The sequence below is a fragment of the Candidatus Binatia bacterium genome, assembly GCA_023150935.1.
Lineage (GTDB): Bacteria > Desulfobacterota > Binatia > HRBIN30 > HRBIN30 > JAKLJW01.
Genome location: JAKLJW010000002.1, coordinates 1 through 57,031 on the forward strand (window position 1 = coordinate 1; position 57,031 = coordinate 57,031).

Annotated in this window: 53 protein-coding genes and 2 pseudogenes (1 of these 55 cut by a window edge); 18 read left to right on the top strand and 37 right to left on the bottom strand. The window is 67.1% G+C overall.

The window, feature by feature from the left end:
* Positions 1–329: 329 nt before the first annotated feature.
* Positions 330–815 carry a hypothetical protein gene (locus L6Q96_02220; GenBank protein ID MCK6553392.1) on the bottom strand — a complete coding sequence of 162 codons (486 nt, stop codon included), beginning with the start codon at positions 813–815 and terminating at the stop codon, positions 330–332.
* A gap of 451 nt (positions 816–1,266) precedes the next feature.
* On the opposite strand from L6Q96_02220, the gene L6Q96_02225 reads away from it, so the two are divergent.
* A complete protein-coding gene (locus tag L6Q96_02225) occupies positions 1,267–3,438 on the top strand; it encodes a glycosyltransferase family 39 protein (GenBank protein ID MCK6553393.1) in 2,172 nt (723 codons plus the stop codon).
* Between the two features lie 108 nt (positions 3,439–3,546).
* Here L6Q96_02225 and L6Q96_02230 read toward each other — a convergent pair whose 3' ends face one another.
* From L6Q96_02230 to L6Q96_02245, 4 genes are all read right to left on the bottom strand, one after another.
* Positions 3,547–3,849 carry a hypothetical protein gene (locus L6Q96_02230; GenBank protein MCK6553394.1) on the bottom strand — a complete coding sequence of 101 codons (303 nt, stop codon included), beginning with the start codon at positions 3,847–3,849 and terminating at the stop codon, positions 3,547–3,549.
* Positions 3,849–4,643, bottom strand: a complete 795-nt coding sequence (locus tag L6Q96_02235; protein MCK6553395.1) for a ferritin-like domain-containing protein — start codon at positions 4,641–4,643, stop codon at positions 3,849–3,851. Before L6Q96_02235 ends, L6Q96_02230 begins: the two co-directional genes overlap by 1 nt.
* A 13-nt stretch (positions 4,644–4,656) precedes the next feature.
* Positions 4,657–5,541 carry a ferritin-like domain-containing protein gene (locus L6Q96_02240; GenBank protein MCK6553396.1) on the bottom strand — a complete coding sequence of 295 codons (885 nt, stop codon included), beginning with the start codon at positions 5,539–5,541 and terminating at the stop codon, positions 4,657–4,659.
* Between the two features lie 310 nt (positions 5,542–5,851).
* A complete protein-coding gene (locus L6Q96_02245; protein MCK6553397.1) occupies positions 5,852–8,938 on the bottom strand; it encodes a discoidin domain-containing protein in 3,087 nt (1,028 codons plus the stop codon).
* A 110-nt stretch (positions 8,939–9,048) separates the two neighbouring features.
* On the opposite strand from L6Q96_02245, the gene L6Q96_02250 reads away from it, so the two are divergent.
* A complete protein-coding gene (locus tag L6Q96_02250; GenBank protein MCK6553398.1) occupies positions 9,049–11,622 on the top strand; it encodes an ERAP1-like C-terminal domain-containing protein in 2,574 nt (857 codons plus the stop codon).
* A 357-nt stretch (positions 11,623–11,979) separates the two neighbouring features.
* On the opposite strand, the pseudogene L6Q96_02255 reads toward L6Q96_02250, so the two are convergent.
* Positions 11,980–12,090 (bottom strand): annotated as a pseudogene (locus L6Q96_02255) (prepilin-type N-terminal cleavage/methylation domain-containing protein).
* Between the two features lie 267 nt (positions 12,091–12,357).
* On the opposite strand from L6Q96_02255, the gene L6Q96_02260 reads away from it, so the two are divergent.
* The 5 genes from L6Q96_02260 (at position 12,358) to L6Q96_02280 (ending at position 14,962) form a co-directional block, all read left to right on the top strand.
* The gene (locus L6Q96_02260; protein ID MCK6553399.1) at positions 12,358–12,714 is read left to right on the top strand and encodes a hypothetical protein; all 357 of its coding nucleotides are present in this window, start codon (positions 12,358–12,360) and stop codon (positions 12,712–12,714) included.
* A gap of 279 nt (positions 12,715–12,993) precedes the next feature.
* The gene (locus L6Q96_02265) at positions 12,994–13,407 is read left to right on the top strand and encodes a hypothetical protein (GenBank protein MCK6553400.1); all 414 of its coding nucleotides are present in this window, start codon (positions 12,994–12,996) and stop codon (positions 13,405–13,407) included.
* 11 nt (positions 13,408–13,418) lie between these two features.
* Positions 13,419–13,982 (top strand): hypothetical protein, encoded by a 564-nt coding sequence (locus L6Q96_02270; GenBank protein ID MCK6553401.1) that lies wholly within the window; start codon positions 13,419–13,421, stop codon positions 13,980–13,982.
* A gap of 193 nt (positions 13,983–14,175) precedes the next feature.
* On the top strand, positions 14,176–14,550 hold the full coding sequence (locus tag L6Q96_02275; protein MCK6553402.1) for an Arm DNA-binding domain-containing protein: 375 nt from the start codon (positions 14,176–14,178) through the stop codon (positions 14,548–14,550).
* Between the two features lie 64 nt (positions 14,551–14,614).
* Positions 14,615–14,962 (top strand): hypothetical protein, encoded by a 348-nt coding sequence (locus L6Q96_02280; protein ID MCK6553403.1) that lies wholly within the window; start codon positions 14,615–14,617, stop codon positions 14,960–14,962.
* 173 nt (positions 14,963–15,135) lie between these two features.
* Here the strand turns inward: L6Q96_02280 and L6Q96_02285 are convergent, their stop codons facing one another.
* Positions 15,136–15,483 carry a type II toxin-antitoxin system PemK/MazF family toxin gene (locus L6Q96_02285; protein MCK6553404.1) on the bottom strand — a complete coding sequence of 116 codons (348 nt, stop codon included), beginning with the start codon at positions 15,481–15,483 and terminating at the stop codon, positions 15,136–15,138.
* Positions 15,480–16,025 carry a hypothetical protein gene (locus L6Q96_02290; protein MCK6553405.1) on the bottom strand — a complete coding sequence of 182 codons (546 nt, stop codon included), beginning with the start codon at positions 16,023–16,025 and terminating at the stop codon, positions 15,480–15,482. Before L6Q96_02290 ends, L6Q96_02285 begins: the two co-directional genes overlap by 4 nt.
* Before the next feature lie 234 nt (positions 16,026–16,259).
* On the opposite strand from L6Q96_02290, the gene L6Q96_02295 reads away from it, so the two are divergent.
* The 3 genes and pseudogenes from L6Q96_02295 (at position 16,260) to L6Q96_02305 (ending at position 18,141) form a co-directional block, all read left to right on the top strand.
* Positions 16,260–16,916 carry a hypothetical protein gene (locus tag L6Q96_02295; protein ID MCK6553406.1) on the top strand — a complete coding sequence of 219 codons (657 nt, stop codon included), beginning with the start codon at positions 16,260–16,262 and terminating at the stop codon, positions 16,914–16,916.
* 379 nt (positions 16,917–17,295) lie between these two features.
* Positions 17,296–17,916: an NYN domain-containing protein gene (locus tag L6Q96_02300; GenBank protein MCK6553407.1), complete on the top strand. Its 621-nt coding sequence runs from the start codon at positions 17,296–17,298 to the stop codon at positions 17,914–17,916.
* A 96-nt stretch (positions 17,917–18,012) separates the two neighbouring features.
* A pseudogene (locus tag L6Q96_02305) lies at positions 18,013–18,141 on the top strand (hypothetical protein).
* Positions 18,142–18,267: 126 nt separating this feature from the next.
* Here L6Q96_02305 and L6Q96_02310 read toward each other — a convergent pair.
* Positions 18,268–18,453 (bottom strand): type II toxin-antitoxin system HicA family toxin, encoded by a 186-nt coding sequence (locus L6Q96_02310; GenBank protein ID MCK6553408.1) that lies wholly within the window; start codon positions 18,451–18,453, stop codon positions 18,268–18,270.
* Positions 18,450–18,668 (bottom strand): type II toxin-antitoxin system HicB family antitoxin, encoded by a 219-nt coding sequence (locus tag L6Q96_02315; GenBank protein MCK6553409.1) that lies wholly within the window; start codon positions 18,666–18,668, stop codon positions 18,450–18,452. Before L6Q96_02315 ends, L6Q96_02310 begins: the two co-directional genes overlap by 4 nt.
* Before the next feature lie 258 nt (positions 18,669–18,926).
* Between L6Q96_02315 and L6Q96_02320 the strand changes: the two genes are divergently transcribed.
* Together L6Q96_02320 and L6Q96_02325 are read left to right on the top strand one after the other, a co-directional pair.
* On the top strand, positions 18,927–19,205 hold the full coding sequence (locus L6Q96_02320; GenBank protein ID MCK6553410.1) for a hypothetical protein: 279 nt from the start codon (positions 18,927–18,929) through the stop codon (positions 19,203–19,205).
* 18 nt (positions 19,206–19,223) lie between these two features.
* Positions 19,224–19,685, top strand: a complete 462-nt coding sequence (locus tag L6Q96_02325) for a hypothetical protein (protein MCK6553411.1) — start codon at positions 19,224–19,226, stop codon at positions 19,683–19,685.
* A gap of 501 nt (positions 19,686–20,186) precedes the next feature.
* Here L6Q96_02325 and murJ read toward each other — a convergent pair.
* A complete protein-coding gene (murJ, locus tag L6Q96_02330) occupies positions 20,187–21,836 on the bottom strand; it encodes a murein biosynthesis integral membrane protein MurJ (protein MCK6553412.1) in 1,650 nt (549 codons plus the stop codon).
* 206 nt (positions 21,837–22,042) lie between these two features.
* Here murJ and rpsT point away from each other — a divergent pair, with 206 nt between their 5' ends.
* Entirely contained in the window at positions 22,043–22,315 is a 273-nt protein-coding gene (gene rpsT, locus L6Q96_02335; GenBank protein MCK6553413.1) for a 30S ribosomal protein S20, read from the top strand.
* Positions 22,316–22,384: 69 nt separating this feature from the next.
* On the opposite strand, the gene lptE is transcribed toward rpsT, so the two are convergent.
* From lptE to rpsO, 16 genes are all read right to left on the bottom strand, one after another.
* Positions 22,385–22,984, bottom strand: a complete 600-nt coding sequence (lptE, locus tag L6Q96_02340) for an LPS assembly lipoprotein LptE (GenBank protein MCK6553414.1) — start codon at positions 22,982–22,984, stop codon at positions 22,385–22,387.
* Position 22,985: 1 nt separating this feature from the next.
* Positions 22,986–25,409, bottom strand: coding sequence for a leucine--tRNA ligase (leuS, locus tag L6Q96_02345; protein MCK6553415.1), 2,424 nt, complete (start codon positions 25,407–25,409; stop codon positions 22,986–22,988).
* A gap of 2 nt (positions 25,410–25,411) precedes the next feature.
* On the bottom strand, positions 25,412–25,855 hold the full coding sequence (gene nusB, locus L6Q96_02350; GenBank protein MCK6553416.1) for a transcription antitermination factor NusB: 444 nt from the start codon (positions 25,853–25,855) through the stop codon (positions 25,412–25,414).
* Between the two features lie 53 nt (positions 25,856–25,908).
* A complete protein-coding gene (ribH, locus tag L6Q96_02355) occupies positions 25,909–26,376 on the bottom strand; it encodes a 6,7-dimethyl-8-ribityllumazine synthase (protein ID MCK6553417.1) in 468 nt (155 codons plus the stop codon).
* Between the two features lie 7 nt (positions 26,377–26,383).
* A complete protein-coding gene (gene ribA, locus L6Q96_02360; protein ID MCK6553418.1) occupies positions 26,384–27,607 on the bottom strand; it encodes a GTP cyclohydrolase II in 1,224 nt (407 codons plus the stop codon).
* Positions 27,573–28,691 (bottom strand): bifunctional diaminohydroxyphosphoribosylaminopyrimidine deaminase/5-amino-6-(5-phosphoribosylamino)uracil reductase RibD, encoded by a 1,119-nt coding sequence (gene ribD, locus L6Q96_02365; GenBank protein MCK6553419.1) that lies wholly within the window; start codon positions 28,689–28,691, stop codon positions 27,573–27,575. Before ribD ends, ribA begins: the two co-directional genes overlap by 35 nt.
* A 6-nt stretch (positions 28,692–28,697) precedes the next feature.
* Positions 28,698–29,192, bottom strand: a complete 495-nt coding sequence (gene nrdR / locus L6Q96_02370; GenBank protein MCK6553420.1) for a transcriptional regulator NrdR — start codon at positions 29,190–29,192, stop codon at positions 28,698–28,700.
* Between the two features lie 13 nt (positions 29,193–29,205).
* Positions 29,206–30,624, bottom strand: coding sequence for an amidophosphoribosyltransferase (gene purF, locus L6Q96_02375; GenBank protein MCK6553421.1), 1,419 nt, complete (start codon positions 30,622–30,624; stop codon positions 29,206–29,208).
* Positions 30,625–30,696: 72 nt separating this feature from the next.
* A complete protein-coding gene (gene purL, locus L6Q96_02380; protein ID MCK6553422.1) occupies positions 30,697–32,904 on the bottom strand; it encodes a phosphoribosylformylglycinamidine synthase subunit PurL in 2,208 nt (735 codons plus the stop codon).
* Between the two features lie 25 nt (positions 32,905–32,929).
* On the bottom strand, positions 32,930–33,661 hold the full coding sequence (gene purQ, locus L6Q96_02385) for a phosphoribosylformylglycinamidine synthase subunit PurQ (protein ID MCK6553423.1): 732 nt from the start codon (positions 33,659–33,661) through the stop codon (positions 32,930–32,932).
* A gap of 6 nt (positions 33,662–33,667) precedes the next feature.
* The gene (gene purS / locus L6Q96_02390; GenBank protein MCK6553424.1) at positions 33,668–33,910 is read right to left on the bottom strand and encodes a phosphoribosylformylglycinamidine synthase subunit PurS; all 243 of its coding nucleotides are present in this window, start codon (positions 33,908–33,910) and stop codon (positions 33,668–33,670) included.
* A 139-nt stretch (positions 33,911–34,049) separates the two neighbouring features.
* Positions 34,050–35,345, bottom strand: coding sequence for an adenylosuccinate lyase (gene purB / locus L6Q96_02395; GenBank protein ID MCK6553425.1), 1,296 nt, complete (start codon positions 35,343–35,345; stop codon positions 34,050–34,052).
* A 75-nt stretch (positions 35,346–35,420) separates the two neighbouring features.
* Positions 35,421–35,885, bottom strand: a complete 465-nt coding sequence (gene dut, locus L6Q96_02400; GenBank protein ID MCK6553426.1) for a dUTP diphosphatase — start codon at positions 35,883–35,885, stop codon at positions 35,421–35,423.
* Between the two features lie 4 nt (positions 35,886–35,889).
* Entirely contained in the window at positions 35,890–37,164 is a 1,275-nt protein-coding gene (locus L6Q96_02405; GenBank protein ID MCK6553427.1) for an insulinase family protein, read from the bottom strand.
* A gap of 19 nt (positions 37,165–37,183) precedes the next feature.
* Entirely contained in the window at positions 37,184–39,286 is a 2,103-nt protein-coding gene (gene pnp / locus L6Q96_02410) for a polyribonucleotide nucleotidyltransferase (GenBank protein MCK6553428.1), read from the bottom strand.
* A gap of 79 nt (positions 39,287–39,365) precedes the next feature.
* A complete protein-coding gene (gene rpsO / locus L6Q96_02415; protein MCK6553429.1) occupies positions 39,366–39,635 on the bottom strand; it encodes a 30S ribosomal protein S15 in 270 nt (89 codons plus the stop codon).
* Positions 39,636–39,793: 158 nt separating this feature from the next.
* On the opposite strand from rpsO, the gene L6Q96_02420 reads away from it, so the two are divergent.
* Entirely contained in the window at positions 39,794–40,183 is a 390-nt protein-coding gene (locus L6Q96_02420) for a hypothetical protein (protein MCK6553430.1), read from the top strand.
* Positions 40,184–40,220: 37 nt separating this feature from the next.
* Here L6Q96_02420 and L6Q96_02425 read toward each other — a convergent pair whose 3' ends face one another.
* The 5 genes from L6Q96_02425 to L6Q96_02445 all read right to left on the bottom strand — a co-directional run bounded on the left by L6Q96_02425 (position 40,221) and on the right by L6Q96_02445 (position 44,872).
* On the bottom strand, positions 40,221–41,885 hold the full coding sequence (locus L6Q96_02425) for a hydantoinase B/oxoprolinase family protein (GenBank protein ID MCK6553431.1): 1,665 nt from the start codon (positions 41,883–41,885) through the stop codon (positions 40,221–40,223).
* Complete coding sequence (locus tag L6Q96_02430) at positions 41,875–43,833, bottom strand: hydantoinase/oxoprolinase family protein (protein MCK6553432.1); 1,959 nt, start codon at positions 43,831–43,833, stop codon at positions 41,875–41,877. Before L6Q96_02430 ends, L6Q96_02425 begins: the two co-directional genes overlap by 11 nt.
* A gap of 77 nt (positions 43,834–43,910) precedes the next feature.
* A complete protein-coding gene (locus tag L6Q96_02435; protein MCK6553433.1) occupies positions 43,911–44,210 on the bottom strand; it encodes a zinc ribbon domain-containing protein in 300 nt (99 codons plus the stop codon).
* 39 nt (positions 44,211–44,249) lie between these two features.
* Positions 44,250–44,576, bottom strand: a complete 327-nt coding sequence (locus L6Q96_02440; protein MCK6553434.1) for a DUF167 domain-containing protein — start codon at positions 44,574–44,576, stop codon at positions 44,250–44,252.
* Positions 44,573–44,872, bottom strand: coding sequence for a YggT family protein (locus L6Q96_02445; protein ID MCK6553435.1), 300 nt, complete (start codon positions 44,870–44,872; stop codon positions 44,573–44,575). The genes L6Q96_02440 and L6Q96_02445 overlap by 4 nt, the downstream gene beginning before the upstream one ends.
* 404 nt (positions 44,873–45,276) lie before the next feature.
* Here L6Q96_02445 and L6Q96_02450 point away from each other — a divergent pair, with 404 nt between their 5' ends.
* Together L6Q96_02450 and L6Q96_02455 are read left to right on the top strand one after the other, a co-directional pair.
* A complete protein-coding gene (locus L6Q96_02450; GenBank protein ID MCK6553436.1) occupies positions 45,277–46,302 on the top strand; it encodes a flippase-like domain-containing protein in 1,026 nt (341 codons plus the stop codon).
* A 98-nt stretch (positions 46,303–46,400) separates the two neighbouring features.
* On the top strand, positions 46,401–47,714 hold the full coding sequence (locus tag L6Q96_02455) for a D-alanyl-D-alanine carboxypeptidase (protein MCK6553437.1): 1,314 nt from the start codon (positions 46,401–46,403) through the stop codon (positions 47,712–47,714).
* Between the two features lie 12 nt (positions 47,715–47,726).
* Here L6Q96_02455 and lpxC read toward each other — a convergent pair whose 3' ends face one another.
* Both lpxC and L6Q96_02465 read right to left on the bottom strand, forming a co-directional pair.
* A complete protein-coding gene (gene lpxC / locus L6Q96_02460; protein MCK6553438.1) occupies positions 47,727–49,013 on the bottom strand; it encodes a UDP-3-O-acyl-N-acetylglucosamine deacetylase in 1,287 nt (428 codons plus the stop codon).
* A 10-nt stretch (positions 49,014–49,023) separates the two neighbouring features.
* Positions 49,024–51,267 (bottom strand): ATP-binding protein, encoded by a 2,244-nt coding sequence (locus tag L6Q96_02465; GenBank protein ID MCK6553439.1) that lies wholly within the window; start codon positions 51,265–51,267, stop codon positions 49,024–49,026.
* Positions 51,268–51,386: 119 nt separating this feature from the next.
* On the opposite strand from L6Q96_02465, the gene rpiA reads away from it, so the two are divergent.
* Positions 51,387–52,091 (top strand): ribose-5-phosphate isomerase RpiA, encoded by a 705-nt coding sequence (rpiA, locus tag L6Q96_02470; protein ID MCK6553440.1) that lies wholly within the window; start codon positions 51,387–51,389, stop codon positions 52,089–52,091.
* A gap of 58 nt (positions 52,092–52,149) precedes the next feature.
* Here the strand turns inward: rpiA and mtgA are convergent, their stop codons facing one another.
* Genes mtgA through L6Q96_02485 form a run of 3 tightly spaced genes read right to left on the bottom strand, consistent with a single transcriptional unit; the run spans position 52,150 to position 56,498 of the window.
* Entirely contained in the window at positions 52,150–52,818 is a 669-nt protein-coding gene (gene mtgA, locus L6Q96_02475) for a monofunctional biosynthetic peptidoglycan transglycosylase (GenBank protein MCK6553441.1), read from the bottom strand.
* A gap of 7 nt (positions 52,819–52,825) precedes the next feature.
* Complete coding sequence (locus L6Q96_02480) at positions 52,826–53,608, bottom strand: SDR family oxidoreductase (protein ID MCK6553442.1); 783 nt, start codon at positions 53,606–53,608, stop codon at positions 52,826–52,828.
* Positions 53,609–53,663: 55 nt separating this feature from the next.
* Positions 53,664–56,498 carry a hypothetical protein gene (locus L6Q96_02485; protein ID MCK6553443.1) on the bottom strand — a complete coding sequence of 945 codons (2,835 nt, stop codon included), beginning with the start codon at positions 56,496–56,498 and terminating at the stop codon, positions 53,664–53,666.
* 222 nt (positions 56,499–56,720) lie between these two features.
* Between L6Q96_02485 and L6Q96_02490 the strand changes: the two genes are divergently transcribed.
* Positions 56,721–57,031, top strand: partial view of a hypothetical protein gene (locus L6Q96_02490; protein MCK6553444.1) — the 5' portion only. The gene runs 736 nt beyond the window's last position; the window shows 311 of its 1,047 coding nt (coding positions 1–311); the start codon lies at positions 56,721–56,723; its stop codon lies beyond the right edge, outside the window.

A 57,031-nucleotide genomic window follows, 5' to 3' on the forward strand; every position in this document is an offset into this window, starting at 1 on the left:
GATCGCCAAACACCCCCCGCACTGTTGCCAGCGGACGGGCTCCAGCAAACCGATATGCGTCCTGCAGCCTTCGCGGTTGGACCATCTCGACATCATGCCAAGTTTCTCGTGCTCCTCGAAGCGCTCAAACCCTTGTCCCGCGCGGGCTTCGGTTACTATGCACCCCATTTTCTACCCACACGAATTCCTGAAGACCCTGTCTTATGTTGAGCTCAACATAAGCCAAGCCGAAGTGGGTCAATTCTGACGAGCGCTGAAGCGTAGACGCCGAAGCAAATCGAGTTGTCGATTGCCCTGCGCAAGACATCGAGCGGGATTCGCTTGGCCCATTACGAACCGGCGAGAAACCGATGGATGACCTCGATCTGGAGGCGCGATTTGTCGGTATCGACTGTGATGCCCTGAGACTGGCTCAGGCCGACGACTCTACGCTGAGAGACTCTTGAAACCCGGGAACCGCAGCAAAGGAGCAACCGCCATGGGCGGCTAACGTCTCCGGTGAGCCGAGGCGGGGTCACGCCCGCATCGCGTTCGGAGGAAGCCGCCTCGGCTATGGAGAGACCGCTCTTTTGACGCTGCCGCTGCAGGAGAAGGCTGATCATTGCCCGCGCATCGGTCGAGCTGACCTCGAAATCGTCCTTCCCAACCGGATGCACGGTCACGGGAAAGTCCTTCCGGTCCACCATGGTCTGAAACCAGTCGGCGATCATGTCGAAGGCCTCCTTCCGGCTGTGGCCTTGGGTCAGGGCATCGAAGACCGGCACCTCAGCCAGCCACCATCTTCCATCCTTGCAGAGCTTGCCTTGAAATCGCATCGTCAGACCTTCCTCTCGGCGCGGCTCAAGATTGCCTTGGCGAGCTTCTCATTGACCTCGGCGTGACGCGGCAAGGCTTCTTCTTACGTTCCGTCTGTCCATACATCCGCCAAGCTTCGCGGGTTAACACCTTGCCCCACGGTGTTGGTTGCGCGGCGGGGATCGCTCCGAATGCCGAGGACATGTGCTCGAACCTCGCATGCGGTCCGTAGCGGGCTAGCCCGCCGCGCCGCGCGGGTCAACACCGTGACCGCAAGGCCGCCATCGGAGCCGATCCGCCGGGCTGACCACACTGCGTCCGCGGTTCAACACATGAGTGGGGCTCATCGTCGTCGTCATGTCCTCGCCGAAAGGCTCGGCCGCGCTCTCGCAGCCGGGGAGCCGCGGCGGCAACCGCGCCGGGGCCACTTCGGCTGGCTTCCGGGTCCGACCGACTGCTACAAAGCCGCGCGTGCAGGGCGAGGACCGCAGGTGGTGGGTGCTGGTTGCCGCGGCGCTGACCCTGGCCACGGTTGGTAACTGGGAGACGCTGACCGACGACCACCGAGCCTTTGCCGTCGGCCTGCCGTGGTGGTCGAGCGCACTGACCGTCCTCGGACTGGCGGCATGGCGGGCCGACCGCCGTCAGCCGCGGCCGGATCGTCCGCCCTGGACGCGCGCCGACAGCGTGGCCGTGGCGGTGGTCCTCGCCGGCGCCGCGTTGTTCCGCCTTTGGGGCATCGACCGTTACCCGCCATCCGCCGGCTTCGGTTTCGAGGAATATCAGACTGGCGGCCTGGCGTTCAGAACCGTCCAGAACTGGTTGGCGCCGACGCTCGAGTTCCCGCTGACGAACTTTCTGCCCGCGGTCAGCTTCCGCGTGTTCGGTTTGTCGGGTTGGGCGTTGCGCGCCCCGTTCCTCGCCAGCGGCATCGTCGCCCCGGTGTTCCTCTATCTCGCTCTGCGCCGGGTAACCGCGCGGCCGGCAGCCTGGGCCGGGGCCATGCTGCTGGCCGGCAACCGGTGGGCCGGGGCCGCCGCCCGCTTCGCCGACGAGATCTTCTTTCCGATCTCTCTCGTAGCGCTTGCCGCGTGGCTGTGGGTTCGGGTGCTGCAGGAGCGTCGTCAGCTCGGCGTCTTTGCCCTCTCGTTGGTCTTGAGCGACTTCTTCTACGCGTACAGCGGCTACCGAGGGTTGCCGCTGATCGTCCTGGCTGGCTCGGCAGTGCTCGCGGTAAGGCGCCGCCCGAACCGGCCGGCGGCGGCGCACGACAGGCAGCTCTTCACAATGGCCCTGGCGGTCTGGGGCGTCATGTTGGGTCCCGGGATCATGACGGTTCGAGCCGGAGAATCGTCTCTTTTTTTCGAAGCTATACATCGGCATGGGGACGCGTGGGGGAGTGGGCATTTGCTGGCAGAGCGTGTCGCGGCGGCGGTCGCACGCCTGCGCCTGGGCTGGGGGGTGTTCGCCCTCGCCGGCGACGAGTTCCCCACCGTCAACATTCCGAACGAGCCGATGTTCGACCCGATCACCGCGGCGCTGGCGACACTGGCGGTAGGCGTCGCGCTGGTCCGCCGCGATGCCGGGCGCCGTTTGGCACTGGCGGTCGTGGCCATACCCTTCTTCGTCCTTGCCCTGATTCCCGCGAACTTCAACGTTTCGCGCTACTTCGTCCTGCTGGTCCCGATCTTCTTCCTGCTGGGGTACTTGTTCGACGACGTGCGCCGCTGGCTGGGCAGAGGGGGCAGCGCGCTCCCCATTGCGCTCGTGGTGGGGATCGTCGGTCTCAACTTCCGCGGTCTGCTGCGGGTTATCGATAGTCCGGTCGTCCAGGCATCGTTCGGGTCGGGTGAAAACACGGTGCTGGCCGCCATTCACGCCGTGCCGGCCGGCAGTCGTGTGGTCCTGCTGACGGTCGACGGCAGCAACGCCTTCGAGCCGTCAGACTATCTCTGGTTGACGGTACATGCGCAGGGCGGGCGGGCGGCTTCGCTCGATGCCGCGTTGCGGGTAGCGGCGGAGGAGGGAAAGGCCGTCTACTGGATCACGCAGGGGCGGGCGGAGGGGGCGCTGCTGCCGGCGCTGGTCGCGTCGGTCTGCCCGGGGGCCAGGTCGAAGGTCTGGCCGGCGGCGACGCCCGAAGCGACCGTCGGCGTGAGCTGGATCGAACCGGGCAGCGCCTGTGGCGAACGGCCGGCGCAGGGGTTGCGCGGGGTTTATCGCGTAGTCGAGTCAACCGGGAACGAGCGTGAGGTAAGCCAGATCGACCCGGCGCTGTGTGCGTACACGATCCCATGGTCGCTGGGGTGGGAACTGCAGGATCGGCAGATCCAGAGTCTGCACGTGGAGTGGCAGGGCAGAATCAGTCCAACGACGGAAGGGGAGTACCGGCTGCGCCTGGAGGTTCAGGGCGCACGTGCGGCTCTGCTCGTCGACGATCGCGAGACGCAGGTGGACGGTTCCACCGAGCAGTGGACGAGCGCTTACTTACCGGTGACCATGGCCACCGAGCCGCTCGCCCTGAGGATTCGGCTCGACGCGCAGGCGGGTAACACCCCGCGTGTACGGCTGTACTGGACGCCGCCGGGAGGAGAGGAGCATCTGATTCCGCCGAACCGGCTCCAGCCGGCGCGGCAGGGGTAAAGAGTGGGCTCACGTCGGTCGACGTCGTCAGCCCGCGGCCGCCCCCGTCGCCGCGGGGCGCAAAGGCCCCTGTCCCGCGGGCGTCCGGTTGTGGGAGGCCCCGCAAGGCTAATAGGCCACCCGGGCCTCGAGCGCACCGGCGTCGTTGGTGAACACTACGAGGCGCGACATGCAGGGCATGCAATATACCCGATCGCCATCGCGCAGGGCGCGCGTCGAGCGGATTACCACTTTGCACACCGGACAGAGAACCTCGTTCGGCGCCAGCGTGTCTCCCGGACCCTTCCACTTCCGGTAGAAGCGGCGGTATTTCTTCGGAACCTCGTCGAACCCGGTGTCTTCGAGCACGTACCGCCGGCCGTCGCCGCCCTCAGCCGGGGCAGTATTCCCTCCCTCCAGCGGATCGCGCATCACACGAATCCGAGGCGTTCGACCGTCTCGAGATACGCGCGTCCCAGACGACCCTGCTCGTCGGTCGCCACGCCGATGGTGCGGACCGTTTCCTCAAGTGTCTCAAGGACGAGGTGGTCGAGCTCCTTCTTGACGTGAGCGATGCGGGCCCGGATATGCGGCGAACGTTGGAGGCGTCGGCCGAGTTCGTTCTCCCCGAAGCCGACATGCCGCCGTTCGTCTTTGATCACGCCGGAAAGGATCTCGCGGGTAATGGGGTCAGCCGTCTGAGCGTGGCTGTGGAACACCGCAAATTCCAGCGATTCCAGGATGACGTTCTGCGCAAACAACGCCGCCTCCCAATCCTTGCCCGCCACCAGTTCGAGCAGGCGACGGCGGAACACCTGAAGGTTGCGGCTCGCCCGCCTTTCCACCTCTGCTTCCGGATCCGTGACCCCGAGATCCAATAGGCGTTGCAGGAACACCTCGAGGTGACGACCTTCGTCCACCACCTGCGTCGACAGAAAAACCTTGCAGAGCCGGTTGGGGGCGATGGCGACGAGACCGCTAGCGCCCTCGAGCGCCGCGGTCTCGCCAACGACGTAATTGCACAGGACGGTTATTAAGCGTTCCCGGTCGACGTCAGGCAGCGGAACCTCCGGGGTGTCCGCCCGGTGACCGTGCGTAAGACCGGATAGATATCCCTCGACGGCCGCAAACCAGAAATCGAACGAGTGAACCTCCTCGAGGAACTGCGCGGGGTCGAGGTCGTGGATGTCAGTCAGCGCCGGCACCGGTGTGGCACGAGTCGGCAAGGCCGCCTCGTCCTCACGGACGCGACGGCGTCTGGTACGCCAGGCCGATGCGCTCGAGTCTTACCTTGAACTCCTTAAGAACGGTTTCCGAGAGGACCTTTTCTATGTCCTCGGGCTGCATCTCCCGCAGTTCGACGCCGTGCCACTCGGCAGAGATGCCGCGCTCGCGCGCTTGTGCGCCAAGCTTTTCGAACTCCGGCCGCGCCCGGTTGTTGCGGAAGAGGTCTGCGAATGTCGCCAGCATGTGGTAGGACATGTCCTTCTGCAGCTTCTCGACCTCGGCTTTCTTCTCCGGAAACTCCTTGATCAGCGAACCGATGCGGTTCTCCCCGAAGCCGACGTGACGCCGTTCGTCCGCGATCGTTCCCGAAAGGGTATGGGCAAACTTCGGGTTCATGCCCTGGTTGAGCGCGTGCATCATCTCGAAGACGCTGAACGCCATACCTTCGAGGACGATGTTCTGCCCGACCACACCGGCAACGAAGTCCTTCTTGTCGACTTTTTCGAGGAGGACCTCGGCGAACTTGACCAGATTCTTGTTGGCGTACTGAGAGAGCACACCTTCGAGGTCTTCCTTGCGGACCCCGAGGTCGTACAGCCGCTGGGAGAAGATCTCGACGTGGCGGGCTTCGTCGAGCGTTTGCGTCGCGAGGAAGCGCTTCGAGCCCTCGTCGGGGGCGGCGTTGATCAACCCCGAAGAAGCGGCCAGGGCGCAGCGCTCGCCGACCACGAGTTGGACGGTGGCGCGAATGGTTTCCTCGCGCAGGACCGGGTTGGAAAGGAGCAGCTCCGGCTCCTTCTCTTCGGGCGGGTGTCCGAACACGGTGTTCTCGAGGTACCCCTGCGGGCACGATTCAAGCCACTTCTGGATTGAGTACGCGGACAGGAAGTCGACCATCGTTAGTCCCTCCTCGGTGCAGGATGTGCCATTGCCGGAAGCGGCAACGGAGCGCGTTAATGATGGCGCGGGCAATATCAGAAATGCTTCACGTAAGAAAAGAGGGGGCGGACGATGTCCGGGGGAGGCGGCAATTTGCGGGTGCGGTCGGACCTTCGGGCCGGACCAGCCGAGGGGCTACCATGGATTCGGCGGCGATCTTGGGTGGAGGCCCGAATGCGACTCATCTGCGATCCTCGCATCCGCGGAAATCGCAGACGAGCGCCGGGTGATTCGGGAAGATCCCTTTGTTGAGGACACTGCCGGTCGGTTAAGAGGTTAAGAGGACCTCCGCCGGGCAAACGCGGACCGTCACGGCGGCGGCGTCAAAACCGCTTGCCATTTGCCCGTTCACGGTCACCCGAGCGAGCGGGCCGGCCAGCGGAGGCTGCAGCACCAACCCGCCGGGTGGCACGGTCAGAGCCCCGCCCACCGACACCACGAGCTTCGACACCCCCGTGCGGCGGCAGTGCAGATCGAGCGTGCCGTAAGGCGTCGGCAACCCGCTCACCCCGACCGCATCGCCCGCGGCCAGCCAGTCAGCGGGGATGCCGCCCGCCATTACCAGCGCATCATCGACTCGCCTTTCGTAAACAAAGAGACTGCGCAACGCCAAGACGTACTCCGCGCCGATCCACGTGTGCGGCACGTCGCCGATGTGTCCGGGACTGCGCCGGTCACGCCACGAAATCTCCGGCCATTGCCGCCACGCCGCCGGCCGCCGATCGGCGAGAAAGAAATCGAGCAACTCGGCCGCGTCGGCGCGCCGCCCCAGGCGAACCAGTGCCCCGACGATGCGGATCTCGTACGCCGAGTAGTTGTTCCACTCCACGGCCCCGTCGCGGCGCTGCCGGAAACCCTCCAGATACCGGTCGAAGGTACGTTCCAACGTCTCGCGCGGCAGGTCCTCCACCGCGTCGAGCAGGCCCACTGCGTTCGCAGTTGCCGTCGGATCGAAGTCGGCCCATTCCACCGATCCGGGTACGTAGTCGATGCCGCGATCGGCGATCGTGCATGCGAGCGAAGCCCGCACCGCCGCTCCCAACTCGTCACGTCCCGCGCCGATGCGCCGCGCCTCGTCGTCCTCGCCCAGTATTGCCGCCATCGCCGCCGCATCCCGATACCCCTGCAACGCCCAGAAGTCGTCCCAGTACGCGTGCACGGGATGGGCGAGGTAACCCTCGTGACTCACCGATTCCGGCATCAGCCCACGTCGGGCCCGCACGGCCGGAGCCTCGAACGCCGGGCCCAGCCGCGTCGCCCTCAACGTCTCCAGGTAGTCGACCGCCCCGCGCACCGCCGGCCACATCTCGGCCAGAAACGTCCGGTCGTGGGTAAACCGAAAGCATTCCATCGCCGCGAAGATGAACTCGCCGTGGCTGTCGTGCTCCGCCAGCCAGTCCGGTCCGGTACGGTCCACACAGCATGGCACATTGCCGTCGGCGCGCTGAAACGTAGCGTACCAACGCACGAAGGCGCACGCCTCAACACCCCGGCCCAGACGCAGCAGGGCGGCAGCCATGATCGCCCCGTCGCGGATCCACGCGCGCGTGTATCGCCGCGGCCCCGGTTGCAACGCCGCGCCGTCGCGATTGACGAGTACTTGCGCCGCCGCCGCGCGCGCCGTGTCGGTGGCCTCGCGAGCCGCGTCTGGAACCGTAAACGCCACTCCGCCGAGCCGCTCCCGCCAGTCACCAACGACCGTACCGAAGACCCGAGCCCCGTCGATGCCGCGCGCGTCGCCGACCGTCGCCGCCGTGGCGTTGCCGAACGGAATCGCGAGATTTACGTCCCGCGATTCTCCCGGTGCAAGATCGACATCGAAAGCCAGGGCTCCGGACGCGTATCCGAACGGGTCGTCGACCTCCGCGCGCGGCGGCAAGTCACACCGGACCAGGTACGACGTCACCGACCCAAGTTCGAAGGGCGCCGCGCCAAATCCGCGCGCCGCCGTCAGCGGGACAATCGCCCGCTCTGCGTCGATCCACACCGCCCCGTCACGGTACGAGAGCGTGCGGATCCGGCGCGCACCGCCGAGGTCGCCGAAGCTCTGCCACGGCGGATTGACCTGAAACGGCCGCACCGCCACGAACAGCGTCGCACGCCGGCCGGTGTTGCCACGGTTGGTGACTCGGTAGTGGACGCATAGCACGGGCGTCTCACCCGCACGCGTCGCGCACGCCGTGGTGTCGAGCGAGAGATCGCCGGCAACCCACCGCGACGCCGGCACCGGAATCCAGCCGTCCACAAGCGCCTGCGTAACGGCGACGTCGGCCCACGTCAGGAGACGGTCGTCCACGAACAGAAACGGCTCGATCGACGGCGAACCGCGATCGAACTCGATCAGCCCCTCTTCGTTCATGATCGCGCTGGTCTGTCCATCGGGAAGCCCGATCGGTGTCCAGTAGCTCTGCTCGCCGGCCAGCCAGCGCGGGTATTGCCCGCGCGGTGCGTCGCGGGCGACGTGTTCGAGGAACGCCGTGATCGATCGCGAGAACTCGAAAGGCTGCACGTCCAGCTTAGCGATGCCGCAGCCACGATTCGTCGCCGCCTCCACGCCGAGGCGCAACCGGCGCGACTCCGTCCCGGGGAGATAGACATAACTGGTGTCGACTCCGATCGCTTCCGCCGTGTGCACGGTCGTCCAGCGGGCGCCGTCGTCGGATGTCTCCACCCGGAAGGCGCGCACCGGGGCGGACGTGTCCCAGTGCACGACGAGGCCGCCGTACTCGCGCACCTCCACGAAGTCGATCGCCAACCAGGCGGCATTCACGCCGGGCAAACTCCGCCATCCGCGGGTGCGGTTCTCCTCCAACGCCGCGCCCGCCGGATGGTCGGGCAGCGCGCTCGAAGCCTGCACGACCGGGGTGGACCGGTAGGTGCGGTCCACCCATCGCAAGTCGCCGATCCACACGGTGCCCGCCCCGCCGTCGGCGCCCGCGGCGATCGCGAATTCGATGGCGCCCAACTCGCGCAGGACTCCACCGCCCGCCGGGCCCCAGGCGAACTCGAAATCGCGACTGCGCAACGTCATCGCCTGCCACTCGGGCGGAAATGCGAACTCGTCCCAGTGCTTCCACCAGACGTTGCGGCCCGTGCCGTCGGCAAGCTTCACCTCGAAGCGATGGGGGGACGCCGTTCCGCGCAGCGAGAAGTGCAGCGCGTAGCTCTCCGGCAGCGAGCGCACGAGGGTCTTGCGCGCGACCACGAAGCCGCCGCCACCGTGGAAGTCGAAATCCAGGCGCAGTGCGGCACCGTAAACGTCCCGGTCGGGGGAGATCGTCAGTTGCGCCAGTCCCGACGCGACCGGCATCCAACCCGATACGTCGGCAAAGTCGTCCAGCACCTCTTCGGCCATAGGAAGTTGGTCGCTCCTCGTTCGCAATCCGCGCAACCGTCCGACCGCGCAATAATCTCACGTCCGCCGGCCCCTAGCCTCCGGCCTCCAGTAGGATATTCTCCCCTACCATGAACGACCGCGACTTTCGTCTGTCCAAAGACGTCATGCCGGTACGCTACGCACTGCGCATCGAAGCCGATCTCGACGCCTGGCAGTTCCGTGGCTCCGCCGACATCGACGTGACCGTAAAGCGCCCGACGGCGAGCGTCACGCTGCACGCCCTCGATCTGACGATCGCCGGCGCCGTCGTCGAGATCGGCGGTGCGGAGCGGCCCGCGACGGTGACCGGTAACCCCGTCGCGGAAACCGTGACCTTGCAACCGGCCGCGCCGTTGCAGCCCGGTTCGGCGCGTCTGCGCTTACAGTTCTCCGGCGCCATCATCGAGCGGCTGCGTGGCTTCTACCGCTCGCACAAGGACGGTGCCCGCTACGCGGCGACTCAGTTCGAAGCCGCCGACGCACGCCGCGCCTTCCCGTGCTTCGACGAACCCGAATTCAAGGCCCGATTCGCCCTCACGCTGGTCGTTCCTGACGGCGTTACCGCGATCGCCAACGGCGCCGTTCGGCATCAGACCTCTTTGCCCGAAGGACGAACCGAAATCGTCTTCGCGGAAACCCCGCCGATCTCCACGTATCTGGTCGCCTACTGCGTTGGCCCCTTCGACGCGACCCCCGCCGCCCAGACGCCGAGCGGTGTGCCCGTGCGAGTCTTTCTGCCGCGAGGGATGGCGGACAAGGGCATCTATGCCCGCGATGCCCATGCGCGGTCGTTGACGTATCTCGAAGACTACACTGGGATTCCGTATCCGTACGGCAAGGTCGACGCCATCGGCGTGCCGGACTTCGAGGCCGGCGCGATGGAGAACCCGGGGGCTATCACGTACCGCCTGACGGCGATCGCCGCCGATCCGGAGCGCACTTCCGTCCACGCGCTCAAGGGCATTTTCTACACCGCGGCGCACGAACTTACGCACATGTGGTGGGGCGATCTGGTGACCATGGCCTGGTGGGACGATCTGTGGCTGAACGAGTCGTTCGCGACCTTCGTCGGCTACAAGGCGGTTGCCGAGCTGATGCCCGAGTGGGGGCTGTGGCGCGACTTCGTCGCGACGCTGGCGCGTCCGTTTGCGCTCGACGCGCTGGTTTCCACCCATCCCATTTCGTTCGAGGTCAAGAACGCCAAGCAGGCCACGGAGCGCTTCGACGTCATCACCTACTGGAAGGGCGCCGGTGTGGTGCGCATGATCGAAGGCTTCCTCGGGGCCGAGGCCTTCCGAGCGGGAGTTCGCACCTACCTCGGTAGATACCGCGAGAGCAACGCGACCGCGGACGACTTCTGGCGCGAGCTCACAACCGCCTCGCGGCGCGACGTGGCAACCATCGCCGATGCGTGGATCAAGACCCCGGGACACCCCGTCGTTCACGTCGGGGCGACACAGGCCGACGACGGACTGCGCCTCACGCTGCGCCAGGAGCGCTTCTTTGCGGATGCCGAGGCGAGCCGAAACGTCGAGCCGCAGGTCTGGCCTGTACCGATGATCTTCGCCTGCGGAGGGCCGGGTGGGGTCCGTGAGGAGAGAGTCCTGCTGACGGCGGCACGCGCGGAGGTAACGCTTCGGGGTGCGCGATGGTGCTTCCCGAACGGCGGCGGTACCGGGTTCTATCGATTCACGATGGACGACGCGGCATTCGCGGCGCTGCTCGGGGCGGTGCCCGAGGCCCTGGCGCCGCACGAACGTCTCAACCTCGTCGACAACCAGTGGGCTCTGCTGCGGGCGGGCAAGGTATCGGTCGAGCAGTTCTTCCGTTTGGTCGATGCTTACCGGGGCGAGACGGACCGGGCCGTGTTCGCCGCCCTCGCCGATCACCTCGCCTGGCTGGGGCTGCACGCCGTCGGCGACGGCGCGCGGACGGCATTCGAGCGCTACGTCTGCGCCTACTACGAACCGGTGCTAACGGCCCTGGGTTGGGATCCGCAGCCGGAGGAGTCGGCGGACGACCGTATGAAGCGTGCGGCCGTGCTGGGTGCCCTCGGCCTGGTGGCCCGCGCCCCGGCGGTACGAGTCGAGGCGCGGCACCGCCTCGAACGCTACCTCGACGATCGCAGGTCGCTCGACCCCAACCTCGCATCGGCGGTTGCCGGCATTGCCGCCCGCGACGGCGACGCCGAGCTTTACGACCGCTACCTCGAGCGCAAGCGCAGCGCCTCCACGGATCCCGAGGAGGAGCAGCGTTTTCTGCTCGCGCTGGCGGCGTTCGAGCCCCCCGCGCTCATCCGGCGCACGCTCGATCTGGTCCTCACCGGCGAAGTGCGCGCGCAGGATCGTCCGTTTCTGCTCGCCGGCCTCCTGGGGCGGCGCGCATCGCGAGAACACGCGTGGTCTTTCGTCCGTGACCGCTGGCAGGAACTGGCGGCGCTGATGGACCCGATGTTGGTGCAGAACCTGATCCGGGCCCTGGGGCAGTTAACTGCCGAGCCAACGGCATCGGAGGTTCGCACCTTTCTGCCGCCGCGCGCCACCGAGGAAACGCGGGAAACGATCGCTCAGGTGAGCGAGCTGCTCGCCATCGACTCCGCGACGGTCCGCCGCCTGACCCCGGCACTGGCGACCTGGCTGGGGCAGGCTATAGGCGGGAGGTGAGGGGGATCGGACGAATCGCGCGGCCATCATTCATGTCCGCCGCACGACTGAGAGAACGCGAGCCGGCGACGCAGTTGCGGCCTACTGTGGAATGCGACCGGCGGTGCTGTCGAAGGTCCACACCTTGCCGGTGCCTTTGCTGTGCGACGAGGTGCCGGTGAAGGATTGGCTCGCCGCTGTCATGGCGATACTGACACCGGTCGATCCGTCGAAGCCCGGCAGCTTCGCCTTGCAGTCCGGCCCGGTGGAACAGGACACGTAGACAAAATGGTTGATGTAGTAAGCCTCTTCGGCACTGGCGGCGTTGCGCAGGTCAGTCTGGGCCATGGCGTCGAACGAACGCTGTCGATACGTGAGGAACTGCGGGATGGCGATCGCCGCCAGCACCCCGATGATGGCCACCACGGTCAGTAGCTCGATCAGCGTAAACCCGCGGTTTCCGTCTCTGTCAATGCACACGAGATCCATCTCGGACCCTCTCTCGACCTCTCGCTAAGAGCAATACCGGGGCCATCATGTCAAGCTTCGTTACTGAACCGGAGGTTGGGCTTCCGTGCATCGCCGGTAGACAATTGTATCTCGACATTGACAAATTCTGCTCGCCGGCCGTTGATGCCTCGCCGGTGGCCATTGCCCGGTGCGTCTTTCCTGGGAGCCGTTGCCGTCGCGCTTCACACGGCACCTCGCACGGCGGCCGTAGACAGCCCTTCTGAACCTTGCTAGCCACAGCCCGTCATGGCGCGACCGCAGCCGATCACCACCCGCATCGGGCACCGGCCCGGGGAGCTGGTCATCACCCTGCCTCCCGGCTGGGAGTTGCGTTTGCGGCGTGTGCTGCGAACGATCCTCGCCGACATGCCGCAGGAGGTACGAGTACGGGGCACCGCGGCGCAACTGCGTGAAGCGCGGGCGCGCGCTCGGCGCAAGCGCATGCAGGCGGCGATGTGCCAGTTCGTGAGCGACCTGGTAACGGCCGACATCGTCGGCAAGGAAGTTGCCCTGGCAACGCGCACGCGTTTCGGCACGCGCAGCGGTTCGCTGCGCGAACACGTCGCCGCCATTTTGCGCGAGGTTGCCGAACGCAAAGCGTAACGCTCAGTCTTCCGTGTACCCCAGAACCCGCAAGTGTTCGATCGTCGCCGCGCTCAGGCGAGGGGCGGCGATGCGTTCGCTTCCGCGCACGATTGCCGGCCGGCGTGTGTTGTCGCGGCGCGCCGGACCGTCGCGCAGCGACGGGACCTGACTGCCACGCGGGACCGGGACGCAGCTCCTGCGCCTGCCCCTTATCTGCCGCGGGGCGGCAGGCGCCGCGCGCGCGTGCTAACCTCAATGCGGCAGAACCTTCTGATCGAGGACGAGAGGAGAGTGTCCATGTTTCCATCCCGCGTCGTGTCGCCCCTGTTGCTGGCCGTCGCGTTGACGGCCGGCTGCTCGACGGCCGCGGATCACCAGCGCCAGCTCGGCTCCGCCGCCGACCGCGAGATGACCGTCGGTCTGGTGCAGAAGGAAATCCGCAGCGGCCTTACCGAGGACCGGGTCGCCGAGATTCTCGGCTCGCCCAATATCGTCACCCGCGACCCCGCCGGCCGGGAGACCTGGATCTACGACAAGATCGCCACCGAGGCCTCGTACTCGACCAGTGCCGCCTACGGCACGATCCTCGTCCTCGGCGGGGGTACCGACGCCGGCGCCACTGCGACGACGCAGCGCACGCTGACCGTGGTTATCCGCTTCGGCGCCGACCGCCGCGTCGAAACGTTCTCCTATCACGCGAGCAAGTTCTGAGGCGGCGATCGATGTTCCGGTTGCGTTGGTGGCTGCTCTCGATCGCGGTGGTCGTCGCCGGTTGCGCGCCGGTGGCGGCACCGCCGAAGACGCAGCTCGAAGTCCGCGAGTACCAGACCCGCCTTTTCGACACCGCCGACCAGGCGCTGGTCATGAAGGCGATGTTCAATGTGCTGCAGGACGACGGTTTCGTGGTGAAGAACGCCGTCGTCGAGCTCGGGCTCATTACGGCAGTAAAAGAGATCGACCTGGCGCCCGGCCGCTCCGGTACGGCCGGCAGCGGCATCTTCGGTGGCGGCGTGATCATCGGCGGCACCGGGCCCGGCGGGATCGTCATCGGCCCGCCCCCGCCAAGCGGGTTTCCGAAGACGGAGGTGCTCGACTTCACCGGCAACGTCGGCCCCGCCGGCGCGCAGACCCGCGTGCGCGTGAGCTTCCAGCGCAAGGTGCTCGACAACGACGGCAACGTGGTCAGCGTCGAACCGGTCGGCGACCTCGCGGCCTATCAGGACTTCTTCTCGCGCATGGACAAGAGCCTCTTCCTGCAGAAGGAGAATCTGGCGGGGGCCATGTAGACGGCGTGTGACAGCGTGCTCTCCGTTGCGACGAAAGTGCTTGTAGGCCGCACTGGAAGCGGCTCATGTGCGTGCATGCTGTGTCACGGAGAGCGATGCGTGTTGACGAAGGTTGCCTCCACCGTGCCTCCACGGTGCCTCCACGGTGCCTCCAGTGTGCCTCCAGACGGCGCCGGAGAGGGAGGGTTCAAACATGCCGAAGCTGACCAAGCGCGCGGTCGACACCGCGGCGCCCCGTGACAGAGAGTGGGTTGTCCGCGACTCCGAGCTGAAGGGGTTCAATCTCGGCATCGCCCCCAACGGGCGGAAGGTCTACACCGTGGAGTACCGGACCGCCGGGGGCCGGCGCGGAAGCAAACGACGGGTGACCCTCGGGGTGCATGGCGTGCTTACGGCGGACGGCGCCCGCGAGAAGGCAAAGACGATGCTGGCGCGCGTCAGGCTGGGCGAAGACCCGTCCGCCGCCCGGCGCGCCGAGCGTACCGTCCCGACCATGCGCGCATCTTGCCGCCGGCCCGGTCAAGGCCCTCAACGACCGCATCGGCGCGTCGGTCGGCGCGCTGCTTGACGGCATCGAACCCAGCACCGAGAACGTGGTGCCAATCAAACAGACTGCCTGAGAGGAACCCACCATGCCCCGTACCGATAGGACCACCACCACCGCCGACGGACTCCGCGACATCTCGGGCGATGCGCTCGACCCGGCGCGCCTCCGCGTGGGCGCGCTGCGCGCGCTGGGCTTCGTCCTGGCAATGGACTACTCGGGCATCCGCGTAGACATAGTCGGCGAATCCTCCCCGCCCCGCCACACGGCCAGCGAGTGGATGGCGCTGCAATTGGCCGCTGGCGCCGATCCCCACATGGTGCTGTCGACCATGTGGAACGGTCTCGGGTGTCCACCTGACGCGGTGCTCGCCGGCCTGGTGAAGCTTGCGGCCGGGGCGCAGCCCGGCACTTCCCGGGCGCGCCGCCGCCGGTGACCGGCCGCGTCGGGCTTGCCATGACCCTTCCTCCGCACGCCGGCCCCCGCCTGAAGCAATTGAAGGGGGGCTGCTTGAAAAGCGGGAAAAGCTTGAAAAGGGGTCGGCGGCGGGTGGCGCGCTCCCGTGGTCCGGGCGGATTATCGGCGAACCGGAGCCGCCGTGTCGGGTTTCTACAGGAGGTTCAACGCCACCTTGATGCCCCGGTCGACAGCCGCGAGCACGTCGGGTGGCAGCGTGCCGTTCGGCGGCTGGATCTTCGATCGGTCGAGGGTGGTGATCTGGTGGCACAGCGCCACGCTGTCCCGGGTAAGGCCGCCGGCGCCGGCGGGGATTGGCACCGCCGTGGGTCCCCGCGCTCTTTGTCCCTCCGACGTCGAAACTGGCACGACGATGATGGATTTCCAGTCCGGTTGCTGGTTTAGCGCATTCCGGGAAACGATGACGACCGGGCGACGTCCTTGTTGCTCGGACCCGGAACGGGGCGACAGGTCTGCCCAGCAGACGTCCCCGCGCTTCACCCGTTGGCGTCCTCGGTCGTGGCGAGCAGATTCTCGATGCCGGCGGCTTCGAGGTCCGGGGCGAGGTCGTCGCGGGTTCCGGCCGTGGTGGCGATGTACACCGCCAACTCTCGCTCCGTTTGCTCCAGCGCCCCACGCTTGTCCGCCAGTGCACTGTAACACTCGTCGAACTGATCTGCCTGTGATGCCAGCCGGGCCTGTATCTCTTCCGGCCAGTACTCCTCCGCCAGCGGGCACGCCTCGACGAGCGGCTCTCGCGTTGCGGCGAGGTCGCGGCCGCCATCGACGCAATCGAGGGTGGCGCCGAGGATACCGTAAAGCTGGTCGGACACGATCTCTTGCGCTGCCAGCGCCCGGAGGCCGCGAATGATCTCATCGCCGCTCTCGACGAGTGCAACGAGCCGCTGGCGCAGCGTTTCCAGTGCGGGCCTCGGATTGCCGCCCCGCACACCGGCCTCGGCCTGGTCGCGCAGGGCCTCCACATACCCGCAGGCCGCGAAGACATTGCGTGCCTGGTGTCGCAGGTCCGGCTGTACGTCCATGGTCATTCCGCGTGCGGGCTGGAGGGCGGTACCCCTCATGTCTCCGTATACGGGGGCCGGCGCCGGCGCGCAATGGGTCCGGGGCAAGCGGGGCAGGCGGCGGGGCTGAGGGGGCTAACTCGATGGGGCGGTGAAAACCGCGACGCGTGTGATAGACGAAAAAACCGGGGGCACAACGTGGCAACATCGGTCGCAAGGGGTCTACCTGAGAGGCAAGGGGTCCGACTGAAACGGATGTCCAGGAACGCCAGCGCTGGCGTCCTGAACTGGTCGACCACGAATCCGCCGCAGCTCGTGGTGTGCGCCGTTGCTGCGACACCGACGCCGACGCCGTCGGGAACGAGCACGGTAACGCCGACGCTGACGGCATCCGAGACGGTGTCTCCCAGCGTGACCGCCACGCCATCTCAAACCGAAACGGTCACGCCGACTGCATCGGCCACGGTGCACCTCACCTCCAGCCCGACCCCCCCGATTCCGGCGACGGCAACGGCGAGCGCTGCGCCATCCCCGCCGGTGACCGAGACCGGCACCCCGACGGCCACGACTACGCCGACGGCCTCCCTTACCACGCCCGACACTGCGACACCGACGGCGCCGGCAACCGGCACCTCGACGCCGATTGCGTCGGTGACACCGACGCCGACAGCGTCTCCGCCCGGGACGCCGTGCCTCGGTGACTGCAACGGCGACCGGACCGTTACCATCGACGACATCGTGGTCCTGGTGAACGTGATGCTGGACCTGGCGCCCGCGGATGCCTGCCCGGCCGGGGACTTCAACGGCGACGGGGACATCACCATCGAAGAGGGTATCCGCGCCGTGAACGCGGCCCTCTTCGGCTGCGAAGGGGCGGCGGCCGGGCCGCGCGGTACGTTCCGTCGGCATTAGGCCCCGCGGGACCGGCGCCGGGAAGGCGAGTAAGGGCCGATGATCGGCGGGACGGGTCTGCACGGCATCGAGGGCGCTCTGGTGAGCATCGGCAGCCCTCCGATCGGGATGGGGGTCATCTGCGCGACGCTCCCCGCATGGGCGCGCAAACGAGCCGCGTCGAGGGCGCGGGCGCCCGAACCTTTTCGTGAGGAAACGACCCGCCTGTACGCTGACCGGTTGAGTCCCCCCCAAAAAAAAGCCCGCAGACTTGCGCCTGCGGGCACCGCCGGGACATACCCGACGGGGGGATTCTGTAACCGAACCCTGACGCCGGAGGGACGATTTGTCAAGCCGTAAAGGGCCAAGTTCTCCACTCGCCCGGCGCGCCGTAGGCTTCGTGGACGGATTCAATCTCTACCACGCGATCCGAGATCTACGGCTCCCCCACCTGAAGTGGGTCGATCTGTGGGCGTTACTGGAACGATTCGCCCGTCCCCCCGCCGCCGAACTGCGCACCGTCTACTATTTCTCAGCCTACGCCACATGGCTCAAAGAACAGCACCTTCGCCACGCTCAGTACGTAGCCGCTCTTGGAGCGCACCGCGTTACGCCGGTGCTCGGAAACTTCAAGAAGAAGACCTATCGTTGCAAGCAGTGCGAACAGACCATCGAGGGGCACGAAGAGAAGGAGACCGATGTCAACCTGGCGCTCGGCCTCTATCGGGGCGCGGTCAAGGACGAGTACGACCTGGCCCTCGTGGTGTCTGGCGATTCCGACCTCGCGCCGGCGGTGCGTGCGGTTAAGCGGGACTTTCCGGTGAAGAGGATCTTGATTGTGACGCCCGTCGGCCGGAAGGCAAGTTACGATCTGCTGGACGCTGCCGGTGGCCCCCGAATGGGACGGGAGATGCGCCGCAGTCACATAGCCGCCGCGCTACTCCCTCGGTACGTGTATGCAAACCCTTCGGGGGAATTGGTAGCGACCCGGCCAAAAGAGTACGACCCGCCGCCCGGCTGACCAACTGCGCCGTCGGCTAGGGTGCGCGACCCGAACCCCGGACCCCACGGCCGGGCCGCCGACGGCGCTTCCTCCCGCCCGTGGGCACTCGTGGGGGTGCCATGCCTGCCCGCAATCACCCCATCCGAACCGGCACTCCTCAGCGAGCACGAAGCCGCGCGGCGGCTCGGCGTTAAGCTATCTACATTGCGAAGATGGAGATGGTCGGGCTCCCCCGTTGCATTCGTTCGGCTCGGGAGGGCGGTGAGATACCGCTCGGCCGACCTTGCCGCGGCTATCGCATCCGGGCGGCGTTTCTCGACGAGCGACGGGGGCGCCGCTGCCCGCATGCGCCGCCCGCGGTTGAGTGGTCTACGGGACCGGAAGCCCAAGGTCCCGGCAAATCTTCCGGACCAGCCCTTCCTTGATTTCCCTGTGCCGCGGCACGGTGGATTGTTTGCCGGTGGCGACGTTGCGGTACACGGTGTGAACGCCACCCTCCCGGATGAAGACGCACTGCTGCGCTTCCAGGTGGCGAATCAAGTCGACGCGCTTCACTCGGCGAGGTGCAGCGGTTCGCGGATGACCGTCCGCCCGGCCAGGTCGCGTTCCGCGGCTTCGCGATTAGCCTCAAGCAGGAGCGCGACCGCCTCGACGAGGTTTGTCCGCGCCTCTTCGAGCGTCTCGCCCTGGGTGTTCGCGCCGGGAAGCTCTTCCACGTACGCGACGAACCCACCTTCCTCGGCGGGCTCGAACACGGCAGTGAGCTTCATTGGACCTCCGGTGCGCGGGTGCTCCCGGCCGACACCGCCACATGCGCCTTTGCTTCCTCAAGCGTGCAGTAGTCGCCGCGGGCAAATGCCTTACGGCCTTCCTCAACGGCCCGCATCTCCTGAGGCGTCAGCGGCTCGTCGTCGAGCGGAATCGTTCGGGGCGGTACCGCCGTCGCTTTTTGTCGCACTGTGGCGTTGCGAGGCATACACGCAGTCTACGGCAGCGGTCCGCCCGGGCGCAACCCCGGCGAGGCACCCATGAACGCCAAACGCAAGGGTACCCGCAACGAACACCGGTCGGCGCGCATCCTCGAAGCCGCCGGCTACGCCGTGACGCGCGTGGCGGCCTCGCTCGGTGCCTGGGACCTCATCGGTGTCGGACCCACCGACGTCGTGGTCTGCCAGGTCAAGACGCGCGACTGGCCGGGGACGGTGGAGATGGAGATGTTGGCGATGTTCCCGGCGCCCTCGAACGTGCGCAAGCTCGTCCATCGCTGGCGCGACCGGGAACGCCAGCTCGACGTGAAGGTGTTGTGACAAGGAAAGGAAACGACGATGCCGGACGCTCCCCACGACCGCCGCGAGGGATTTCTCGACGCGGGAGGCCGTCCGATGACGCCGCGCGCTACCCTCGCCGCGGGGGTGGACCCGCATACCCTCATGGACGGCGCGAACCCCCATGGGCCATCACCGGCCACCCGATGCACGGCCAGAAGCAAGCAGACCGGCGACCGCTGTGAGCAGCGCGTCGTGCCTGGGCGTTCAGTCTGCCATTATCACGGCGGCAAGACTCCGGTGGGTACGGCACTGCCCCAGTACAAGGGCGCCGGCCGCTCCAGGCACCTGCCGGTCGCGATGGTCGAGCGATACCGCGCCGCTGCGTCGGACCCCGAGTTGCTCGCGCTTCGCAAGGACCTCGCTCTGATCGAAGTGCGACTCACCAGCCTGCTCGAAAAGCTCACCGACTCCGGCCCCGGCGACGCCGCCACATGGGCCGACATCCGCGCGCTTCTATAGGAGCGGCTGCGGATCGCGGAGGCCGAACACAAGCGCCTTGCGGCGACGCACCAGCTTATCACCATCGAGCGCGCGCTGATGGTGAGGCACGAGGTTGCCACCGTCATCGCCCGGCATGTTACCGACCGGGACGCGCTGCGCGCCATCAACGCCGAGTTCGCCCGGCGGGTGAGTTCAGAGGGGGCGCCGGCGTGAGACCGCCGATGCTGCCGGCTCTGCGCCGGGCCGCTGAGGCGCTGCCAGCGCCAGAAGACTCCAGCGTGCCGCGCTGACCGCTGCCCCCCCCCGTCGACCGGGACGATTTCTCTCGCCGTGCCTCCAGGGTGCCTCCAGCCCCCGAATGGCGCTGGCGACGCCCGCGCCAGAAACGCAGAAAGCGCCGATTTCTCAGGGCCTTACCTTAAGCTGGCGAGCGGATTCGAACCGCTGACCTGCTGAAGGAGAATCTCTAGGCCGACCGCGACTCCGCCTGGGGTTCGTGACGTGACGGCGGACCCCGACTTACCGTCGGCCCGTCCCGCGGGAGAGACGCGCGCGAAGCATACCCCAGATGGCGCGGGCTTCCGTGCCGCCCAGTACGGTCCCTGCCGCGGCAAATACCAGCAGGCCGGTGGTCACCGCAGCCCCCAGTATGCCGACCCGCACCATTAACCCGTCGGCGGTCCAGTCCGCCAGCCCGGCCACCGCCCGCACGGGTACCACCATGGCCAGCGACGCCACCAGACTGCGCCCCAGAGAGCCGAGCAACTCGCGGCCTCCCAGCGGCCCGAGCCGGTAGCGCAACAGCACGCCGAGCAATACCATATTCACCGTCGCCGCCACCGACGTCGACAGCGCCAGCCCGACGTGACGCAGCTCGAACAGCGCCATCGCCTGCGTCGCCCGCGCAATGGCATCGCCGAATGCGGTCTCGCCGGTGACCGGGACCGCCCCCATCAACGTCAGACTGCACACCACATTGACGACGAACGCCACCGCCGCGGTCGTCACCGGCGTGCGCGTGTCCTCCATCGCATAGAACGCCGGAACGATCAGCCGTACCATCGACACCGACCACAGCCCGACCGCGAACGCCGACAGCGCCCGCGCCGTCAAAACCGTCTGCTCCGGCCCGAAGGCCCCCCGCTGGAACAGCACCGAGACGATCGGCACGGCCAGGGCCGCAATGCCGAAAGCCGCCGGCACGGCGATGAAGTTGGTCAACCGGATCGCAAACGCGATGCTCCGTCGCAGGTCGTCGTAAGCCCCCCGCGCCGCCTGCGCCGAGAAACTCGGCAATGCGGCCGTACCGAGCGCGACAGCAAAAATCCCGAGCGGAAACTCGAACACCCGGTCCGCGTACCAGAGGTAAGAGACGCTTCCCGTCGGCAGCAGCGAGGCGAGCACCGTGTCGACCATGAGATTGATCTGGTAGACCGCCGCTCCGAAGAGCATCGGTGCCATCAACCGCATCGACCGGCGCACCGCCTCGTGACGCGGCTCCCACCGCGGCAGCAGACGCACGCCCAGCCGGTGCAACGGCGGTAGCTGCAAGGCCAATTGCAGACAGCCTCCGAGCAGTACCCCGTAAGCCAGTCCGCGAATCGGCACCGACAGGTGCGGGCTCAGCAATACGGCACCCGCAATCATCGATAGGTTAAGGAAGATCGGCGACAATGCCGGCGCCGCGAAGTGGCGCATGGCGTTCAAAATGCCCGAGGCCAGCGCTACCAAACTGATCAGAAAGATGTACGGAAACAGCCACCGCGTCAGCGACACCGTCAGAGCATACTTCGCCGGATCGTCCATGAACCCGGGGGCGAACAAAGCCGTCCAAAACGGCGCGAAGACGATGCCCAACACGGTCAGCGCCGTCAGCAGCATAGCCAGCATCGTCGCCACGGCCGATGCCGCCCGGATGGCTTCGTCGCGCGTACGGTTCGTCAGATAGTCGGTGAACACGGGAATGAAGGCGACGCTCATCGCCCCCTCCCCGACGAACCGGCGCAGCAGGTTGGGCACCCGAAAGGCGACGAAGAACGCGTCGGCCGCCATGCCGGTGCCAAAGTAGTATCCCGTCACCGAATCGCGCGCGAGCCCGGCGACGCGGCTCAGGAAAGTAAACGCGCCGACCAAACTCGCGGCCCGCGCGATCTGCCGGTTCTCACTCACCGATCGCCCGCTCCACGGCGAGGCGGGAAGCCGCCGAGCCCGGCCTTGCTGCCTGCCGCCCGTGCATTTCGCGGCCGACCCCGGCCCCGGGCGCGCCGGTGCGCCGGTCCGTGTCGATCTGCGCGGACACGACGAAATGACCCGCACAATTGACCCTGGAAAACCTCTATGCTAGCCGTTTCGGTTCCAATCGGGAGGACAAACAAGTGGCTCAACGACATCCCTCTGCCATCAAGCGTCACCGCCAGAGCCTGAAGCGCCGGGCGCGGAACCAGTCGGTGCGCACGCACGTGCGTAAGGTCCTGCGGACCCTGCGCGAGGTCATCGACAACAAGGAAGTCGAGGCGGCCGAGAAGGAGCTGCGCACCGTCATGCGCACCCTCGACAAGGCGGTCACCAAAGGCGTCATCCATCGCAACAGCGCCGCCCGCCGAGTCGCCCGTCTGAGCAGCCAGGTGGCAGCCCTGAAGGCATCCTGAGCCGTCCGCACTCGCGGCCGCCCGCGGCGCGTCTGGCGCTCGCGGCGGCCGGCAGCCACACCCCGGTCGTCAAAATCCCTCCATCATCTGATCGTAGACGTCGCGCGCCGTCTGTGCGGCGAGGCGGTTGAGCGCGCGTTGCCGCAAAGTCTCGGCGAGCTGGATCGTCGCAAACTGCGGATTGTTGATGTCCACCGCGTCGAGCAGGCCCTGCTGGAACTCCGAGGAACTGGTCACCACGACGGTAGCGCTTGCGCTGTACTCATCGATTTCGCGCAGGCGCTGCGCCTGCCAGAGCACCGTGCCGTCGCGCTGATTGACCAGGGTCAGATCGATGACCACCGACACCTCGTACTGTACCGCCTGGTCGTTGGCCCCGAATGCGACCGGGCGGGTGTAGACGTCGACCACTCGCCCGGACAGCACCGCGTCGGCACCCGCAGGCTGATTGGCCAGCGCAAAGCGGCGGCGCACGGCGATCTCGCGTTCGAGTGCGAAGGCAATGATGCGCTCGTAGCCGTACTCGCGAGAGCCGTTGTCGATCTCGCCGACGGCCAGGGTACGCACTTCCGCCGGCAGCACGTCGGCGGTGCCGATGACGTGGTATCCGCAACCCGCCAGTGCGGCGAGTGCGGCGGTGGCCGCGAACGCGTGGACTCGCCCGCGCACTTTACACCACCAGGTTGACCAGACGCCCGGGCACGACGACGCGCCGGCGAATCGACTTGCCGGAGATGTGCGCCTGAATCGCTGCGTCGGCCAGCGCGGCGGCCACGACTTCCTCCTCGCCGGCCGTCCGCGGCACCTCGACGCGCCCGCGTACCTTGCCGTTAACCTGAACGACCACGACGGCGATGTCCTCGACGACCAGCGCCGGATCGTACGTCGGCCAGCGCGCGGCGAAGACGCTGGAATCGTGCCCGAGCGCCTCCCAGAGCTCCTCAGCTACGTGCGGCGCCAGAGACGCCAGCATGATCGTCATGGCCTCCAGCACCTCGCGGTCGGGTGGGCCGCCGCGCCGGATCTCGTTCAACAACGTCATGAGCGCCGCAATGGCGGTGTTGTAGCGCAGTCCGTCGAGGTCCTCCTGCACTTTCTTGACGGCTCGGTGCGTGGCCCGCCGCAGCGGCTCCGCTGCCGGCGCCGTGTTGCCGCTCACGCTCCAGTCGCGCACGGCGCGCCAGACGCCGTCGACGAAGCGGCGCACTCCGGCAATGCCTTCGTCGCGGAAGTCGCCGCCGTCCTCGTAGGGTCCCAGGAACATCAGATACGTGCGAAAGACATCGGCGCCGTGCTGGTCGATGTAAGCGTCCGGGGTCACCACGTTTCCCTTCGACTTCGACATCTTGGCGCCGTCCTTGATGATCAGTCCGTGGGCGCGAAAGGTCTTGAAGGGCTCCTCGAAAGGCAGCACGCCGATATCGGACAGTGCCATCGTGACGAAGCGGGTGTACATCAGATGGAGCACGGCGTGTTCGTTGCCGCCGATGTACATGTCCACCGGCAGCCACCGCCGCGTCAGTTCCGGGTCCATGGCCACGTCGTGGCGATCGGTCGACGGATAGCGCAGGAAGTACCAGGCCGAGTCGAGGAAAGTATCGGACACGTCGGTCTCGCGGCGGGCCGCGCCGCCGCAGTGCGGGCAGTCAACCTCGTAGAACTCGCGCACACGGGCCAGCGGCGCCACGCCACTGGCGTCGGGCCGGAAGTCCTCGATCTCCGGCAGCATCACCGGCAGGTGCGACTCGGGCACGGGAACGATGCCGCAGGCGCCGCAATGGATCATCGGGATCGGCGGCCCCCAGTACCGCTGCCGCGAGATGCACCAGTCATGCAGACGGTACTGCACGCGTTTCTGTCCCGCCCCCTGCCCCGCGAGCCACTGCGTCACCGCGTCCTTCGCGGCTTCGGCGTCCATGCGATCGAAGCGGCCGCTGTTCACCAGATGGCCGGGGCCGTCGTACGCCGCGTCGAGCGGGGTGCCGGCGTCCTCTCCCGCGGCGGCGATCACCCGGACGATCGGAAGATCGAACTCGCGGGCGAACTCGAAGTCGCGTTGATCGTGGGCGGGTACGGCCATGATGGCGCCGGTGCCGTACTCGGCCAGGACGTAGTCGGCGATCCAGATCGGGATCTCGTGCCCGGTGGCCGGATTCACCGCGAACGACCCGGTAAACACCCCCGTCTTGTCTTTCACGCTGCGCCGCGTGACCAGATCCATGCTCGCCGTACGCTCGCGGTAGGCGAGCACGGCCTCGCGTTGTCCCGGGGTGGCCAGGGTGTCGACCAGTTCGTGTTCGGGGGCCAGCACCATGTAGGTGGCGCCGAAGACCGTATCGGGGCGCGTGGTGAAGACGCGGATTGCGCGGCTGCGCGCCGCGGCGAGAGGGAAGTCGATCTCCGCGCCCTCGGAGCGGCCGATCCAGTTCCGCTGTGCGGTTCTGGTGACCTCCGACCAGTCGATCCAGGCGAGGTTGTCGAGCAGGCGCTGCGCGTAGCGAGTGATGGCGAAGAACCACTGCTCGGTGAACCGCTGTTCGACGCGGGTATCGCCGTGGCGTTCGCAGTAGCCGTCGATGACCTGTTCGTTGGCAAGGACGGTCTGGCAGCGGGGACACCAGTTGACCGGCGCTTTCTTGCGAATCGCGAGACCGTGCTTGTAAAGCTGCAGGAAGATCCACTGGGTCCACCGGTAGTAGTCGGGCTGCGTCGTGTCGACGACGTGTTCCCAGTTCACCATGAGCCCGAGGCGCTCGAGCTGGCGGCGGAAGTTCGCCGTCGTCTCGATCATGAGACGGCGCGGGTGGCGGCCGACGGTCAGGGCGTAGTTCTCGGTGTGGATGCCGAAGGCATCGAAGCCGATGGGTTCGAACACGTCGTGTCCCTGCAGGCGACGAAACCGCCCGTGGATGTCGGCGCCGGTGAACGCGAAGGCGTTGCCGACGTGGAGCCCTTCGGCCGACGGGTACGGAAACATCATCAAGGTGTAGTAAGGCTGCCGGGCCCGGTGCAGGTCGACGGTGTTGGTGCCGCGTTCCTTCCACAGTCGCTGCCACTTCGCTTCCACGGCAGCCGGCTCGTACCGTTCGTTCATGCTCAGCTCACATCTCCGGATCGGTTCGCTTCGTCCTTCACGCCGAGTCGCGTCGCGATCGCGTCGAGCACGCCGTTGACGAAGGCGGCCGACTCGGCGTTGCCGAAACGGCGGGCGATTTCGATGGCCTCGTCGAGCACCACCCTCGTCGGCACGCTCGGACTCTGCAGTAGCTCGTAGGTGGCGAGGCGCAGCACGCAGACGTCGACCAGCGAAAGGCGCTCGATGCGCCAGTGCTCGGAGGTCGCCGCGATCAACTCGTCGATGCGCTCGCGTTCGGCGCCGACCCCGGCGACGAGTTCCATTCCGAAAGCCTTGGCGGCTGCGCTGGCGTCGCTGCCCTCCCAGAACGCCCGCAACGTCTGCGGTGCGGACGCGGTGCCGAGCACGTCGAGCTGATAGAGAGCCTGGACGGCCAGTTCGCGCCCTTTGCGTCGCGGACCCATAGTCTCCTATCGTCTCCGTCCCTCAGTGCCCGGCCGGCGCCGCGGCCGGCCGCTCATGCGAGTTGGCGCAACAGGTCGGCCATCTCGACGGCGGTAACAGCCGCCTCGTGGCCCTTGTTGCCAGCATCGTCGGCGGATCGCGAAAGCGCCTGCTCGAGGTTCTCGGTGGTCAGAACGCCGAGTGCAATCGGCAGCCGGTGGCGTATCTGCATCTCCTGCAGGGCGTCGATCACCGCCCTGGAAATATAGTCGTGGTGCTGGGTCTCGCCGCGGACGATCGCGCCGAGGCACACCAGTGCTCCGTACTTGCCGCTGCGCGCCAGCGACTCGGCGGCGAGCGGGATCTCGACGGCGCCGGGTACGTGTGCGACGTCGATACGGTCGTCGGCGACGCCGCAACCGGTCAAGGCGGTCAGTGCGCCGCGCAGCAATCGTTCGGTGACGATGCTGTTGAATCGCGACACCACAACGGCCACTCGCAGCCCGCGGCCATCGAGGCCGCCCTTGAAAGTATTCGCCATGGGCGACTCAGGGCGCCGGTTTGAGGCCCGACAGGATGTGCCCGAGCTTCTGTTGCTTGGTACGCAAATACTTGAGTGTACCCGGGTGTGCCGGGATCTCGATCGGGAGACGCTCGACCACTTCGATGCCGTAGCGCTGCAGACCGTCGATCTTCTTGGGATTGTTCGTGAGCAGGCGGACACGACAGACGCCGAGGTCGCGCAGGATCTGGGCGGCGAGGCCGTAATCCCGGCCGTCGTCCTCGAAGCCCAGCTCGAGATTCGCCTCGACCGTGTCGCGCCCCTGATCCTGCAGGGCGTAGGCGAGAATCTTGTTTGCCAATCCGATGCCGCGTCCTTCCTGGTGCATGTACACGAGGACGCCACGGCCGGCGCGTTCGATCATTTCGAGAGCCCGCCAGAGCTGGTCGCCGCAGTCGCAGCGTTGCGAGCCGAAGACGTCGCCGGTGAGGCATTCGGAGTGTACGCGCACCATCACCGCGTCGGAGGGGCGCAGGCGGCCCTTGACCAGGGCGATATGCTCGTGGCGGTCGACGTCGCTGCGGTACACGACGGTGCGAAACCGCCCGGCCGCGGTGGTAACGATCGGCGCGTCCGCCACGCGTTGCACCACTGCCTCGTTGCGCAGGCGGTAGGTCACCAGATCGGCGACATCGACCAGGGGCAGCGCGAACAGTTGGGCGAGTTCGCCGAGCTGGGCGGCGGTGGCGACGCTGCCGTCGTCGTCGAGAACGGTACAGACGACCGCCCCCGGGGTGGCGCCGGCGAGGCGCGTGAGGTCGACGGCCGCCTCGGCCAGTGCGGCTCGCGCCAGCACCCCTCCCGGCCGGGCCGCCAGCGTCTGAATATGACCGGGCATGACGATATCGTCGGGCTGCGCCTCGCGAGCGATCGCGGCGCGAACGGTGGTCGCGCGATCCGCGGCGGAAATGCCGGTGGTGACCCCGCGCCGTGCCTCGATCGACGCTCCAAACCGCTCTCGCGAGGCCGGGTTGTCGGGCCCCATCAAGGGAATGCCGAGTTCGCGCATGCGGTCCTCGGGCAGACAGAGGCAGACCAGCCCGCGGGCATGGGTGGCCATGAAGTTCACCGCATCCGGGGTGATCGCGTCGGCGAGGAGGCAGAGCTGCCCCTCGCCCTGGGCGCCATCGGTGAGCACCACCATGCGTCCGGCGCGCAGTTCCCGTGTTGCTGGTTCAATCCGATTCACCCGGTTCTCCCGCCCGCACATCTGTAGCAACTAATATATCGGTCGCAAACCGCCGCAGTCGCAAGGGGCCCAGGCGCAGCGCCGAACGCAGACCCAGCACCCCCAGCGGTCCGACCATGGGGCGGCCGTCCTCGCCGATGAGCATCGGCGCCAGGAAGCAGAGCAGGCGGTCGACCGCCCCGGCGCGCAGCAGTGTCCCGGCCACGCGAGCACCGCCTTCGACGAGTACCGAGACGACCCCGCGGCGGCCGAGGGCCCGCAGCAGAGCCCGCGGCGAGACCACCCCGTCACGGTCGGGAAGACGCATTACCTGTACGCCGGCCGCGCGGTCCATCCACGGACGGCGGGCCGGTGCGGAGCGGCCGGCGACAATCAGGGTGGGAGCGGCGCCGTCGGTCAGCACGCGCGCGGTGGCGGGCAGGCGCAAGCGACCGTCGAGAACGATGCGCAGCGGGTTTCGGCCGCCGCGCAATCGACAGGTCAGGGCCGGGTCGTCGCGCCGCACCGTTTCGGCGCCGACGAGGATGGCGTCGTGTTCGTTGCGCAAACGATGCGCGTAACGGCGGCTGTCGGGTCCGGTGATCCAACGCGAGTCGCCGGCTGCCGTGGCGATGCGGCCGTCGAGGGAGGCGGCGAGCTTCAGTGTTACCCACGGCAGACCGGTACGGACGTGCTTGCGAAAGGGGGCGATGAGGTCGTTGCAGGCCGCTTCCAGCACCCCGTCGGCAACCTCGACGCCGGCGGCCGCGAGGAGCGCCGCACCCTGCCCCGGCACGTGGGGATTGGGATCGCGGGCGCCGATGACGACCCGGCGAACGCCCGCCGCCACGATCGCCTCGGTGCAGGGCGGCGTGCGGCCGTGGTGTGCGCACGGCTCCAGCGTGACGACGAGCGTCGCGCCACGCGCGGCGCTGCCCGCCGAAGCGAGCGCCTCGATCTCGGCGTGCGGCGCGCCGGCACGGCGGTGAAACCCGCGCCCGGCGACGGTGCCGCCGGCGGTCACCACGACGGCGCCGACGGGCGGGTTGGGGCTGGTGCGGCCGAGTCCTCGTCGCGCTTCGCGCAGAGCAAGGCGCATGAACTGCCTGTCGGCAGCAGACCCCACGGCGCCTCACGCCTTCCGACGCGGCCGTGGACTGGACGCGGTCTTGCGGCGCGCCTTCATGAGATCTTCCAGCTCGCGCATGAACTCGCCGACGTCCTTGAAAGACCGGTACACGGACGCGAAGCGCACGTAGGCCACCGGGTCGAGGGCATGGAGGGCCTGCATCACCGCTTCGCCGACGACCGAACTCGGCACCTCTTTGTCGCCGCGCTCCTGCAGCCCGCGTTCGATGCCATCGATGGCCTCCTCGATCGCGGTAATGCTCACCGGACGCTTCTCGCACGCTTTGCGCATGCCGGCTTCGATCTTGTGCCGGTCGTAGGCTTCGCGTCCGCCGTCTTTCTTGACGATCGTCGGCAGCGTTTCCTCGACCCGTTCGTACGTGGTGAACCGCCGCTTACAGCTCGCACACTCTCGGCGGCGGCGGATCACCCCGCCGTCCTCGGTGAGACGAGAGTCGACGACGCGATTCTCGGGATCGTGGCAGAACGGGCATTTCATCTGGAAGGGAGGATCACCGTTCGGCTGCCTCGAACAAGACGAATTGGTGAATGCGGCCCTGGTCGGTAACCGGGACGGGATAGCGCCCGGTAAAGCACGCGGCGCAGAACCCGTGCCCCTCGCCGTTGGCAAGGAAGCTGTACATGCCGCGTTCGCTCAGGAACGCCAGCGTATCGGCGCCGATGAAGCTACGGATTCGTTCCAGGGAGCGGTCGGTGGCGATCAGCTCCTCCGTGGTGGGGGTATCGACGCCGTAAAAGCACGATCCGATCGTCGGCGGTGAGCTGATACGCATGTGTACCGCCTGGGCGCCGGCGGCCCTCAGCATGGTGACAATTTTGTGGCTGGTCGTGCCGCGAACGATCGAGTCGTCGACGACCACGACCCGCTTGCCGGCGAGCACCTCGACCTGCGCGTTCAGCTTGACCTTGACACCGAAGTGCCGGATGGCGTCGCGCGGCTCGATGAAGGTCCGCCCGACGTAATGGTTCCGGATCAGACCCATCTCGAACGGCAGGCGGGCTTCCTCGGCAAACCCCAGCGCGGCCGGCACCCCGGAATCGGGGACCGGAATCACCATGTCCGCATCGGCGGGTGCTTCGCGAGCCAGTTGCCGTCCCAGTTCCTTGCGAACTTCGTACACGCTGCGGCCGTACACGCGGCTGTCCGGCCGGGCGAAGTAGATGTATTCGAAAATGCAGCTGGTGCGCGGGGCGGCCGGGAAAGGCCTGAAGCTCTGTGCACCGGCGGCGCTGACCCACAGCACCTCACCCGGTTCGACCTCCCGTTCGTAGCGGGCGCCGACGAGATCCAGAGCGCAGGTCTCCGAGGCAACCACAACGGCATCGCGTTCGGGAATGCGCCCGAAGACCAGCGGCCGGAACCCGTACGGATCGCGCACGGCGACCAGTTCGTGGGGCGTGAGGAACACCAGGGAGTAGGCGCCGCGCACCTGGCTGAGAGCGGCGATGATGCGGTCGATGGTGCGTTCGGCGTGCGCGGCGGCGATGAGGTGCATGATCACCTCGGTGTCCACCGTCGACTGAAAGATCGCGCCCTGGCGCTGGAGGCGGTTGCGCAGTTCCTCGGCGTTCACCAGGTTGCCGTTGTGGGCGACGGCAATGCCGCCCTGGCCGTACTCGACGACGAAGGGCTGCGTGTTTCGGAGCAGCGTTTGCCCGGATGTGGAGTAACGGTTGTGTCCGATGGCCGAGCTGCCCTCGAGCTTGCGGACGATCTGTTCGTCGAACACGTCCGCCACCAGCCCGAGGCCGCGGTGGGAGATGAGCGCCTCGCCGCTGGCGGAGACTATGCCGGCCGATTCCTGGCCGCGGTGCTGCAGCGCGTAGAGCCCGAGGTAGGCGAGGTTGGCCGCTTCCGGATGCCCGAATACGCCGACGACGCCGCACTTCTCGCGGAACCGGTCAAACACCGCTGCTGCCTCCCGGCGGCACCGCACCGAAGCGGATTGTGGCCGCGCTGTGGTACCTCTGTCCGTGGACCTTCATGTCGGCTCCCCGAGGCGCCGTGGCAGCGCCTCCACCCAGGTGCGCCGCAACTCGTCGATATCGAGATCGACCAGCGGATCGATTACGAGGCGGCGGCCGCGCACTTCGCCGAGGGTGGCCGCGGGGACGTCGGCCGCGGCGGCCAGTTCGCGCAGGCGGGCGAGATGGCGGCGCCGGACCGAGACCAGGATTCGCGACTGGCTTTCTCCGAACAGGATCGCATCGGGGCGGATGGCCCCTTCCAGCGCGATGACCGCTCCCAGGTGAGGCCCCGGGCCCGACATGCAGCATTCGGCAAGCGCCACTGCCAGACCGCCCTCGCTGATGTCGTGAGCCGAACGCACCAGACCTTCGCCGATCGCGGCGCGGCATGCCCGCTGCAGCGCGCTTTCCACCTCGAGGTCGATCCACGGCGGAGTGCCGCAGACGAGACCGCGGGTTATCGCCAGGTACTCGCTACCTCCCAGCTCTTCGCGGGTGCGACCGAGCAACACGACGACATCGCCCTCGGTCTTGAACCACTGGGTGGTCGTCTGTTGGACGTCGTCGATCAGTCCGACCATGGCGATCGTCGGCGTCGGTGGGATCGGCCGTCCGTCGGTTTCGTTGTAGAAACTCACGTTGCCACTGACCACCGGCACGTTCAGTGCGTGGCAGGCGTCGCGGATGCCGCGGATGGCCTCGGCGAACTGCCACATCACCCCCGGCTTCTCGGGGTTGCCGAAGTTGAGGCAATCGGTGAGCCCGATCGGGGTCGCCCCGGCGCAGACCACATTACGGGCGCTCTCGACGACGGCGACCATGGCGCCGACGTACGGGTCGAGGAAGCAGTAGCGGCTGTTGCAGTCGACGCTCATCGCCAGTGCCTTGGTGGTGCCTTTGACGCGCACGACGGCGGCGTCGGAACCGGGCTCGACCACGGTGTTGCTGCGCACGAGATAGTCGTACTGGGCGAACACCCAGCTCTTGGAAGCGATATTGGGCGAGTCGAGCAGTCGCAGCAACGTCTGATTGTAGTCGCCGGGAAGCGGCACCTGTTCGAGGCGGAGTTCCTGCAGTTCGTCGGTGCCGGGGGGCGGCGTGGCAGGCCGCTGGTAGATCGGCGCATCGTCGGTAAGGGCGCCGATCGGAATGCGTACCACCTCCTCGCCGTGGAGCGACACGCGGAAATGCCCGTCGTCGGTTACCGTGCCGATTACCGCCGCATCGAGATCCCACCTGGCGAAGACGCGCCGAACGACCTCTTCCGCCCCGCGCCGGGCAACGATAAGCATGCGCTCCTGGGACTCGGAAAGCAGTATTTCGTAGGGCGACATGCCCCGTTCGCGCAGGGGTACGCGGTCGAGGTCGAGATGGATTCCCATACCGCCGCGGCCGGCCATTTCCACCGACGAGCTGGTGAGGCCGGCGGCGCCCATATCCTGGATCGCTACGATGGCGTCGTTCTCCATGAGCTCCAGACAGGCTTCGAGGAGGAGTTTTTCGGTGAACGGATCGCCGACCTGAACGGTCGGCCGTTTCTGCTCGGTTTCGCCGGTAAACTCGGCCGAGGCGAGGAGACTGGCGCCGTGAATGCCGTCGCGGCCCGTCTTCGAGCCGACATAGATGACGGGATTGCCGACTCCGGCCGCGCAGGCGCGGAAGATGGCGTCGGTGCGCACGATGCCGAGCGTGAAGGCGTTGACGAGGATGTTCTCGTTGTATCCTTCGTCGAAGTAGACCTCGCCGCCGACGGTGGGTACGCCGATGCAGTTGCCGTAGCCGCCGATGCCGGCGACCACGCCGTTGACGAGATAGCGGGTGCGCGGGTGGTCGACGCTGCCGAAGCGCAAGGAATTGAGGTTCGCGATCGGCCGGGCGCCCATGGTGAATACGTCCCGCAGAATGCCGCCGACACCGGTGGCCGCACCCTGATACGGTTCGACGAACGACGGATGGTTATGGCTTTCGATCTTGAAAGCCACGGCGAGTCCGTCGCCGATGTCGACGATGCCCGCGTTTTCGCCCGGCCCCTGCAACACGCGCGGTCCGCGGGTCGGCAGGGTCTTCAGCAAGGCTCGGGAGCTCTTGTAGCTGCAGTGCTCCGACCACATCACCGAGAAGACGCCGAGTTCGACGAGGTTCGGAGCGCGCCCAAGGGTCGAGCAGATGCGCGCAAACTCCTCGGCGCTCAGACCGTGTTCGGCGGCCTCGGTTGCGGTCATCGCCTGTCCGCGGTGTGTCATGTTCTCAGTGACCGGGTGCCGTCGAGGCGGTGCGCGCACGGTTACCGTCGGAGTGCGCGGCGCGAAGGGACTGGAAAATCCGTAAGCCGTCGTCGCCGCCGAGGAGCTTTTCGACCGCGTGTTCGGGGTGCGGCATCAGGCCGAAGACGTTGCGTTGCGCATTGACGATGCCGGCGATGTTGTTCAGCGAGCCGTTCGGGTTCGCCTCCGGCGTGGCCCGACCGCTACTGTCGACGTACCGCAGGATGACCTGGTGGTTGTCCTCGAGGCGTTCGAGGGTGGCCGGGTCGGCGACGTAGCATCCCTCGCCGTGCTTGATCGGTATGTGCAGCACCTCGCCGCGCTTACCGCGACCGGTGAACGGGGTTTCGGTTTCTTCGAGGCGCAGGTACACCCAGCCGCAGAGGAAGCGCAGGCCGCGGTTGCGGATCAGCGCCCCGGGCAGCAGGCCCGCCTCGCAGAGCACCTGGAAGCCGTTGCAGATTCCCATGACGAGCCCACCGGCGCGGGCAAACTCGGCAATGCTCTCCATCACCGGGGAGAACCGGGCCATGGCGCCGCAACGCAGATAGTCGCCGTAGGAGAAGCCGCCGGGGAGGACGACGCAATCCGCACCCGCGAGGTCGCGGTCCTTGTGCCACAACGGCACCGCGTCGTCTCCCAGCACGTGTTTGATCACGTGCAGCGCATCGTGATCGTCGTTGGAGCCGGGAAAGGTCACAACACCCCAGCGCATGGCTTTTCACTCGTCGATGTCGAAACGATAGTCTTCGATGACGCCGTTGGCGAGGAGGCGGCGGCACATCTCGTCGGTGCGCCGCTGGGCCTCCTCGCGGCTCACGCCTTCGAGAGCGAGTTCGATGTACTTGCCGAGGTGAACCTCCTGGACTTCCGTGAAGCCGAGGTGGTGAAGTGAGTGTTCGACCGCCTTGCCCTGCGGGTCGAGCACGCCACGTTTGGGGGTGATGAACACGCGCGCACGCATGATCTCGGTACTCACCCGACGGCGGCGCGGCAGATGCCGTGGTACACTACCCGGTCGGCCTCCTCGATGGGGCCGACGCAGGTCTCGCTCATCTCGTCGTTGTCGATGCCCTTGCTGGCGATGGTCCCGCGCTTCTCCATCATGCCCCTCCGAATGCCCGCCGGAATAACTCGGGTTCATAGCGTAACTGATGGCCGAGGTCGAAGAGCTCTTGCAACTCGCCGGTCGAGAGATGGCGGATGATGTCGGGGTCGGCGCCGACCTCGACGCGGAAGTCCGCACCCTCGAAGGCGCGCAGGCCGCAGCGCTGCACCCAGCGGTAGGCCTGGTCGCGACTGACCCCCTTGCGCACCAGGGCCAGCAGCACCGCCTCCGAGAATACGGCGCCGCGCGCCCGTTCGAGGTTGGCCTGCATGGCGTCGGGATGTACGACGAGGCCGCGGATCACGCCGGTCATGCGGTGCAGCATGAAGTCGAGGGCGATCGTGGCGTCCGGTCCGATCACCCGTTCGACCGAGGAATGACTGATGTCGCGCTCGTGCCAGAGGGCGACGTTCTCGAAAGCGGCGACGGCGTAGCCGCGCAGCAGACGGGCAAGGCCGGTGACATTCTCGCTGAGGATGGGGTTGCGCTTGTGCGGCATGGCCGACGATCCCTTCTGAGCGCTGCCGAAGGGCTCCTCGGCTTCACGCACCTCGGTGCGCTGCAAGTGTCGGATCTCGACCGCATAGCGCTCCACCGAGGCCGCCGCGACCGCCAGGGAGGCGAAGAATTCGGCGTGCCGATCCCGCGGTATAACCTGTGTGGCCACGGGCTCGGGACGCAGCCCGAGATGCTCGCACACGTAGGCTTCGACCTCCGGGGGCAGATGCGCGAAGGTGCCCACGGCGCCGGAAAGCGAGCCGACGCGCACGGTCTCGCGGGCGGCGCGCAGGCGGGCAACATTGCGCTGCATCTCGGTGTACCAGCCCGCGAGTTTCAAGCCGAAGGTGGTCGGTTCGGCGTGGATGCCATGGGTGCGGCCGATGACGACCTGCCCCCGGTGCGCCTGCGCCTGTGCGCCGATGACGTCGCGCAGCGCCTCGGCGCCCGCAACGAGCAGATCGGCGGCGCGAACCAGTTGTACGGCGAAGGCGGTGTCGAGGACGTCGGAGGAAGTGAGCCCGAGATGCAGGAAGCGGCCTTCCGGTCCGCACTGCTCGGCGATCGAGGTGACGAAGGCGATGACGTCGTGGCCGACGTCGCGCTCGATCTCCCGCATGCGGCCCACATCGACCCGGGCTCGGCCGCGGAGCAGGCCGGGGACCTCGTTCGGGACGTCGCCGTGGCGGGCTAGCGCCTCGCAGGCGAGGATCTCGATTTCCAGCCACAGGCCGAGTTTCGTCTCCTCCGTCCACACCGCACCCATGGCGGGCCGCGTATACCGATCGATCATGTCTGGCTCCGTCGCCGCTTCGGGGCTCGTCGGGCTCCTGCGATTGAGAAGGCGATCTTACGTGAAGCGGCCCTTTCAGTCATCCCGGGCGTCGTCGGTGTGTCCGAATCCGCCGGCGCCGCGCGCGCTCTCGTCGAGGGCGGCCACTTCGTTCCAGACCGCCCGGGCTACGGGTGCCAGGACGAGCTGGGCGATACGGTCGCCGCGGCGGATGGTTACCGGCTCGGCGCCGAGGTTGACGACGATGATCTGCACTTCGCCGCGGTAATCGGCATCGATGGTCCCCGGGGTGTTGAGCAGTGTCATACCCTGGCGCAGGGCGAGGCCGCTGCGCGGCCGTACCTGGGCCTCGTAGCCAAGCGGAATGGCGACCGCCAGGCCGGTTGGCACCAGGGCGCGCCCTCCGGGCGGCACCTCAACGGGTTCGGTGACGTCTGCCATCAGGTCCATGCCCGCCGCGCCGGCGGTCATGTAGCGCGGCAACGGCAGCGGGTCCCGCGCCGCGCGTACGCGCCGGACCGGTACGACGACCGCTTCCATCGCCTCACGCGGCGTCGAGCATGGTTTCCCCGACCGGTTTACCCTTCAAGTCGCCGAGCAGGGTCAACGCCATGGCGTCCGCGCGCACCAGACGCGTGGTGAGAGCCACGATCTCGTCGTTGCCGGTCGCATCGATGCGGGCCGCCACTGCGCTCGGCGACACGTCGCCGCCGAAGTAAATCTCGTTCTTGGCGATGCGGCTCATGCGATTGTCGCTGGTCTCGAGTCCGAGTAGCAAGTTGCCCTTGAGCTGGTTTTTGACGCGCGTCAGTTCGTCGGGGTGCAGTCCGTGCTGCCGGATCGAGCGTAGTTCGCCAAGGATCACGGCAACCACCTCTTCGACCCATTCGGCGCTGGTTCCCACGTAGATGCCGATGTAGCCCGCATCGATGTAGGACGACAGGAACGAGTACACGGCGTAGGCGCGGCCGCGCTTCTCGCGCACTTCCTGGAACAGTCGAGAGCTCATGCCGCCGCCGAGCGCGGTGTTGAGCAGATAGGCCGCGTAACGTTCCTCGGCGCGCTGCGAAACCCCGGGTGTCCCGAGGCAGAGGTGCACTTGCTCCAGGGGTTTCTCGAGGTGGAACACGTTGCGCCGGGGCGTCGGCGGTACTCCATCGACGCCGGCGGTTCGGCCGCTGAGGTGACTGAACTCCCGCTCCGCCCACGCGACCAGACGCTGGTGCTCGACGTTGCCGGCCGCCGCGACAATCAGCCGATCCGGCCGATAGCGAGAATCGACGAAATCGAGGAAATCGTGCCGGGAAAAACGTTGGACCGTCTCGGCGCGACCGCAGACGGGGAAGCTGAGCGGATGCTCGGGCCAGAAGTTGAGGTTGAAAAGATCGTGGACGTAATCGTCCGGGGTGTCCTCCACCTGCGAGATTTCCTGCAGCACGACGCTGCGTTCGCGCTCGATCTCGTCCGGATCGAAACGCGAGTGCAGGAAGATGTCGCTCAGGACGTCTTCGGCCACGCCCATGTGTTCGGCGAGAACCTTGCCGTAATAGCAGGTATACTCCTTGCCGGTGAAAGCGTTGATCACGCCCCCGACGGCATCGAACTCCTCGGCGATCTGCGCGGCGGTACGGCGCTCCGTACCCTTAAAGAGCAAGTGCTCCAGATAATGGGAGATGCCGGCCTGGTCGGGACGTTCGTAGCGGGAGCCGTTCTCTACCCAGATGCCGACGGTAACCGACGCGACTCCCGGCATGGTCTCGGTAACCACGCGGATGCCGTTGGCGAGTTGCGATCGCGCGACCCGGCGTCGATTCGGCATGACTTCGAACTCGCTGCGTCTACGAGGCGGACGACGCCGGTCCCTGGTTCTGTATGGCCTCCTTACGGCTCAGCCGGATCTTGCCGGTCTTGTCGACTTCGAGGACCTTGACCATCACCTCGTCGCCCTCCTTGAGGACGTCGCTTACCCGCTGCACGCGGCCGGGACCGATCTGGGATATGTGGAGCAGGCCATCGGTTCCGGGCAGAATTTCCACGAAGGCTCCGAAGTCGACAATCTTGCGGACGGTGCCCTTGTAGACCTTACCGACCTCGGCTTCGGCGGTGATGCCCTGAATGAGATCGATGGCCCGCTGCATGGCGGTGCCCTCGGAGGAGGCGATGAACACGGTGCCGTCGTCCTCGACATCGATCTTGACGCCGGTTTCCTCGATGATGCCCCGAATCACCTTGCCGCCGGGGCCGATGACGTCACGAATCTTTTCGGGTCGGATCTTGAGCGTGACGATGCGGGGCGCATGTTGCGACATTTCCGTGCGGGCCTGGGCAATGACCGCGCCCATCGCCTGGAGGATGTGCAGTCGACCCGCTCGCGCCTGGTAGAGCGCGGTGCTCATGATGTCGCGCGTCACGCGGCCGATCTTGATGTCCATCTGCAGCGCGGTAACGCCGTCGCGGGTACCGGCCACCTTGAAATCCATGTCGCCGAGGTGATCCTCGTCGCCGAGGATGTCGGAAAGAACCCTGATCTCGTCGCCTTCCTTGATGAGGCCCATGGCAATTCCCGCCACCGGGGCCAGAACCGGCACGCCGGCGTCCATGAGGGCCAGCGATGCCCCGCAAACGGTGGCCATGGACGACGAGCCGTTCGACTCGAGGATCTCCGAGACGACGCGGATCGTGTACGGAAAAGCATCCTCGGGGGGCAGTACGGCGGCAACCGCGCGTTCGGCCAGTGCCCCGTGACCGATTTCCCTGCGTCCGGGGCTGCGGAGGAACTTGACTTCGCCGACGCTGAACGGCGGGAAGTTGTAGTGCAGCATGAACTTCTTGTAGTGCTCGCCAATCAGGGCGTCGATCTTTTGTTCGTCGGAGGATGTTCCGAGAGTCGCCACCGCCAGCGCCTGGGTTTCGCCACGGGTGAAGAGCGCCGAGCCGTGCGCGCGCGGCAGGACACCCACCTCGCATTCGATCGGGCGAATATCCTCGAGGCCGCGGCCGTCGACGCGCCGCCCCTCTTCGACGATGGCGCGCCGCATCACTTCGCTCTTGATCTCTTCGCAGATGTCGCGGATCTGCTTGCCCTGTTCCGGGTAAGTCGCCGCCAGCGCCGCCCCGGTGTCCGCTTCCGCCCCGGCGACGGCAGCCGCCCGTTCCTGCTTGGCGGGCACCTTGAAGGCGGCCGCGAACCGCGGCCGGGCCTCGGCGGCCACGGCCGCCATCAGCGCCTCGTCACGTACCGGCGCCACCACCGCGCGCTTCGGTTTTCCGAGGGCTTTTTGCAACCCGTCCTGCATGTCGAGCAGCGGCTGCAGGGCCTCGTGCGCCGTGAACAATGCATCCAGCATGACGTCTTCGGGCAGTCCGTTCGCCCCGCCCTCAACCATGACGATGCCTTCGCGGCTGCCGGCCACGATCAGGTTCAGGTCGGACTGATCGATCTGCGCCAGGGGCGGATTGATGACGAACTGCCCGCCGATTCGGCCGATACGAACCGCCGCAATCGGCCCGTGAAACGGGATATCGGATATGTGCAGAGCGGCCGACGCGCCGGTGACAGAGAGCATGTCGGGATCGTTTTCGCGGTCGTGCGACAGCACGGTGGCGATAACCTGCGTTTCGCAGGTGAAACCGTCCGGGAACAGCGGACGAATCGGCCGATCGATGAGGCGCGACGTCAACGTCTCGCGCTCCGAGGGCCGACCCTCGCGTTTGAAGAAACCGCCGGGAATCTTGCCGGCGGCAAAGGTGCGCTCCTGGTAATCGCAGGTGAGCGGGAAGAAATCGATGCCCTCGCGCCCGCTTTTCGCCGCCACCGCGGTAACCAGCACCAGCGACTCGCCGCACGACACCAACACGGCACCGTCGGCTTGCTTAGCCATCCGCCCCACCTCCATGGTGAGCCGACGGCCGTGAAACTCCGCCTCAACCTTCCGAAACATGTAGAATTCAACCTCCCGGGCTCGTAGCCCCTGTGGGGAGGGAAAGACAGGTGGGGACCGCCGCCGAACGGCGTGCCGGCTACTTGCGAATCCCCAACCGCCCGATCAGGCTCTTGTAGCGCTCGAAATCCTTACCCTTCAAATAGTCCAACAAGCGCCGACGCTGGCCTACCAGCATCAGAAGACCGCGCCGTGAATGGTGGTCCTTCTTGTGGGCTTTGAAGTGCTCGGTAAGATACTCGATGCGAGCGCTGAGAAGCGCGACCTGAACCTCGGGAGAACCAGTATCCGCTGGGTGTTGCTGGTACTGTCCGATGAGCTCCTGCGTCTTTTCGGGAGCCAACCCCATCTTTCCTCCGTCTCTTATGAACAGCGGGCATGCCTAACACGCACCTTCCGGCTTGTAAAGGTTCCGTCGAGCTCCGATCCGAACGCGGCCCTTCTTGACGCACCGCATTGCGCTTCATGACGCAGGGCGTTATAGTCCGTGCAGAGGAGGGACCGACAATGACACCGAGAAAGCCAGGGACAAGGGTCGAGAAGCTGGCGCGACGCGTCAATGCGCTGCCGGAGCAGGTCACCAGGGAGCTGCGTGAGCGGTGGGAAGAGGCGCTGCACAGGCTGCCGCCCGAATGGCGCAAGGCGGTAAAGCGGGTGCTGACCGAGGTCGATCGCACCGGTACGGCATGGAGCAAGCGGGCCGAGCGGCTCGTCAAGACGGCACGCCGGCGGGTCGAGGAGGTCGCAGGGCGCGCCGAGAAGCAGGTGGTCGAAGCCGTGGAGCCGCTCCGCGTGCGGTTCGATCTGCCGACCCGCGCCGAGGTCGACCGGCTGCGCAAGCGCATCGATCACCTGGAACGCCGCATGCGGACCAGGGCCGGGGCCGCCGCTGCCTGAGCGGCTGCCCCAACCGGGTGGGCGCAGCGCCCACAGATCATGCCCGGCGGCGGCGTTGGCGCCGGGCGACTGCCCCCGGGTGGGGCGTGGTACGTTCGTCTCGAAGGAGGGGGGACGTCGGCCCCGCATTGCGCTGGCCGCGTCGACCCCATCCGCCCCCACCCGGTGTCAGTAGCGTAATTCTGTCCCCCGGCCCGACCGCCAGCGTTGTCTTTCCCGGCAGGCGGCGCACCCGTCCGGCGCGCCGCAGAAGGTTAAGACCCGTCCGTCCCGGTTTGCCGCCGCGCAAACCGTAGGGGGGTATTTGTCGGCGCTCGGTAAGAAGCGTTACGGTCGCCGGGGCGAGGAATTCGATCTCGCGTACGATGCCGTCGCCACCGGCGTGCAGCCCGCGTCCGCCGGAACGGGGCCGGAACCCGTACCTCGTCACGCGCAACGGATACGCCGCCTCCAGCACCTCCACGGGAGTGTTGAGCGTATTGGTCATATGCGTGTGCACGCCCCCGAGGCCAGGCCCCTGTGGGCCACCCCCGGCCCCGCCACCGACCGTTTCGTAATAGGCGAAGTGTCGCTGCCGAACCGCGTCGTACCCGCCCAGAGCACAGTTGTTCATCGACCCGTTGCTGGCCGCCGGCACCAGGTCGCTCGCGGCCTGTGCTAACGCTCGCCAGACGACATCGACGATACGCTGCGAGGTCTCGACATTACCGCCGGCCACCGCCGCCGGGAAGACGGCGTTTACCAGGGTTCCCGGTGGCGTAATGATCTGCAGCGGCCGCTGCAGGCCGGCATTCGCCGGGATTCTCCCCCCCGCCAGGGCCTGAAAGGAATACAGCACCGCGGCCAGAGTGACGGCACGATTGGCATTGATCCCACCGGGCACCTGCGCCGCCGTCCCGGAGAAATCGACCACGGCGCGTTCCCCGGCAAGACGCAGCGCGACCCGCAATGGAATTCGCCGCGCCAGCAGCCCGTCGTCGTCCATCCAATCGACGGCCCGAAAGGCTCCACGCGGAAGCCGACGCAGTTCGGCACGCAGCAGGCGCTCGGAATACGCCTGTAGCGCCGCCATCGCCGCGATCGTCAGTTTGGTCCCCGCCGTTTGCATCAACTCGGCGACGCGCTCCGCGCCGAGTCGCAGAGCGGCCAGTTGGGCGAGCAGGTCGCCTCGCCGTTCTTCCGCTACCCTCGTGTTGGCGAGAAAAAGAGTGACGACCTCACCGACCATGCGGCCGGCGGCCACCAGTCGCACGGGCGGAAGCCGCAGACCCTCCTGGTACACCTCGGTCGCCAGGGGCAGCGATCCCGGGGCGGCTCCGCCGATGTCGGCATGGTGGGCACGATTCGCAACGTACGCCACCGCCCGGCGCCCTGAGCCCACGAACACGGGCGCCACCAGGGTTACGTCGGGCAGATGGGTTCCGCCGGAGAAAGGATCGTTGAGCACGACCACATCGCCGCGGCGCATCCGCACCGCTCGCATTGCCGCCTGCACGGACAACCCCGCAGAGCCGAGATGCACGGGAATGTGGGCGGCCTGCGCCACCAGTTCGCCGGCCGCGTCGAAGACCGCGCACGAGAAATCGCGCCGCTCCTTGATGTTCGGGGAGAAGGCACTGCGACATAAGACACCCCCCATCTCTTCGGCAATGGCGGCGAAGCGATGGTTAAAAACCTCCAGCGTGACCGGGTCAATCGTCATGGGTCAACACCAGATGTCGTGTGCGGTCGACTCGCGCCCGCCATCCCGGCGGCACAATCGTTGTCGCACTGAGCTCGGCAATGACCGCCGGCCCGGGCACCACCGTGCCGGGGTGCAGCGACGCGCGGTCCATTACCCGTGCCCGCACCCGTGCGCCGTCCCAATGGAGCGACCATGGACGCGAAGCGGCTTGCGTCGTGACGGCCGGCGGTCGCTCGCGGATCGGCAATACGCGCCCGACACCCATGACGCGCACGTTCACCACCATCAGCGCACGGTCCCGGTCCGCGTAACCGTACAGCCGCCGGTGCAACCGGTGGAACGTATCCATGCTCCTCGGGGTGAACGGCACCCGGATCGTGTGCGACTGGCCCACGTAACTCATATCGGCGACGCGAACGATTCGCCGGCGCGCGGCCGGAAAGCCCGCCCGCCGCAATGCCTCCTGCACGGCGCGCTCCAACGGCGCGAACACGGCCGCCAACGTTTCCGGCCGCGGATCGACGAGCCGTACCGTGCGCACGAAGTCACGCTGGACGTCGGCGGTTGCGGCGCCCCACGCCGAAAGCAACCCCGGTGCATCTGGCACCACGACACGGGGAATTCCCAGCGCCATCGCCAGAGCGCAGGCGTGCTGTCCCGCCGCGCCGCCAAACGCCACCAGGGAATACGCACGCGGATCGTGCCCCCGCTCGACCGAGATGGTGCGAATCGCACGCTCCATGCTCGCATTGACCACCCGCACCACACCGTCGGCCGCGGCCTCCAGGCCGCCACCCAGCGCCCGCGCCAGGGGCCGCAGCGCCGCTGCGGCCCGCGCCGAGTCCAGTCGCATCCGGCCGCCAAGGAACGCCTCCGGCACCAGCCTCCCGAGCACGACGTTCGCGTCAGTCACCGTCGGCCGCGTCCCGGTGCCGTAACACGCCGGACCGGGATCGGCTCCGGCGCTCTCGGGGCCGACCTTCAAAGCGCCTCCGGCATCGAGCCCAGCCAGCGAACCACCCCCGGCTCCTACGGTGTGAATATCGATGGCTGGAACCTCAACCGGCACCCCACCGATCTCCCACGTCGAGTGATATCCCACCCCACCTTCGACGAGACTCACGTCCGTCGACGTCCCGCCCATGTCAAACGTGATGGCCCGCCGGATGCCGAGCTGTGCCGCCACTCGCCACCCGCCGACGACCCCCGCAGCGGGCCCCGACAGCACGGTACGAACCGCCTCACGACCGGCCAACTCGGCAGCGATCGCCCCGCCGTTGGATTGCATGACGCGCAAACGACTGCCCCGCACGCCCGCATGGAGGGCTTCCAGGTGTCGCTGCATCGCCGGACCGACGTAGGCGTTGACCACCGCCGTGCTGCAGCGCTCGTATTCGCGCTGCTCGGCCACCAGTTCGTGCGACAGGGAACAGAACAGCCCCGGGCAGGCGCGGCGCAGGGCCGCGCCGAGACGCCGCTCGTGGGCCGGGTTCGCGTAAGCGTGCAACAGGCAAATCGCCACCGCGTCCGGACGGCGCCGCACGGCGGCGCGTACCGCCGCGGCTACCAGGTGCGGGCGCAGCGGCGCCAGCACCCTGCCGTCCGGACCCATCCGCTCGCCGATGCCGATTCTGGCGGACCGCTCGACCAGCGGCGGCACCCGCCGCGGTTCCATGGCATAGAGGGACGGCCGGTTCTGCCGGCCGATCTCGATGACGTCTTCGAACCCGGCCGTGGTCAGGAGAACTACTTTGGCTCCCCGCCGTTCGAGGAGCGCATTGGTGGCCACCGTGGACCCGTACGTCAGTACGAAGTCCGCGCCGTCCGGCAACAACTCCCGCAACCCCCGCAGCACCGCCGCCTCCGGAGCCGCCGGCGTGGAAGACACCTTGTGTACCCGCCGCACGCCGCCCACGAACGCGACTATGTCGGTGAACGTCCCCCCGGTATCGACTCCGACAACCACCGGCCGATCCGGCGTACAAAAAAAAGCCGCCCCGGTAGATTCCGGAGCGGCTCGATCACTGCGAATTGCTGCCGGTGTCACGCGGCGGCGGTCTGCGTCGACGATCCCGAAGTTGGCTTCTCGGACGACGCCGGCTTCTCGCTCTTCGCCTCCGATTTGGCCTCGCCGGCGGTTCCCTTTTCCCTGGATTTGCCCGCGTCCTTACGCGCGTAGTCGGTAACGTACCAACCACTGCCCTTGAGCTGAAACGACGTGTTCGAGATCAGCTTGTTCACCCGCCCCGAACAGGTCGGGCACCTGGTCAGCGGCGGGTCGGTGATCTTCTGCATCGTCTCGAATTCACCGCACTTCTTACATGCGTACTCGTATATGGGCACGGTTGGGGCCTCCGGAACGGAAGGGAGTCTTGGCGGGAACTAGCCACCACCCTCGCTCTTGTCAACCGCGGCATCGACGACACCGTCGAGCCGGGCACGGCATCGGGCCACATCGACGCAGGCGACTTCGACGACTTTGGCCCGACTTGCTTGTCCCTGAACAACCCGCACCGCGCGCCTCGGTACGCCGAGTGCGGCGGCCAGCGCGTCCGTCAGCGCCGCATTGGCAGCGCCGCGGGCCGGCGGGGCCGCCACCCTCACCTTGATCGCATCGCCATGCCGCCCGACGATCTCGGTCCGCGCCGCCCCCGGCTGCACCCGCACCCGCACCCGAAAGGTGCCTTGCGCAGGTGCCGGTCCGATCATCTCACCGCTGCGGCCATGTCCAGCAGACTGCCCACCAGAAACCCTTGCAGAAACATGATCGCGAGGATGACGAGGATCGGAGAGAAGTCGATACCGCCGGCAAACAACGGAACACGGCGGCGCAGTGGGGCAAGGACGGGCTCCGTCGCGCTGTACAGAAACCGCACGATGGGATTGTATGGGTCGGGATTGACCCACGAAATGACGGCGCGGGCAATGACGACCCACATATACAAATTGAGGATCACTTGCAGAACCTGGGCGATCCCCAACAGCAGATTCGACACGACGAACATGCCTCCTCCTGACCCGGCGGGCGTCTGTCGTTTAGCGCGACACCTCCCGCCCCACAAGCGCACCGGCGAGTGGCACGCGGCGCCTTGACGCTATGACGCGGGGTAGGGCAATTAAGGACGCCAGCGGATGGGTTCGGCCGCGCATTGACTCGGAGAGCCGTTGGTTTCGCCTGCCGGCCGAGAGCGCCCTTCCGAGCGCCGCCGGGAGAGGCCGGCTCGTCCGGGCGACCGGAGCAAGTTCCTCGCTGCCCCGCCCCGATCGCCGGTGCGAATAGGTCGCCTCACTTGCGCCGAACTCGACTAAGTGCAAGGCCCGTCTGACGATGCCCCCCACCGCGCCCGCCGGTCCACCGCAACCCGCACCGCCTTCGGAGGCCAACCGTGGTCCGGGACGGCACGTTCACATGCTCTCCTGGGCACTGCTCGTGGGACTGGCGGTCCTGGTGGTCATGTTTGTGGCTGCCGACGGCCAGAAGCTTCTCGAGACCGCGGCGACCATAGACTGGGTTCTCCTGGCGCTGCCGCTTGCCTGCGGCATCGCCAGCTACGTCGTGATGGCCCTGTCGTATGCCGGGATCGCCACGGCAGCCGGCGCACGAATCCCCTATTGGGAGATGCTCAAGATTACGTTCGTCGCCAACACCATGAACTACGTGGTGTCGGCCGGGGGCTTGAGCGGGTTTGCCGTCCGCCTCTACTACTTCGTGCGCCTCGGCACCCCGTCCGGAACCGCCGTCATCATCTCTTTGATCCAGACGTTCCTGACCAACCTCGTTCTCCTGTTCTTCCTGCTCGGCGGGTTCACGTACTTGCTGCAAGCCCACGAACTGCGCGGCTATGCGCTGGGGACGATTGCCGTGCTGCTCTCCGTCTTCGTCCTCGCGGCCGCGGTGGCTTTGCTTCTGCTCTTGCACCACGAACTCCGGCGCCGGACGCTGTTTATCCTCGCCGAGACGGCCCACTGGTTGCTTCACAAGCTGGTGCCGCGGCACAAGCCTCCACGCGTGCACGTCTGGCGCTTCCAGCGCAACCTGAACCGGGGCATCGCGTTCATGGTCGCCCGCAAGCGGCACATGATCGGCCCGACGCTTTGGATATTGCTCGATTGGGTGATCACCCTGCTCGTGCTGTACACGGCGTTCCTCGCGGTGCGCCACCCGGTTCCGATCTCGTTTGTGATCGTAGGATTTGCCGTCGGCATGATCCTGTCGTTGGTGTCGTTTATCCCGGGCGGACTCGGGGTCATGGAGGGGTCGATGGCGGCCATCTTCGCCAGCCTGGCGGTCCCCTTCGAGACCGCCGTGGTCGCGGCGTTGATTTTCCGGGTCGCCTACTATTTCGTCCCGATGGTCGTCAGCGTGTTCTTCTTCCGTCGGATGTTGCTGCAGGGGGCCCGCGCGGCGCCGGCGGTTCTGGAAAGCCAATCCTGAGGCCCGAGCGCGTTGCCCGAGCGCCCGGGTTGGTTGACAAGGCGGGAGTATTCCCTGAAGATCGTGCAGTGGGGTCGGGTGGCCGAGGAACGCTTCGCATGGGTGCTGCACTGCGCGTTCTCCCCGTTCTCGGGGCGCTCCTACTGGCCGTCGCAGCGACCTGGGCCGAGGAGCCGGGCCGCGTCGTCACCGCCAAGTCCGGTATTCTGATCGACAATCAGACCGGTCAGGTCATCTGGCAACGACAGCCCGATTTACCTCTGCCGCCGGCCAGCACGACGAAGGTCGTTACCGCCATGGTCGCCCTGGAAAGCGGTCGTCTGGACGATTCGCTGTGGGTTTCGAAAGACGCCGCGCGAACGCCGGCTTCCAAGATTCATCTCCGAGCCGGATGGCGCATACGCGTGCGCGATCTTGTCTATGCCGTGCTGCTCAACTCCGCCAACGATGCCAGCGTGGTCATCGCCGAGGGGCTTTCCGGGTCGGTCGAGGAATTCGCCCGCCGCATGAACCGGCATGCGCAGCGTCTCGGTGCGTGGAATACCCACTTCGTCAACCCCAACGGCCTCCCCGCCGATAATCACTACTCGACGTCGCGAGACCTGGCGACCGTGTTCGGCCGTGCCCTCGAAAACCCGGAGTTCGCTCGTATCGTCGCGACGAAGACGTCGACCATCGTACCCGCCGCCGGATCGACGCGAGCGATCTCCCTGCGCAATCACAACCGGCTCCTCGACGACTACCATATTCACGTCGTCGGCAAGACGGGTTGGACGCGCGCCTCGAAGAAATGCTTCGTCGGCGCCGGGACCCTCGGGGGGCGCCGGATCCTTGTCGCAATTCTCGGTTCCACGGACCTCTGGGGCGATCTGAAGACGTTGTTCGCCTACGGCTTTCGGGAGGAGACCGGACCGATCCTCGAGCCGGCGCAGCGCGCCGCGGCACCGACGCGCGACTCCATCGCGGCGAGCGACGCCTGGAACAAGGCGTCGGCCGAGGCCTCGCTCTCGACCGCCTTCGGTAAGCCGACCCGCGCCGGTCGGACCGAGACCGCGCGGGTGTACACCAACGAGGATCTGACCGCGACCCGGTCGCGTATAGCGCCCCGAACCAACTCCCAGTCTGCGTCGCGGCGCAAGGCCGACGGTAGCGCCACGGTCGCCAGGGCAGGCAAGTCGCGACCGTACTACTCGGTTCGACTCGGTGCTTTCAGCTCGCGCGCGCAAGCCGAACGGCTGCGCGCGACAATGGCGCGCAAGGGCTACAAAGCGACCGTCGTCCGGGTCCGTCAGAAGAAGGGTGACTCGTACCGCGTTACCATCGGCGGCTACCGCGACCGCGGTCAGGCGCAAAAGGCGGCCAAACAAATCGCCCGCGCGCACCCCGGACTCCGCGCCGTCGTCGACGGCTGAGTCGAAGCGCGGTCACAAGCCGCCCGCCCGCCTTACCTCGCGCAAGAGCGCGATGTTGTCCGAATGCCCGGTCATACGCGCCGTGATCTTGCCGCGCAGCGGCCTCCCCAGCAGATACATATCGCCCATGATGTCCAGGATCTTGTGCCGGGCGAACTCGTCGTCGAATCGCAGGGTAGTATTCACGACCTTCTCGTCGTCGATGAGTATACAGTTGTCGAGCCGTCCCCCGTTGGCCAATCCCATCGCCGCCATCGCCTTCATGTCGCGCAGGAACCCGAACGTGCGGGCGGGAGCTATCTCGGCGCGGAACGACTCCGGTCCCCGGTGAATGTAGGTATACTGTTGCTCGCCCACCGGCGGCGGGTAACGCAGCGTGTACGCGATCGCGAATCCGTCCATCGGCTCGATGCCAATGCACTCGCCGTCCGGCTTGCCAACCATTATCGGCCGGTGGATGACCAGTTGTTCGATCGTGCCGTCCTGCTCGGTAACGCCCGCCGACTCGATGAGCTCGCAGAACTCGATGGCCGAGCCGTCCATAATCGGCGTCTCTTCCTGCATCTTCACGAGCAAGTTCGTAATGCCGTAGGCGTGCAGCGTCGCCAGCAGATGCTCCACCGTCTTGGCCGTCACGCCGCGCCGATAGAGGGTCGTCGAGTAACCCGTGGAGTCGACCCAATCCAGGTGAGCCGGGACGCTCTCGTCGGCGGACAGACTCGTAAAGAGAATGCCGCTGCGCGGAGGGAGCGGCTGCAGGATCAAGCCGGTCTTCGTGCCGGAATGCAATCCCCGCCCGCTCGCCACGACACTGCGCGCGATGGTGCGCTCGTGCAGCACTAGCCCCGTTGCCGCCGCGCCGGCGGGCCCGCCCGATGCGCCCGCAACTTCCACCTCGGTCCCGCTGCCCGCCGTCCCCGGATAGCGCGCACTTTCCGCATGGTGATCGAGCGCCCGATTGACGATGCGCACCAGTCCGTCGAGCGAAAAGGGTTTTTCGATGAAGTCGAAGGCGCCCAACTTGGTCGCCTGCACCGCGGTTTCGATGTTGCCGTGCCCGGAAATGACGATGACTTCCGGCGGCCGCTCGGTGCCGTGAAGCTCGCGCAGCAACTGCAACCCATCGACGTCCGGCATCCAGATGTCGAGGATCACCAGCTCGGGGCTTTCCTGCCGGATGAGGTCCCGCGCCTGACCGCCGTCGGCCGCCTCCAGAACCCGCAATCCCTCGTCGCTTAGAACGCCTCGCACCGAGGCGCGGATCTCCGGCTGGTCGTCGACGACGAGTACGGTCGGCATGCTGTCCTCCTCACGCGTGAGCGGCGACCCGCGTCCCCGCCCCGGCTCGCAGCACGGGAAACTCGATGACGAACCGCGTCCCTCGCGGCGCATTGTCACGGACCCGAATATACGCTTGATGGTCCGCCAGAATAGATGCGACGATGGCCAGACCGAGACCGGTCCCGTCCTTTTTCGTTGAAAAGTACGGCTCGAACAGCCGCATCTTCGCGTCGCCACTCAGCCCGGGGCCGTTATCCGCCAGTTCGAGGCGCACCAGCCCCGGCACCGGCAGCACTGCGGTGTTTATCTCGATGCGCCCGCCGCCGGGGGCATCTTTGGACGCCGTCACGGCGTTGTCGAGCATGTTGATGAGCGCACGCTTGATCGCTTCGCGATCCAGACCGACCGGGGGCAGTTCCGGTCCGAGCTGCACGTCGAAGCGGATCTCCGGATGCGCCTCGCGATAAAGCACCAGCGCTTCCTCAACCACGCCGTTCAGATCGCTCGCCACCAGCTCCAGCGCCGGTAGCCGCGCGAACATCGAGAACTCGTTCACCATGCGCTTCAGTTCGTCGACCTGCCGTCCGATCGTCCGCGTGCACTCGTCGAACACCCCGCCGTCGGCCTCGCCGAGCAACGCGCCGTACCGTTTGCGCAGGCGCTGCGCCGAGAGCTGGATGGGCGTGAGCGGGTTCTTGATTTCGTGCGCCAGACGCCGCGCCACCTCGCGCCAGGCCTCCATGCGCTGCACCCGCTGCAAGTGGGTCACGTCCTCGAGAAACAACATCGTCCCCCGGCGTAGCCCGGCCTCGTCACGCAAGGCCGTTACCGTGACCAGCGCCGTGACGATGTGCTCGCCCCCGACGAGTTTCACCTGTCGTTGCACTTCGTCGGCCGGCGATAACAGCTCCTCGTGAACCGCCGCGGCCACCGCGCGCAGGTCGGAGCGTTCGAACGCGTCCATCCACCCGACGCCCCGAACCGCGGCCAGCCGTACTCCGAGCATGCGCTCGGCAGCCCGGTTGACCATCGCCACCTGTCCGGCACCGTCCAGCGACACCACTCCGGCAGCGATGTTCTCCAGAATGCTCTCGAGCTCCGTGCGGCGCTCCACCACCTCCGCATTCATCTGCTGGAGCGCACAGGTCATCTGGTTGAACGAATCGACCAGCACCGCCACATCGGCGTCGCTCCCGGCTTCAATGCGATGATCCCAGTTGCCCTGCGCGACTTCCCGGGTTCCTTCGGCCAGACGCCGCAACGGCACGGTGATCGCCCGCGCCTGACGTAACCCAAACCAGGTCGCCAGAAAAACCACGGCCAGAGTCACCAGAGCCAGGGTCAGGATGTAGCCGTTCTTGATCGGCTGCTTCATGGACGCCAGCGTCCGGTACTCGTGATAGGCCCGCGCCAGATCGCGCGCCGTCTGGCTGACCCGCCGCGGCACCAGGTAATCGACGGCCACGGCGCCCAGCACGGCGCCCTGCGCTCCGTGAATCGGCGACCCGACGCGGATGATGTCGGTTCGACCATAGGGTATCGTGCTCGCCGCATCCTCGCCTTCGAGCAGCTCGCTGAGCAGATCGGGGGACTCGACGCTGGACGCCCGCGCCAGCTCGGTGCTGGCCGACCGGGCCAGGCTCTTGCCGTCGGGACCGAAAACCTGCACCGCGGCCAATCCGAACTCGGTCCGCTTGGCTTCCACGAAACGCTGCAGACCGGTGCGGTGTCCGGCGCCCAGCATGCCGCGCTCCTCGACTTGCCGCGCCATTTCGTCAGCGAAGTGCTGCGCGTTGCTGGCTGCGAACTGATAGTAGCTCTCGGCAACATCGAGAGAGCCTTCCAGCGAACTCTCGACGCGCACGTTGAACCAGGTATCGAACGCCGCCGTCAGCACGCTCTCCGAGACGAAAAACAACAGGGTCGCCGGCACCAGCGTCAGGCCGGTAAAGGCCAGCACCAACCGCGTCCGCAAACGCGACCCGAAGATGCCCCGCCGCCGCTCCAGCGCCAGCTTCATCAGGTTCCGCGTCAATAGAAAGACGAACAGGACCAGCAGCACCAGGTTCAGATTGACCAGCAGGAAGTAAATGATGTTGCCCGAGAGGCCGGCGCTGCTGCGCAGCTCGGGCAGGCGCGCTTCGAGAACGGCGAAGCCCACGAGCGCGACCGCGGTCACGACGATGATTACCAGCTCGCGCCGACGCCGGCGGCGCTCGTCGGGAGGCAGCGCCGGCCCCTGCTCGCGCCAACGATCCAGCCAGCGGTCCATGCAGTGAGCGGATTCTAGAAACCCCCCGCTCCTGACGCAAGCGAACCCCCGTGGCGCGCCCATCGGCGAATTCTTGCGCGGCTCTTGCGCACGACCGGCCGGTCGGTCGATGCTGAGACATGCCCTCCGTCCTCGCGCCTCCCACCGACCCCGTGCTCGTGCGGGTTGCCGACCGCGCCCTCGAGCTGGTGCGTCCCGACACCGTCGTCGGCCTTGGCACCGGACGCGCCGCCACCGCGTTCGTACACCGCCTCGCCGTTCGTGTCCGCGACGGCCTGCGCATCCGCGGTGTTCCCACGTCGCGAACGACTGCCGATCTCGCTCGCGGTCTCGGTATCCCCCTCGCGACCCTCGACGAGGAGGACACGCTCGATCTAACCTGCGACGGCGCCGACGAAGTCGACCCGCATCTCGACCTGATCAAGGGATATGGCGGAGCTCTGGTGCGCGAAAAGATCGTCGCCGCCGCTTCACGGCAGGAAATCATTCTCGTCGGCAACGAGAAGCTGGTGCCGGTGCTCGGCAGTCGCGGCAAGCTCCCGGTCGAAGTCATCCCGTTCGCCGAAGCTTTCTGTCGCCGCCGCATTGCCGGTCTCGGTTTGCGCCCGGTGCTGCGGCTTCACGAGGAGAAGCCCTTCATCACCGACAGCGGCAACCACATCCTCGATTGTGGCACCGATCCGATCTCCGACCCGGCCGCACTCGATCTGGCCCTACGTTCCATCCCCGGCGTCGTCGGCACGGGTCTCTTCACCGGCATGGCCCATCGCGTCCTCGTCGGCACTCCCGACGGCGTGCGCGAGCTGCTTCGGCCGGGGATCTGAACACGCCCGCGCACGGGGTCCGCCCCGAGCCGCTCGCCGAAGAGCCCGATGTCCGCGGTTACCGGGACACCGGTACTGCCACTTTATCCATCCGCCGCAGTATGCTGCCGGCACGGGCACGGATGTAGCGACTCGGCCGCGCTGCCGACCAGCGCTGCGGATTGGGCAGAATCGCTGCCAGCCTCGCCGCGTTGCCCGCCCCGAGCGCGGCGCACGTCGTTCCGAACGCCCGTTCCGACGCCGCCTCGCAGCCGTAAACCCCCTCGCCCCAATCGACGATATTCAGATAGACCTCGAGGATGCGCCGCTTGCTCCACAGCGCTTCCATCCACAGCGTCACGTAAGCCTCCGCGGCTTTCCTGACGATGCCGCGCCCCGGCCACAGCAGCAGCATGCGCGCGCACTGCTGGCTGATCGTCGACGCCCCCCGCAAACGCCGCCCTCGTTGCCCCGCTTCCCAGGCGGCGTCGATCTCGACCCAATCGAAACCCCGATGCCGCAGGAATCGCGTGTCCTCCGCCGCGATCACCGCACGCACAATTGCCGGCGACATTGCCTGCAACGGTACCCAGCGGTAGTCGAGTCCCGCCCCACCGATCCAACGCAGCACCATGAACGGGGTGACGGGCGGCGGAGCGAATCGACACACCAGCACGACCACCGGCGGCACCGCCAGCAGGCCGACTACCGCCCACCCCACCACCCGCCGCCAGTGCCCCGCCCGCACGAGCCGTCTACCGAAACAGATCGGGCTGCTTGAATGCTGTCCAGCCACGGTCGCAGTTGAGCACCGCACCGGTCAGCGATCGCGCCGCGTCGCTGGCCAGGAACACAACGAGGTCGGCAATCTCTTCCGGCGTCTGCAACCCCATCGCATGACCACGCTCGAAACCGGCCTTCATCTCCGCGCTCTGCCAGATCATCGCGTTCATGGGGGTATCGACGTAACCCGGACTGATCGCGTTCACCCGAATGTTCAAGGGCCCGCACCCGACGGCGAGCGATTTCGTCAACTGCGCCACGCCGCCCTTGGAGGCGGCGTAGCCGTCGAGGCCGCCGAGCGGCAGGTGCGCCATCGACGAGGCCGTGTTGACGATCGATCCTCCGCCCGCCTCCGCCATGACCGGGATCGCGTAGTGACAGCAGTAAAACACACTCGACAGGTTCACGCGGATTACTCGGTCCCACACCGCCGGATCGACGCGCGGAGAAAACCCGTCGTCGAACGGCAGCGCGATGCCCGCGTTGTTGTACAGTACGTGGAGCCCGCCGTGCGCCGCAACCGTCTGGGCCACCAGCCGCTCGCACGCCTCCGGTGTCCCCACATCCGCGGCGATGAACGTTACCGAGCCGCCGGCACGCGCGATCGTCGACACCGTCTCGTTGCCGCCGTCGACGTTGACGTCCGAGACCACCACTCGCGCCCCGGCTGCTGCCAGCGCCACCGCCCCGGCACGGCCGAGCCCCGACCCGGCCCCCGTTACTATCGCCACCTTGCCATCGAGAAGTCCGCTCATGGGTAGCCACCCTAGCCGATTTTGCCGGACGGCTACACCCGCAACGACGCGGGGTTCAGCGCACCCCGATTGACGGCTCGATCCAGTTGCCGGTCACGTCGCCGAACACGACAGCCGCGAAGTCCTGGCCCTCGACATCGGTGCTCAGGGGCCGATACTGCACCGCCCCCATCCGACAGGTGCCGGGCGTCATCAGGGGCGGTACTACCTCCAACCCAGCCCCCGGTACCGCCAGCGGTTCGAAGGCCCAATCCGAATCGCACGTTACGGCGACCGGAAACCGCGCTATCAGCCCGACGGAGCGCTGCAGAATCAGCGACGCATCGAACGCGCTCAACGTACCGTTGCCGCTTACATCGCCGGCGAGTTGCTGGCCCGCAGTTAACGTGCGACTGCCGACGACACTTTGCAGAACGTACGACGCGTCAAGCGCGCTCACGGCTCCGCCGACACTGCCGAGCCGGCGCGGCTCGAGCTGCGCGTCGCCGGTCACCCCCGACAGCGCAAACTCTCCCGTCGCCTCCGTAGCCGTCGTCACCGTACCGTTGCCGCTCAGCCGCAGCTCGACGTTGCCGACCCCCGTACCCGCGGCGGAATACCGCACCCGACCACGCACTCGCGGTCCCACCGTTGGCGTGCCGGTCGGAACGGTGGTGGCGGTTTGCGTCGCACCTGACGTCGCGGTGGCCGTGCGCGTCGCGGTCGCCGGTGGGACCGGCGTGAGCGTTGGCGTCGCTGTGGCCGGAGGAAGCGTCGTGCTCGGTGTCGCCGTCGGCACCGGCGTCCCGGCGCCGGACGCGGGAACTACCAGCAGCGTTATCGACGAGGCAGCGAAACTCACGCTCGCCGCCCCGGCGGAGAAGTCGACGTCCGCCGCGCGCACGATGGCGGAGAGATCGGGGTCGCCATACCGGTACACGCGGGCCGCTCCACCCGGGACGAAGCCGGCGACCGTCAGGGCCGCGGTCAGCGATTGTGCGGTCTTGTTCACGACCATCACGGTCAAGGAACCGTCGCCGCTGCGCTCCGCCGCGTACACCGCGAGCTGCCCCTGATCGCCGCTGCCCGCGCGCACGCCGATGTCCCCGAAGGCGCCGCCGGTACCGTCGTAATTGCGGTACATGCGAAAAGCGAAGGCCCCCGGCTGATAGCGCGTCGGCGGATCCCACAGCGTCGCCAGATCCAATCCCTCGCGGCCGAATATCCCCAGGACATCCGCCTGGGCGAGAGCGCCGTTGATGTGATCGAGTGCGCCCCAGTTGTACTCGGTAATTGCCGTCTTCGTGCCCGGGTAACGCGCTGCGATCCAGCCCCGCAGGCGCGGAATGAGCTGGACCGCCTCGTTGATCCAGCTCTCGTCCACGTACGTCGGATCCCAGAGCGACCGCGTCGAGCGCAACCTCAACGCCTGCGTCGCCGCACTCCCCGCGGACGACAACGACACCCCCGAGGCCTGCGGGTAATAGTGCAGATCGAGGTAATCGAGGATACGCACCCCGTGCTGCTGCTCGTACGCCTGCATCTGCCCCAAATACCACTCCACAAACGGTACGTTGCCGTGTGCCAGACGATCCTGCGGGTTGGTCCACCAGCTCCCGCCCGGCGCCCAATCGAGGGCCGACCAGAAATACGCGGTCCATCCCCATACCACCGGGCCCAGCGTCTGCGCCGAGGCATCGACCGCTTTGATGGCTGCGGCGTACGCGAACGTGCGATCGCGCATCTCGTCGTAACTCGTGGGGGCCGGATGCACGTCCCGGTGAGTGTCCGGCCACAACATCGGCTCGTTGTCGAGGTTGTAGAACCGGACCCCGCCCGACCCTGCCGGGCCGTACTTGCCGGCCAGGTGCGACAGCCAGTCCCGCACGTACCCCGGATCGATCGCCACGCTGGTGTCGGCCGGATCGTTGCCGGCGATCTCGGCGCCGTTCGTACCTATCCCGTTGCCGCAATCCGGCCGCCACGGATCGGTAGATTGCTGAGCCCCGTACCTGGCAACACTGAAGCCGCACGCGTACCCGCGGGCCTTCGGAGCCCAACCGATCAGCGGAACGGTCATGATCGTGGCCGTCCCCGTGCGCCGGTCCTGGTCGATGAACTTGTCCGTCGTCGAGCCGTCAGGCAGCACTCCCGGGTTGTCGTTGTCCTCCGGGATGTTCTCGAAGTACCAGTCGCTGGCGCGGTTGCTGGTGTCGTACACCCAACTGTACCGGGTCGTTGAATTGCCGCCGAAGCGGCGCACCGGCAGCCGGAGATCGGCCGCAAGGTCCTCGTCGGCGAAGTTCATGCCGTAGATCAGCGGACTGATTGCACGCCGGTCGGCCTGCGCGTTGACGTTCAACGCCGGACCGCTGCCCGGAGGCACCGGGGTGGGAGTCGGTACGCCCACGGTCACCAACGCAATGTCGTCCAGATAGAAAGTCGGTTGCGATCGTCCAGCCTGATCGTGCCAGAAGACGTAGTCGACTCGCGTCGGCGTCCCCAACCCGGCCAACGGGATGTCCACCTCGGTCCACCGCCCCGCGACCGGCGACACTCCCTGCTCGACGAGCGCGCCGGTCTGGTTGTTTCCCAACCGGACCAGAACCTGTTGCCCGCCGGCGGATCCGCCGTGCACGAAAAACCGCAACGCCGTGGCCGTACCGGGATCCACCTGGGGTACGTGACCCACCTGAAACCCACCCCACGCGCCGGTAAAGGTCACGGCGATGGCGTTGGTTCCCCAGTGCACCGGGACGGTGGCCGCCAGGTCGATCGAGACCGGAGCCCATGACCAATCCTGCCATCCGCCGGTCAGCCCGTCCTCGTAAACGGCAGAGTCGCCGAAAGCCGGTCGCGCCACCGCTGCGACGACCAGGAAAACGACACCGACTGCGCTCAACGTGCGCATCCGAACCTCTGTCGCAGACTAGCCGAATTCATGCCCGCGCCGGCGTGCATCCAACTGCTCGTCCCGCCCGCAATGAGGCGACAAGTACCCGCGCCCCGGTTGCACTGCACGGCACCCTGATGTCATAGGCAGGTGACAGGGAAGATGGACCCGCAGGCCGGCATATGTCGAGTACCATCGACCGAGCCGCCCGAGCACGACGGTTGCGGTCCCGCGTAAGGCATGCCCGCAATATCCGAAATTCCACTGCTCACGCCAGCGGAGATCGATCGTCTGCGCCGCGAGGTGCGGAGCCGGGCCGCCCATCTCAGACGCTCCCTTACCTGGCTGGATGCGGTGGATGTCCAGCAACCTGCGGCCGACGAGCGGCCGGCGCGAATACGGGTCGCGGCTTTCAACATCGAACGTGGCAGCCGCTTCGACGGCATCGTTGCCCTGCTCTCGGCGCATCCCGCATTGCAGGACGTCGACGTATTTCTGATCAGCGAAGCCGACTGGGGCATGGCGCGTTCGGGCAATCGTCACGTGGCCCG

Coding starts and splice junctions, on each gene's coding strand:
- pnp (MCK6553428.1), bottom strand. CDS start 39,286: ATGTTTCGGAAGGTTGAGGCGGAGTTTCACGGCCGTCGGCTCACCATG.
- L6Q96_02275 (MCK6553402.1), top strand. CDS start 14,176: ATGCCGAAGCTGACCAAGCGCGCGGTCGACACCGCGGCGCCCCGTGAC.
- L6Q96_02465 (MCK6553439.1), bottom strand. CDS start 51,267: ATGGACCGCTGGCTGGATCGTTGGCGCGAGCAGGGGCCGGCGCTGCCT.
- L6Q96_02420 (MCK6553430.1), top strand. CDS start 39,794: ATGACACCGAGAAAGCCAGGGACAAGGGTCGAGAAGCTGGCGCGACGC.
- L6Q96_02280 (MCK6553403.1), top strand. CDS start 14,615: ATGCCCCGTACCGATAGGACCACCACCACCGCCGACGGACTCCGCGAC.
- purQ (MCK6553423.1), bottom strand. CDS start 33,661: ATGCGCTGGGGTGTTGTGACCTTTCCCGGCTCCAACGACGATCACGAT.
- L6Q96_02240 (MCK6553396.1), bottom strand. CDS start 5,541: ATGGTCGACTTCCTGTCCGCGTACTCAATCCAGAAGTGGCTTGAATCG.
- L6Q96_02440 (MCK6553434.1), bottom strand. CDS start 44,576: ATGATCGGACCGGCACCTGCGCAAGGCACCTTTCGGGTGCGGGTGCGG.
- purB (MCK6553425.1), bottom strand. CDS start 35,345: ATGATCGATCGGTATACGCGGCCCGCCATGGGTGCGGTGTGGACGGAG.
- purS (MCK6553424.1), bottom strand. CDS start 33,910: ATGCGTGCGCGCGTGTTCATCACCCCCAAACGTGGCGTGCTCGACCCG.
- L6Q96_02260 (MCK6553399.1), top strand. CDS start 12,358: ATGGCGCGACCGCAGCCGATCACCACCCGCATCGGGCACCGGCCCGGG.
- L6Q96_02405 (MCK6553427.1), bottom strand. CDS start 37,164: ATGCCGAATCGACGCCGGGTCGCGCGATCGCAACTCGCCAACGGCATC.
- L6Q96_02295 (MCK6553406.1), top strand. CDS start 16,260: ATGTCCAGGAACGCCAGCGCTGGCGTCCTGAACTGGTCGACCACGAAT.
- L6Q96_02245 (MCK6553397.1), bottom strand. CDS start 8,938: ATGGCCGAAGAGGTGCTGGACGACTTTGCCGACGTATCGGGTTGGATG.
- L6Q96_02265 (MCK6553400.1), top strand. CDS start 12,994: ATGTTTCCATCCCGCGTCGTGTCGCCCCTGTTGCTGGCCGTCGCGTTG.
- dut (MCK6553426.1), bottom strand. CDS start 35,885: ATGGAAGCGGTCGTCGTACCGGTCCGGCGCGTACGCGCGGCGCGGGAC.
- ribH (MCK6553417.1), bottom strand. CDS start 26,376: ATGGCGAATACTTTCAAGGGCGGCCTCGATGGCCGCGGGCTGCGAGTG.
- L6Q96_02425 (MCK6553431.1), bottom strand. CDS start 41,885: ATGACGATTGACCCGGTCACGCTGGAGGTTTTTAACCATCGCTTCGCC.
- L6Q96_02480 (MCK6553442.1), bottom strand. CDS start 53,608: ATGAGCGGACTTCTCGATGGCAAGGTGGCGATAGTAACGGGGGCCGGG.
- L6Q96_02445 (MCK6553435.1), bottom strand. CDS start 44,872: ATGTTCGTCGTGTCGAATCTGCTGTTGGGGATCGCCCAGGTTCTGCAA.
- L6Q96_02450 (MCK6553436.1), top strand. CDS start 45,277: ATGCTCTCCTGGGCACTGCTCGTGGGACTGGCGGTCCTGGTGGTCATG.
- leuS (MCK6553415.1), bottom strand. CDS start 25,409: ATGAACGAACGGTACGAGCCGGCTGCCGTGGAAGCGAAGTGGCAGCGA.
- L6Q96_02315 (MCK6553409.1), bottom strand. CDS start 18,668: ATGAAGCTCACTGCCGTGTTCGAGCCCGCCGAGGAAGGTGGGTTCGTC.
- nusB (MCK6553416.1), bottom strand. CDS start 25,855: ATGGGTCCGCGACGCAAAGGGCGCGAACTGGCCGTCCAGGCTCTCTAT.
- ribA (MCK6553418.1), bottom strand. CDS start 27,607: ATGTGCGGGCGGGAGAACCGGGTGAATCGGATTGAACCAGCAACACGG.
- purL (MCK6553422.1), bottom strand. CDS start 32,904: ATGACCGCAACCGAGGCCGCCGAACACGGTCTGAGCGCCGAGGAGTTT.
- L6Q96_02230 (MCK6553394.1), bottom strand. CDS start 3,849: ATGCGCGATCCGCTGGAGGGAGGGAATACTGCCCCGGCTGAGGGCGGC.
- L6Q96_02290 (MCK6553405.1), bottom strand. CDS start 16,025: ATGGACGTACAGCCGGACCTGCGACACCAGGCACGCAATGTCTTCGCG.
- L6Q96_02325 (MCK6553411.1), top strand. CDS start 19,224: ATGCCGGACGCTCCCCACGACCGCCGCGAGGGATTTCTCGACGCGGGA.
- L6Q96_02220 (MCK6553392.1), bottom strand. CDS start 815: ATGCGATTTCAAGGCAAGCTCTGCAAGGATGGAAGATGGTGGCTGGCT.
- L6Q96_02485 (MCK6553443.1), bottom strand. CDS start 56,498: ATGCGCACGTTGAGCGCAGTCGGTGTCGTTTTCCTGGTCGTCGCAGCG.
- lpxC (MCK6553438.1), bottom strand. CDS start 49,013: ATGCCGACCGTACTCGTCGTCGACGACCAGCCGGAGATCCGCGCCTCG.
- rpsO (MCK6553429.1), bottom strand. CDS start 39,635: ATGGGGTTGGCTCCCGAAAAGACGCAGGAGCTCATCGGACAGTACCAG.
- L6Q96_02250 (MCK6553398.1), top strand. CDS start 9,049: ATGAACGACCGCGACTTTCGTCTGTCCAAAGACGTCATGCCGGTACGC.
- L6Q96_02320 (MCK6553410.1), top strand. CDS start 18,927: ATGAACGCCAAACGCAAGGGTACCCGCAACGAACACCGGTCGGCGCGC.
- rpiA (MCK6553440.1), top strand. CDS start 51,387: ATGCCCTCCGTCCTCGCGCCTCCCACCGACCCCGTGCTCGTGCGGGTT.
- L6Q96_02455 (MCK6553437.1), top strand. CDS start 46,401: ATGGGTGCTGCACTGCGCGTTCTCCCCGTTCTCGGGGCGCTCCTACTG.
- nrdR (MCK6553420.1), bottom strand. CDS start 29,192: ATGAAATGCCCGTTCTGCCACGATCCCGAGAATCGCGTCGTCGACTCT.
- L6Q96_02270 (MCK6553401.1), top strand. CDS start 13,419: ATGTTCCGGTTGCGTTGGTGGCTGCTCTCGATCGCGGTGGTCGTCGCC.